At 64.7% G+C, this 57,671-nt stretch carries 42 protein-coding genes, 1 other RNA gene and 8 pseudogenes (1 of these 51 running past the window's edge); 39 read left to right on the top strand and 12 right to left on the bottom strand.

The window, feature by feature from the left end; translation table 11 throughout:
• Together WJW29_RS02815 and parC are read left to right on the top strand one after the other, a co-directional pair.
• Nucleotides 1-250: pseudogene (locus tag WJW29_RS02815) on the top strand (helix-turn-helix transcriptional regulator) (it extends 598 nt beyond the left edge of the window).
• 60 nt (nucleotides 251-310) lie between these two features.
• Nucleotides 311-2,554 carry a DNA topoisomerase IV subunit A gene (gene parC / locus WJW29_RS02810; RefSeq protein ID WP_011408339.1) on the top strand — a complete coding sequence of 748 codons (2,244 nt, stop codon included), beginning with the start codon at nucleotides 311-313 and terminating at the stop codon, nucleotides 2,552-2,554.
• A gap of 455 nt (nucleotides 2,555-3,009) precedes the next feature.
• On the opposite strand, the gene bfr is transcribed toward parC, so the two are convergent.
• On the bottom strand, nucleotides 3,010-3,495 hold the full coding sequence (bfr, locus tag WJW29_RS02805; RefSeq protein ID WP_011408338.1) for a bacterioferritin: 486 nt from the start codon (nucleotides 3,493-3,495) through the stop codon (nucleotides 3,010-3,012).
• A 146-nt stretch (nucleotides 3,496-3,641) separates the two neighbouring features.
• Between bfr and WJW29_RS02800 the strand changes: the two genes are divergently transcribed.
• From WJW29_RS02800 to hpaM, 3 genes are all read left to right on the top strand, one after another.
• On the top strand, nucleotides 3,642-6,059 hold the full coding sequence (locus tag WJW29_RS02800) for a penicillin acylase family protein (protein ID WP_012445169.1): 2,418 nt from the start codon (nucleotides 3,642-3,644) through the stop codon (nucleotides 6,057-6,059).
• 562 nt (nucleotides 6,060-6,621) lie between these two features.
• The gene (locus WJW29_RS02795) at nucleotides 6,622-8,748 is read left to right on the top strand and encodes a TonB-dependent siderophore receptor (RefSeq protein WP_011258714.1); all 2,127 of its coding nucleotides are present in this window, start codon (nucleotides 6,622-6,624) and stop codon (nucleotides 8,746-8,748) included.
• A 430-nt stretch (nucleotides 8,749-9,178) separates the two neighbouring features.
• On the top strand, nucleotides 9,179-10,231 hold the full coding sequence (gene hpaM, locus WJW29_RS02790; protein WP_011408337.1) for a type III secretion-associated outer membrane-bound protein HpaM: 1,053 nt from the start codon (nucleotides 9,179-9,181) through the stop codon (nucleotides 10,229-10,231).
• A 68-nt stretch (nucleotides 10,232-10,299) separates the two neighbouring features.
• Here the strand turns inward: hpaM and asnB are convergent, their stop codons facing one another.
• The 8 genes from asnB to map all read right to left on the bottom strand — a co-directional run bounded on the left by asnB (nucleotide 10,300) and on the right by map (nucleotide 19,335).
• Nucleotides 10,300-11,994 carry an asparagine synthase B gene (gene asnB, locus WJW29_RS02785; protein ID WP_011258712.1) on the bottom strand — a complete coding sequence of 565 codons (1,695 nt, stop codon included), beginning with the start codon at nucleotides 11,992-11,994 and terminating at the stop codon, nucleotides 10,300-10,302.
• Between the two features lie 294 nt (nucleotides 11,995-12,288).
• Nucleotides 12,289-13,419 (bottom strand): succinyl-diaminopimelate desuccinylase, encoded by a 1,131-nt coding sequence (dapE, locus tag WJW29_RS02780; protein WP_011408336.1) that lies wholly within the window; start codon nucleotides 13,417-13,419, stop codon nucleotides 12,289-12,291.
• Nucleotides 13,420-13,423: 4 nt separating this feature from the next.
• Nucleotides 13,424-13,924, bottom strand: coding sequence for a GNAT family N-acetyltransferase (locus WJW29_RS02775; protein ID WP_011408335.1), 501 nt, complete (start codon nucleotides 13,922-13,924; stop codon nucleotides 13,424-13,426).
• A complete protein-coding gene (locus WJW29_RS02770) occupies nucleotides 13,921-14,277 on the bottom strand; it encodes a Spx/MgsR family RNA polymerase-binding regulatory protein (RefSeq protein ID WP_011408334.1) in 357 nt (118 codons plus the stop codon). Before WJW29_RS02770 ends, WJW29_RS02775 begins: the two co-directional genes overlap by 4 nt.
• A 59-nt stretch (nucleotides 14,278-14,336) precedes the next feature.
• Complete coding sequence (locus tag WJW29_RS02765) at nucleotides 14,337-14,657, bottom strand: hypothetical protein (protein WP_011408333.1); 321 nt, start codon at nucleotides 14,655-14,657, stop codon at nucleotides 14,337-14,339.
• An 82-nt stretch (nucleotides 14,658-14,739) separates the two neighbouring features.
• Nucleotides 14,740-15,936, bottom strand: a complete 1,197-nt coding sequence (dapD, locus tag WJW29_RS02760; protein ID WP_012445174.1) for a 2,3,4,5-tetrahydropyridine-2,6-dicarboxylate N-succinyltransferase — start codon at nucleotides 15,934-15,936, stop codon at nucleotides 14,740-14,742.
• A 16-nt stretch (nucleotides 15,937-15,952) separates the two neighbouring features.
• Nucleotides 15,953-18,562: a [protein-PII] uridylyltransferase gene (locus WJW29_RS02755; protein WP_011408332.1), complete on the bottom strand. Its 2,610-nt coding sequence runs from the start codon at nucleotides 18,560-18,562 to the stop codon at nucleotides 15,953-15,955.
• Nucleotides 18,559-19,335, bottom strand: a complete 777-nt coding sequence (gene map / locus WJW29_RS02750; protein ID WP_011258707.1) for a type I methionyl aminopeptidase — start codon at nucleotides 19,333-19,335, stop codon at nucleotides 18,559-18,561. Before map ends, WJW29_RS02755 begins: the two co-directional genes overlap by 4 nt.
• 292 nt (nucleotides 19,336-19,627) lie before the next feature.
• Between map and WJW29_RS02745 the strand changes: the two genes are divergently transcribed.
• The 16 genes and pseudogenes from WJW29_RS02745 (at nucleotide 19,628) to bamA (ending at nucleotide 36,332) form a co-directional block, all read left to right on the top strand.
• Nucleotides 19,628-20,179 carry a spore coat U domain-containing protein gene (locus WJW29_RS02745; protein ID WP_099051284.1) on the top strand — a complete coding sequence of 184 codons (552 nt, stop codon included), beginning with the start codon at nucleotides 19,628-19,630 and terminating at the stop codon, nucleotides 20,177-20,179.
• An 8-nt stretch (nucleotides 20,180-20,187) separates the two neighbouring features.
• Complete coding sequence (locus WJW29_RS02740) at nucleotides 20,188-20,958, top strand: molecular chaperone (protein WP_011408330.1); 771 nt, start codon at nucleotides 20,188-20,190, stop codon at nucleotides 20,956-20,958.
• 16 nt (nucleotides 20,959-20,974) lie between these two features.
• Nucleotides 20,975-23,326, top strand: a complete 2,352-nt coding sequence (locus WJW29_RS02735; RefSeq protein WP_011258704.1) for a fimbria/pilus outer membrane usher protein — start codon at nucleotides 20,975-20,977, stop codon at nucleotides 23,324-23,326.
• Entirely contained in the window at nucleotides 23,323-24,357 is a 1,035-nt protein-coding gene (locus tag WJW29_RS02730) for a spore coat U domain-containing protein (RefSeq protein WP_011258703.1), read from the top strand. Before WJW29_RS02735 ends, WJW29_RS02730 begins: the two co-directional genes overlap by 4 nt.
• 46 nt (nucleotides 24,358-24,403) lie before the next feature.
• Entirely contained in the window at nucleotides 24,404-24,736 is a 333-nt protein-coding gene (locus WJW29_RS02725; protein WP_041182086.1) for a hypothetical protein, read from the top strand.
• 2 nt (nucleotides 24,737-24,738) lie between these two features.
• Entirely contained in the window at nucleotides 24,739-25,464 is a 726-nt protein-coding gene (locus WJW29_RS02720; protein ID WP_011408326.1) for a fimbria/pilus periplasmic chaperone, read from the top strand.
• Nucleotides 25,465-25,839: 375 nt separating this feature from the next.
• The gene (gene rpsB / locus WJW29_RS02715; protein WP_011258701.1) at nucleotides 25,840-26,643 is read left to right on the top strand and encodes a 30S ribosomal protein S2; all 804 of its coding nucleotides are present in this window, start codon (nucleotides 25,840-25,842) and stop codon (nucleotides 26,641-26,643) included.
• Between the two features lie 169 nt (nucleotides 26,644-26,812).
• On the top strand, nucleotides 26,813-27,691 hold the full coding sequence (gene tsf / locus WJW29_RS02710; protein WP_011258700.1) for a translation elongation factor Ts: 879 nt from the start codon (nucleotides 26,813-26,815) through the stop codon (nucleotides 27,689-27,691).
• A 292-nt stretch (nucleotides 27,692-27,983) separates the two neighbouring features.
• Nucleotides 27,984-28,139, top strand: a pseudogene (locus WJW29_RS02705) (HDOD domain-containing protein); the annotation flags it as partial.
• A 113-nt stretch (nucleotides 28,140-28,252) separates the two neighbouring features.
• A complete protein-coding gene (pyrH, locus tag WJW29_RS02700; RefSeq protein ID WP_011258698.1) occupies nucleotides 28,253-28,975 on the top strand; it encodes a UMP kinase in 723 nt (240 codons plus the stop codon).
• Between the two features lie 180 nt (nucleotides 28,976-29,155).
• On the top strand, nucleotides 29,156-29,713 hold the full coding sequence (frr, locus tag WJW29_RS02695) for a ribosome recycling factor (RefSeq protein ID WP_011258697.1): 558 nt from the start codon (nucleotides 29,156-29,158) through the stop codon (nucleotides 29,711-29,713).
• Between the two features lie 17 nt (nucleotides 29,714-29,730).
• Nucleotides 29,731-30,492: a polyprenyl diphosphate synthase gene (gene uppS, locus WJW29_RS02690; RefSeq protein ID WP_027703358.1), complete on the top strand. Its 762-nt coding sequence runs from the start codon at nucleotides 29,731-29,733 to the stop codon at nucleotides 30,490-30,492.
• Complete coding sequence (locus WJW29_RS02685) at nucleotides 30,489-31,316, top strand: phosphatidate cytidylyltransferase (protein WP_011258695.1); 828 nt, start codon at nucleotides 30,489-30,491, stop codon at nucleotides 31,314-31,316. The genes uppS and WJW29_RS02685 overlap by 4 nt, the downstream gene beginning before the upstream one ends.
• A gap of 2 nt (nucleotides 31,317-31,318) precedes the next feature.
• A complete protein-coding gene (locus WJW29_RS02680) occupies nucleotides 31,319-32,509 on the top strand; it encodes a 1-deoxy-D-xylulose-5-phosphate reductoisomerase (RefSeq protein ID WP_011258694.1) in 1,191 nt (396 codons plus the stop codon).
• A gap of 26 nt (nucleotides 32,510-32,535) precedes the next feature.
• Complete coding sequence (gene rseP / locus WJW29_RS02675) at nucleotides 32,536-33,882, top strand: RIP metalloprotease RseP (RefSeq protein WP_011408324.1); 1,347 nt, start codon at nucleotides 32,536-32,538, stop codon at nucleotides 33,880-33,882.
• An 83-nt stretch (nucleotides 33,883-33,965) separates the two neighbouring features.
• The gene (gene bamA / locus WJW29_RS02670) at nucleotides 33,966-36,332 is read left to right on the top strand and encodes an outer membrane protein assembly factor BamA (RefSeq protein WP_012445188.1); all 2,367 of its coding nucleotides are present in this window, start codon (nucleotides 33,966-33,968) and stop codon (nucleotides 36,330-36,332) included.
• A 77-nt stretch (nucleotides 36,333-36,409) separates the two neighbouring features.
• Here the strand turns inward: bamA and WJW29_RS02665 are convergent.
• Nucleotides 36,410-36,604, bottom strand: a pseudogene (locus tag WJW29_RS02665) (hypothetical protein).
• Between the two features lie 127 nt (nucleotides 36,605-36,731).
• On the opposite strand from WJW29_RS02665, the gene lpxD reads away from it, so the two are divergent.
• The 7 genes from lpxD (at nucleotide 36,732) to WJW29_RS02630 (ending at nucleotide 46,233) form a co-directional block, all read left to right on the top strand.
• The gene (gene lpxD, locus WJW29_RS02660; protein ID WP_069959820.1) at nucleotides 36,732-37,745 is read left to right on the top strand and encodes a UDP-3-O-(3-hydroxymyristoyl)glucosamine N-acyltransferase; all 1,014 of its coding nucleotides are present in this window, start codon (nucleotides 36,732-36,734) and stop codon (nucleotides 37,743-37,745) included.
• The gene (gene fabZ, locus WJW29_RS02655; RefSeq protein ID WP_011258690.1) at nucleotides 37,742-38,203 is read left to right on the top strand and encodes a 3-hydroxyacyl-ACP dehydratase FabZ; all 462 of its coding nucleotides are present in this window, start codon (nucleotides 37,742-37,744) and stop codon (nucleotides 38,201-38,203) included. Before lpxD ends, fabZ begins: the two co-directional genes overlap by 4 nt.
• A gap of 23 nt (nucleotides 38,204-38,226) precedes the next feature.
• Nucleotides 38,227-39,018 (top strand): acyl-ACP--UDP-N-acetylglucosamine O-acyltransferase, encoded by a 792-nt coding sequence (gene lpxA / locus WJW29_RS02650; RefSeq protein WP_011258689.1) that lies wholly within the window; start codon nucleotides 38,227-38,229, stop codon nucleotides 39,016-39,018.
• Complete coding sequence (lpxB, locus tag WJW29_RS02645) at nucleotides 39,015-40,313, top strand: lipid-A-disaccharide synthase (protein WP_011258688.1); 1,299 nt, start codon at nucleotides 39,015-39,017, stop codon at nucleotides 40,311-40,313. Before lpxA ends, lpxB begins: the two co-directional genes overlap by 4 nt.
• Nucleotides 40,310-41,050, top strand: a complete 741-nt coding sequence (locus WJW29_RS02640; protein WP_011408322.1) for a ribonuclease HII — start codon at nucleotides 40,310-40,312, stop codon at nucleotides 41,048-41,050. The genes lpxB and WJW29_RS02640 overlap by 4 nt, the downstream gene beginning before the upstream one ends.
• 457 nt (nucleotides 41,051-41,507) lie before the next feature.
• A complete protein-coding gene (dnaE, locus tag WJW29_RS02635; protein WP_011408321.1) occupies nucleotides 41,508-45,098 on the top strand; it encodes a DNA polymerase III subunit alpha in 3,591 nt (1,196 codons plus the stop codon).
• 175 nt (nucleotides 45,099-45,273) lie between these two features.
• The gene (locus WJW29_RS02630) at nucleotides 45,274-46,233 is read left to right on the top strand and encodes an acetyl-CoA carboxylase carboxyltransferase subunit alpha (RefSeq protein WP_011258685.1); all 960 of its coding nucleotides are present in this window, start codon (nucleotides 45,274-45,276) and stop codon (nucleotides 46,231-46,233) included.
• 110 nt (nucleotides 46,234-46,343) lie between these two features.
• Here the strand turns inward: WJW29_RS02630 and WJW29_RS02625 are convergent.
• Nucleotides 46,344-46,794, bottom strand: a pseudogene (locus WJW29_RS02625) (transposase); the annotation flags it as partial.
• A 308-nt stretch (nucleotides 46,795-47,102) separates the two neighbouring features.
• On the opposite strand from WJW29_RS02625, the gene WJW29_RS02620 reads away from it, so the two are divergent.
• From WJW29_RS02620 to WJW29_RS02595, 6 genes and pseudogenes are all read left to right on the top strand, one after another.
• The gene (locus WJW29_RS02620) at nucleotides 47,103-49,253 is read left to right on the top strand and encodes a TonB-dependent receptor (protein ID WP_228383588.1); all 2,151 of its coding nucleotides are present in this window, start codon (nucleotides 47,103-47,105) and stop codon (nucleotides 49,251-49,253) included.
• Nucleotides 49,253-49,990: an ABC transporter ATP-binding protein gene (locus WJW29_RS02615; protein ID WP_011258682.1), complete on the top strand. Its 738-nt coding sequence runs from the start codon at nucleotides 49,253-49,255 to the stop codon at nucleotides 49,988-49,990. The genes WJW29_RS02620 and WJW29_RS02615 overlap by 1 nt, the downstream gene beginning before the upstream one ends.
• Complete coding sequence (locus tag WJW29_RS02610) at nucleotides 49,987-51,399, top strand: DUF3526 domain-containing protein (protein ID WP_011258681.1); 1,413 nt, start codon at nucleotides 49,987-49,989, stop codon at nucleotides 51,397-51,399. The genes WJW29_RS02615 and WJW29_RS02610 overlap by 4 nt, the downstream gene beginning before the upstream one ends.
• A pseudogene (locus WJW29_RS02605) lies at nucleotides 51,336-52,217 on the top strand (ABC transporter permease subunit); the annotation flags it as partial. The gene WJW29_RS02610 and the pseudogene WJW29_RS02605, both read left to right, overlap by 64 nt.
• Before the next feature lie 18 nt (nucleotides 52,218-52,235).
• Nucleotides 52,236-53,150 (top strand): annotated as a pseudogene (locus WJW29_RS02600) (DUF3526 domain-containing protein); the annotation flags it as partial.
• Between the two features lie 350 nt (nucleotides 53,151-53,500).
• Nucleotides 53,501-53,767, top strand: coding sequence for a hypothetical protein (locus WJW29_RS02595; RefSeq protein ID WP_012445196.1), 267 nt, complete (start codon nucleotides 53,501-53,503; stop codon nucleotides 53,765-53,767).
• A 77-nt stretch (nucleotides 53,768-53,844) separates the two neighbouring features.
• On the opposite strand, the gene WJW29_RS02590 is transcribed toward WJW29_RS02595, so the two are convergent.
• Nucleotides 53,845-54,291, bottom strand: a complete 447-nt coding sequence (locus WJW29_RS02590) for a CopD family protein (protein ID WP_011408317.1) — start codon at nucleotides 54,289-54,291, stop codon at nucleotides 53,845-53,847.
• Between the two features lie 73 nt (nucleotides 54,292-54,364).
• On the opposite strand from WJW29_RS02590, the gene WJW29_RS02585 reads away from it, so the two are divergent.
• The 5 genes and pseudogenes from WJW29_RS02585 to WJW29_RS02565 all read left to right on the top strand — a co-directional run.
• A complete protein-coding gene (locus WJW29_RS02585) occupies nucleotides 54,365-54,967 on the top strand; it encodes a class I SAM-dependent methyltransferase (protein WP_011408316.1) in 603 nt (200 codons plus the stop codon).
• A 140-nt stretch (nucleotides 54,968-55,107) separates the two neighbouring features.
• Nucleotides 55,108-56,451, top strand: a complete 1,344-nt coding sequence (locus WJW29_RS02580; protein ID WP_012445197.1) for a polyhydroxyalkanoate depolymerase — start codon at nucleotides 55,108-55,110, stop codon at nucleotides 56,449-56,451.
• A gap of 67 nt (nucleotides 56,452-56,518) precedes the next feature.
• Nucleotides 56,519-56,595: non-coding RNA, sX9 sRNA (locus WJW29_RS02575), on the top strand.
• A gap of 322 nt (nucleotides 56,596-56,917) precedes the next feature.
• Nucleotides 56,918-57,394: pseudogene (locus WJW29_RS02570) on the top strand (hypothetical protein); the annotation flags it as partial.
• Between the two features lie 111 nt (nucleotides 57,395-57,505).
• Nucleotides 57,506-57,671, top strand: a pseudogene (locus WJW29_RS02565) (IS5/IS1182 family transposase); the annotation flags it as partial.

Raw genomic sequence — 57,671 nt, 5'->3', positions numbered from 1 at the left:
CAGCCTGAGCCGGCATTTCCGCAACGAGACCGGCCTGAGTTTTGCGCAGTGGCGACAGCAGGCCCGGCTGGCGGAAGGCTTGCGGCGGCTGAGCCAGGGCAACGCAGTGGCGCAGGTGGCCGACCAACTCGGCTACAGCAGCCCCAGCGCCTTCGTCAGTGTGTTCCACCGCCATTTCGGCGCCCCGCCGGCGCGTTATTTCGCCAGCTCCCACGCGCGCGGCTTGGCATCCACCGCCGCATCCGGATAATCGGCGCTCTTCGAGTCCACGCCCCGGTGCGGACTCCTCCCACGCAGGACCTGGCTTTACATGACCGATCTGACCCGCCCCACCTTCCACGGCTTCGAACAGCTGCCGCTGCGCGAGTACGCCGAACGCGCCTATCTCGACTATTCGATGTACGTGGTGCTCGACCGCGCCCTGCCGTTCCTGGGCGACGGCCTGAAGCCGGTGCAGCGGCGCATCATCTTCGCCATGAGCGAGCTGGGCCTGAATGCCGCTGCCAAGCCGAAGAAATCTGCGCGCACCGTGGGCGATGTGATCGGTAAGTACCACCCGCACGGCGACAGCGCCTGCTACGAGGCACTCGTGCTGATGGCGCAGCCGTTCTCGTACCGCTACCCGCTGATCGAAGGCCAGGGCAACTTCGGCTCCACCGACGACCCCAAGTCGTTCGCGGCGATGCGCTACACCGAATCCAAGCTGACCCCGATCGCCGAAGTGCTACTGGGCGAACTCGCCCAAGGCACCACCGACTGGGCACCCAACTTCGACGGCACCCTGGAAGAGCCCACCTGGCTGCCGGCACGCCTGCCGCACCTGCTGCTCAACGGCACCACCGGCATTGCCGTGGGTATGGCCACCGACGTTCCGCCGCACAACCTCAATGAGATCGTCAGCGCGCTGCTGCGGCTGCTCGACAACCCCGATGCCACGGTTGCCGAACTGTGCGAACACGTGCTCGGGCCGGACTATCCGACCACCGCTGAAATCATCACCCCGGCCGCCGACCTGCGTGCGATTTACGAAACCGGCCACGGCAGCGTGCGCGCACGGGCCACATACAAGAAAGAACACGCCAACATCGTCATCGACGCGCTGCCGTACCAAGTGTCGCCGTCCAAGGTGATCGAGCAGATCGCCCAGCAGATGCGCGCCAAGAAGCTGCCGTGGCTGGAAGACATCCGCGACGAATCCGACCACACCAGCCCGGTGCGGGTGGTGCTGGTGCCGCGTTCCAATCGCGTCGATGCCGAACAGCTGATGGGCCACCTGTTCGTCACCACCGATCTGGAGCGCAGCTACCGCTGCAATCTCAACGTCATCGGCCTGGATGGCCGCCCGCAGGTGAAGAATCTACGCCAGTTGCTGAGCGAATGGCTGACCTTCCGTAGCGACACCGTCACCCGCCGCCTCGACCATCGACTGCAAAAGGTCGAGCGTCGCCTGCACCTGTTGGAAGGCTTGTTGATCGCCTTCCTCAACCTGGACGAAGTGATCCGCATCGTCCGCAGCGAGGACGAACCCAAGCCGGTGCTGATCTCGCGCTTTGCGTTGAGCGAGGAACAGGCCGAATACATCCTGGAAACCAAGCTGCGCCAACTGGCGCGCCTGGAAGAAATGAAGATCCGCGGCGAGCAGGAAGCACTTGCCAAGGAACGCGCGCAGATCATGGCGATCCTGGAAAGCAAGACCAAGCTGAAGAAGCTGATCAAGGACGAACTCACTGCCGATGCCAAGAAGTTCGGCGACGCGCGCCGTTCGCCGCTGGTGCAGCGTGGCGCCGCGCAGGCCATCGACGAAACCGAGATGGTCGCCAGCGAACCGATGACGGTGGTGCTGTCGGAAAAGGGCTGGGTGCGCGCGGCCAAGGGGCATGAGGTGGATCCGGCCGGCATGTCCTACCGCGATGGCGACGGCCTGCTGGCGGCGGTGCGTAGCCGCAGCACGCACCAGGTGGCGTTCCTGGATTCGGAAGGCCGCGCCTATTCCACCGCCGTGCACACCCTGCCCTCGGCGCGTGGCAACGGCGAACCCTTGACCGGGCGGTTCTCGCCGGCGTCGGGCGCAGCGTTCCAGGTCATGGCCAGTGCCGACAACGCCACCCGCTTCGTGCTGGCGTCCTCGCACGGCTACGGCTTTGTCACCCGCTTCGAAAATCTTACTGGCCGCAACAAGGCCGGCAAGGCGATGCTCAACCTGACCACCGGCTCGCATGTGCTGACGCCGGCCCAGGTGAGCAACCCGCAAACCGATCGCATCGTCGCCGTGACCAGCGCCGGCAACCTGCTCGCGGTGCCGGCCACGGAGGTACCCGAACTGGACAAGGGCAAAGGCAACAAGATCATCGAGATCCCCAAGGCCAAGCTCGGTACCGAACGCGTGGTGGCAGTGGTCGCGGTAGCACCCGGCAACACGCTGCTGGTGCGCAGCGGCGCTCGCACGATGAGCCTGTCGTTCAAGGACCTGGACACGTATGTGGGTGCGCGTGCGAGCCGCGGGGCGCTGTTGCCGCGCGGGTGGCAAAAGGTGGATGGATTGGAGGTGCAGTAACTATTGCTCACTCACTTGGCGCGCAGCGGCGCGATTGAAACTGCGGTCGCCTCAGGCTGCTTACTTTTCCGGCGCGCGGCAGCAAGACCGGCATTTTTGTACGCCTCAAAGGACCTGAGGCGCGGCAGCACGTGTCGCGTTTCAGGAAATAAAACTGCTGCAGCGCCGGCATTGCATCACCCGCTCTTCTAGGTGTAACAGATGCAAGCGCTGAACTTACCGTCAACGCTGAGCACTGCATCAGAGCGCGCGTGACCCGCCATTTCGAATGAACACAGTGGAGACAGCCACTGACAAGGCGACGCATGGACACGAACTTCTGGTTGGAACGTTGGCAGCTCGGACAGACCGGCTTTCATCAGCAAATCGTCGCGAATGGCAAGGCACTCGTACTCCATGCCGAGCCGATACCCACGCTGCGTCAGCCAGACGACTGCGCAGCGTGGGCTGCCGGCTCAACCGGCAGCGTGGCCCTTGTCGATCTTCGAGGTCTGGTACAGCTCCAGACCGATGCGCTTGATCAGGCCAAGCTGCTGCTCCAGCCACCACGCATGATCTTCTTCGGTGTCCTGCAGCTGCTTGAGCAATATGTCGCGGCTAACGTAATCGCCGTGGTCTTCGCACAGCTTCATGCCGGCGGCGAGCGCGGCGCGCACTTCGTATTCGACGACCAGATCGCGCTCGAGCATCTCCACCACGGTCTTGCCGGGCGCAAACTCGGCTGGTCGCATGTCCGGGTCGCCTTCCAGAAACAGGATGCGCCGCAACAACGCGTCGGCGTGCTCGGTTTCTTCTTCCATCTCATGGTTGATGCGCTCGTACAGCGCCATCAGCCCCTGATCCTCGTAGCGGCGTGAATGCAGGAAATATTGATCGCGCGCCGCCAATTCGCCGCGTAGCAGCTGCTTGAGGTAATCGACGACTTCGGGATGGCCTTTCATGGTGTGCTCCAACGACGCAATGCGCGCATGGTGCCCTAAGCAGGCGTGCAATGATCTAATCGGAATCACTTTCAGTTGCGCTTGCGGCCAGACCCGCCACGGTCATGTCCGCCGACCGCACGTCAACCAAGCTCAAGGAACCGACAATGCGTAAATGGCTGGGCCGGCTGCTGCTGGGAATCGTACTGCTGGCCCTGACGGCCAGCCTGGCGCTCTATCTATTGATGCGCGGCAGCTTGCCGCAGCTGGATGGCGAGGGCGCCCTCAGCGGCCTGGCTGCGCCGGTCAGCGTGCAGCGCGATGGGCTCGGCGTGGTCACCATTGATGCCACAAATCAGCTCGATGCGATGCGTGCGCTCGGCTACGTACACGCGCAGGAGCGCTATTTCGAAATGGATTTGATGCGCCGCGCACCGGCCGGCGAGTTGTCCGAGCTGTTCGGCGCCAAGGCCGTAGACCTGGACAAGCGCAACCGCGTGCACCGCCTGCGGGCCCGCGTGCATGCCAGCCTGGACATCGCCGCCGGCAGCCAACGCGCTGCATTGCAGGCGTATACCGACGGCGTCAACGCCGGGCTGGCCGCGCTGCGGGTGCGGCCCTGGCCCTATCTGCTGCTGCGCCAGACACCGCGCGCATGGACACTGGACGACTCCATCCTCACCGGCCTGGCGATGTACACAGACCTGCAGGACAGCAGCAACCAGACCGAGCTAGCCGCCGCGCGCATCCGCGCCGTGGTGCCGCCCGCGCTGGCGGCGTTGCTTGACCACCAGGGCTCCAGCTGGGATGCGCCGTTGTTCGGTCCGCCGCTGGGCGATGCCAGTTTGCCGGATGCGACCACGCTGGACCTACGGCGTCTACCGCATCCGGCGACCGCACCGCACGCGGAAACGCCGATACCAGGCAGCAATAACTTCGCAGTAGACGGCAGCCTCACCACCGACGGCCGCGCCATCGTTGCCGACGACATGCACCTGGACCTGCGCCCGCCCAATATCTGGTTCCGCGCACGCCTGCGCTATGCAGACAGCAACGCGCCCGATGGCAAAGTAGATGTCACCGGATTCACCCTGCCCGGCCTGCCGGCGGTGGTGGTGGGCAGCAACGGGCATGTGGCCTGGGCGTTTACCAACAGCTATATCGACACCGCGGATTTCGCACGCATTCCTGCGCCCACGCCGGGCCACCCGCAGGCACTGACCACGCATGTGGAAACCATCCGCGTGGCCGGTGCAGCGCCGGTGCGTCTGGAGGTGCGCGAAGCGGCGTGGGGGCCAGTGCTGCACACCAACGCCGACGGCAGCGTGCTGGCGTTGCGCTGGGCCGCGCAGCTTCCGGGCGCGATTCGGTTGGACTTCGCGCAAATGAGCACAGCGGGCGATCTTCAGGCGGCGTTTGCGGTGGCAGACCGCTCCGGCATTCCGGCGCAGAACCTGCTGCTGGCCGATCGCAGCGGGCGTATCGCCTGGCGCCTGATCGGCGCGCGCCCGGAACGCAATGCAGGCTGCGGCCCAAGTGGAATTGCCGAACTCGCAACCTCGGCGCCCGCACCAAACGCAGCATCAAGCGCACCTGCAGCTGCAGCTGCAACACCTTCGACGCCCAGCGCTTGCCTGCCGTGGTCGCTGCGCAGCGACAATGCGCCTGCGCTGGTCGACCCGCCGTCGCATCGGCTCTGGACCGCCAACAACCGCATCGTCGATGCGCAGCAACTGGCCACGCTTGGCAATGCCGGTTACGACCTAGGCGCGCGTGCACAGCAGATTCGCAACGCGCTCTTCGCAAAGCAGCGCTTCAACGAACGCGATCTGCTCGCCATCCAGCTTGACGACCGCGCCGTGCTGCTCACGCGCTGGTGGCAGTTGTTGCGCAGCATCGTCGCCGACAGCAAGGATCCGGCACTGCAACAGATCGCACTTGCCATGCGCGATTGGGATGGTCATGCCTCCACCACTTCGACCAGCTACCGCATCGTGCGCGAGTTCCGCAGCAAGACCATCGATGCCGTGGAAGGCGGCCTGTTGGCACCCGCCCATGCCGCACTCGGCGAGGACTTCTTGCCGCCACCTCGCGCGCAGCTGGAAGGCATCGTCTGGCCGTTACTGCAACAGCGCCCAGCCAACCTGTTACCGCCAACGTTCGCAAGTTGGGACCAGTTGCTCAGCGATGCCGCGCGCAGCGCGCAGTCAAGCGTGATCGCAGAAGACGCGCAGGGCAAACCGGGCGGCCAACACAGCTGGGGCCAGCGCAATACCGCCGCCATCTGCCACCCCATCGCGCGTGCACTGCCCGCCCTGGCCAAGCGCTGGCTGTGCATGCCGCCCGACCAGCTGCCGGGCGACCGCGACATGCCGCGCGTGCAAGGCCCGGCCTTTGGCGCGTCCGAACGCATGGTGGTCTCGCCAGGCCACGAACAGGACGGCATCGTGCATATGCCCGGCGGCCAGAGCGGACACCCGCTATCGCCGTTCTGGGGCGCAGGCCACGACGATTGGGTGCATGGAAGACCCACACCGTTTCTGCCCACTGCCACGCGTTACACGCTGCAATTGCGCCCGCAGTAATAGCGACTAGCAACGCTGCTGCGTAGTGGCCAGGGAAAGAAAAACAAGAACGAAGAACGATCAAGCATCGCCGCTCCACAACGCCCCTCTCCCCTAGGGGGCGACGAGGCACGGATTGCGCGCCACTGGCGCGCGTGCCTTGGAGCGCCCGCGCTGCGGGCGCGGGGGTTGGGGTGAGGGTACGGCCATCACGCGGTATTGGATGAGTGCGCAATGTGGCCCTGCCCTTAGCCATTCAAAAACGCTCAGGCACACAAGCGCACGAGGCTTCGCACGTCCCCTCATTCGCCCTTCGGGCACCTTCTCCTCGCGGGAGAAGGGAGACCTCGCTCTCATACGTTCTGCTTTGCCTCATTTGACTGCCTTACCTGCCTTGCCTGCATTCCTGGCTTCTGCGACTTCGCGTCTCGCGTGTGTCCTTACGCGCGGGCACCTGCATTTGCACCAAAGCAAATCGCACATCAGCTAGCAAGCCCTTTTTGCGCAGCGCCGCAGCGACCTCTGCAATCCGGCAAACACATCATGCTAAGATGCATTTGATAACCATTCCCATTATTGATCAATGCGCCACACGCTTCTTGTCACCACGCTCGCTCTGCATACCCTGCCTGCTTTCGCTCAACAGACCACCGCACCCGCCGTGACCGCGCTGGATGGCGTGGATGTTGTCGGCCGTGCGCAGACGCTCTACAAATCCGAAGACGCCGCCGTCGCCACGCGCACCGATACGCCGCTGGCGCTGGTGCCGCAGTCGGTGCAGGTGCTGCCGCGCGAGTTGATCGACGACCAGGCTGCGCGGCAGATCACCGATCTGTATCGCAGCATCAGCGGCATCAGCTTCTTCAGCTATGCCGGGGTGACATTGCGCGGTTTCCGCCAGGAAAACGTGCTGTACGACGGCCTGCGCAGCGACCCGTATGCCGGCTTCTCGGTGCCGCAGCTGTTCAACATCGAGCGCGTGGAAGTGCTCAAGGGCCCGGCCGGTGCGCTGTACGGCGGCGGCGAACCGGGTGGTGTGATCAACTATGTCACGCAAAAACCCGGCCATCAGGCGGCGCGGCGCGTGGAGCTGCAGGTCGGCAATCAATCCTTCGGTGCCGCCTCGTTCGAAGCCACCGGGCCGGTGCGCGAAGATGGCCGCATCCGCTACCGCATCGGCGCCTATGCCGATGGCGAAGACGGCTTTCGCTGGAACACCGATAGCCAGAGCCAGATTGGCGATGCGTCGGTGGCCTTCGATATCGGCAACACCGGCGAACTCACCCTGCAATACACCGACATCACCCAAAACCTGGGCGGCAACCGCCTACGTGGCGTGCCGGTGGATAACGCCGGCAACTTCCTCACCGACCGGCGCTGGAACCACAACGAACCCCCCGACTTCCTGGACATGCGCGCCAAAGTGGCGTTCGCGCAGTACCGGTTTGCGCCGTCCAGCGCGTGGAGTGTGGACATGGCGCTGCGCTGGTTCAAGAACGACGAGCATCAGATCTATCACGAGCCGATGGGCTTGATCGACCGCGATCGCGATGGCACTGCCGAGTGGATGACCCGACAGTTGCGCAATCAATACCGCGACAACGATGCAATCTCCAGCAACGTCAACGCGGTGTTCCGCACCAGCACCGGCACGATCGAGCACACGCTGCTGATGGGCGCGGACTCCTACCGCCTTGACGCCAATTTCCGCGCGCAAACCGCCAATACCGCAGATACCGGACGCGTACGTGGCCCGGTGCCGGGCATCGATCTGTTCAACCCCGTGTACGGGCGCAGCGGCTTCTACGATTACGGTCTCCATAGCCTTCCCTGGCGCGCTACCAGCACGCGTAGCCAACGCTATGGTACGTATCTGCAGGACGAACTCACGCTGACCTCGGGCTGGTATGCGATGGCCGGGCTGCGCTGGGACGGCTTCAAGGACGACAACCTGCTGGACGGCTCGCGCGTCACCGGCAACGATCTCAGTTGGCGTGTCGGCAGCACCGTCGTGTTGCGCGAGGGCATCAACGCATATGCAAGTTACGCCAGCGGTTTCTTGCCGCAGGATGCCGCCAATCAGGACAGCAGCGCAGGTGGTCCGTTCGCACCAGAACGCAGCACGCAATGGGAAGTGGGCCTGAAGACGGCACTCAACGATGGCGGGCTGACCTTCAACACGGCGCTGTATCGCATCGAGCGCAGCAACATCTTGCAGGCCAACGGCCGCATCGTCGATGGTGTCAATCAACTTTCTGCGCTTGGTCTGGTACGCAGCGAGGGCATGGAAGTCGACGTGCTGACCGATCTCACCGAGCGCTGGGTACTTAACCTCACCTACGCTTACAACGATGCACGCGTGCTCGATGCGGGCACCAATGGCATCACCAATGCGTCCGGCAATCGCTTCGCCAATGCACCGCGCAACACCTTCGGTCTATGGACACGCTATGACCTGCCGGCATGGCGCTCGGCAATCGCCTTTGGTGCCGACTACGTGGGCGAACGCGTCAGCCTGGACGGGCAGCGCGTCAAACCCTATGCCATTTACGACATCAGCTGGCAGACGCATTGGGACGCCTGGAAACTGCAGATCAACATCAAAAACCTGTTCGACAAGGTCTATGCGGTGAGCGGATTCAACACCCGCGCCGGGCATTTCCCCGGCGAGCCGCGTCGCATCTACGCGCAGCTGGCTTATCGTTTCTGACGGTGGCGCAGCTGCTGTATGCGCTGCGTCCGTCGGCACATGCGATGTCGGCGCGCATCACGCGTGCGATACGCACGCAGCACCGGCATGACGCTCGCTTCGAGCGTTCAATAACACACGGTCTGCAGCTGGTCGCATGCACACGCATCCGCAAACGGCATGCAAACACTGCACTACGACCGCGCGCACCGCTGTTCGATAGACGATCGCGCTAGTCATTTTGTTCCCTCCGCAATGTGACGCACGTCAGACGTTGCAACCATATGCACAGCGAATGCAGCCTCAACCGCGACAAGGTGATGAACCTGCGCCGAATCGCGCGGCTACGCATGGGCTGGAACTTAACGTCCGGTGGGACACACTAGAGCACATCGCGATGTGGAGCCCTGCTCCACGCATCGCCCTCTTCCCCCCACTGATCGGAATCCGCATGCCTTTGCTTGCCCGCTCCGTTTCCGCCCTGTTGCCACTGATGTTTGCGACGGCCTGCTCGGCCGCGCCGCCAGCCAAATCCGGCCCGCCGGATGCGCCTGTGACTGCCTGCACCGCCAAAGTAAGTCCTGGACAGGACCTGCAAAAAGCCATCGACAAACTGCCGCAAAGCGACAAGCCGGCGGTGCTGTGCCTGGAAAAAGGCGAGTTTCCGCTCAATGGCATGGTGTCGATCCACCGCGGCAATTTCACTCTGCGCGGCCAGGGCCCCAGCACCGTGGTGCGCATGGCCGATGGCGTGCAGCAGCCGGTCCTGGTGGTCGGCGATTACGAAAACCAGCAGCCTACGGGCGTGATCCGCAATGTCAGCATCGAAGACATGCAGATCGTCGCCAGCACTGGCGACAAAGAGTTCATGCCCGAGCGCCCCTACCTGAGCAATAGCGCGGTGGTAGTGCGGTCCGGGCAAGGCATTCGGCTGGCCGGCCTGCAGGTCAACAAGTGCCGCAGCGCATGCCTGCTGAGCGAGTACGACACCCGCGAGATCACCATCGAAAACAACGATGTGTCCGGTGCAATCTGGGACGGCGTGTCGTTCAACCGCACAGCGAAGGTCACGATGGTCAATAATTACATCCACGACAACGTGGCTGCTGGTTTAACCACCGAACACCTGGAAGACAGCGAGATCCGCAACAACCGCTTCGAGCGCAATGGCAGCCAAGGCATCTATCTCTCGGATGCGCGGCGTAATCGCTTCAGCAACAATCAGTTCGATGGCAACAAGGTGGCCGGTGTATTCCTGGCCTGTGCGGTGCGGTACCGCACGCCGGAAATCCTGTGCTGGGATAACAGCGTGAGCCAGGACAATGTGTTCGAGAACAACCGCTTCGCCAACACGCCATTTACCTACACCATCGGCGTGGACCGTGCGGCCAACTGCACCGCGACCGACTTCAAGCCGAACCTGTGGCGCAACAACCAGGCCGATATGCCCGGCGTGGATATCGACCCGCAACGCTATGGCTATTGCGTGCGCCAGGAGCAATAAGACACGCGCACCAAGCGCAGCGGCCGGCCGTGCAGCAATGCACGCCGGCCGCTGCAGTTACGGCAGCCTTACGAGTCCATTGCCTGCGCGTGGACGCCGGCAATGGCGCGGCCCGATGGGTCTGCCATCGCGGCAAAACTCGCATCCCAGGCGATCGCGGTTGGCGACGAGCACGCGATCGACTTGCCTCCCGGCACGGTTTCCGCAGCCGACTGTCCGGGGAAAAACTGCTCGAACAAGGTGCGATAGAAATACGCTTCCTTGGTCTGCGGCGGGTTGACCGGGTAGCGTCGGTCGGCAGCGGCGAGCTCGCGTTCGCTGACGTTCGCTGCGGCATGCGCCTTCAGCCCGTCGATCCAGCCATAGCCCACGCCGTCGCTGAACTGCTCCTTCTGACGCCACAGAATCGACTCGGGCAGATAGCCTGCGAATGCTTCGCGCAGCACGCCTTTTTCCATGCGCGCCGCGCCGCTGCTGGTCTTGTCGATCATTTTGAAACTGGCGTCCATGCGCATCGCCACATCGAGGAACTCGCGATCCAGGAACGGCACGCGCGGCTCCACGCCCCAGGCCATCATCGACTTGTTCGCGCGCAGGCAATCGTAGTTGTTGAGCGCGTCGAGCTTGCGCACCAGCTCTTCATGGAATTCGCGCGCGTTCGGTGCCTTATGGAAATACAGGTAGCCGCCGAAGATCTCGTCGCTGCCTTCGCCGGAGAGCACCATCTTGACGCCCATCGCCTTGATACGCCGCGCCAATAAGAACATCGGTGTGGAAGCGCGAATGGTGGTGACGTCGTAGGTTTCGATGTGGCGAATGACGTCAGGCAACGCATCCAGCCCCTCTTCGAAGGTGTATTCGAAGCCGTGGTGCACGGTGCCCAGCGCAGCGGCGGCCACTTCCGCTGCTGCCAAATCGGGCGAGCCCTTCAAGCCAATCGCGAAGGAATGCAGGCGTGGCCACCACGCTTCGGTGGTATCGTTCTCTTCGACGCGGTGACGGGCGTAGCGCGCGGCAACTGCTGCAACCAACGAGGAATCCAGCCCGCCCGACAACAACACGCCGTACGGCACGTCGGTCATCAGTTGACGATGCACCGCACGCTCGAAGGCTTCGCGCAATTCCTGCAGTTGCACCTGCACACCTTCCACCTCGGCATATTCGCGCCAGGCGCGCTCGTAATAACGGCTCAGCGCGCCGGTGGCGCTGTCGTACCAATGGCCCGGAGGGAACTGCGCCGCATCGGCGCAATCGTCCACCAGCGATTTCAATTCCGACGCCACCCGCAGACGGCCTTCGCGGTCGTGCCCCCAGTACAGCGGCACCACACCGATCGGGTCGCGTGCGATGATCACCCGTCCTTCCGTCTTATCCCACAGCGCAAACGCAAAGATGCCGTTGAGGCGATTGAGATACAAGGCCGGCACATCTTCGCGATACAGCGCATTGATCACCTCGCAATCGGAGCCGGTCTGGAAGGCGTACGGCTGCAGCAGTTCGGCCTTGAGTTCGCGATGGTTGTAGATCTCGCCATTGACCGCCAGCGCCAGCTGCCCGTCTTCGGACAGCAACGGCTGCGAGCCGCCGGCCGGGTCGACGATGGCCAGGCGCTCGTGCACCAGGATGGCCCCGGCATCGACGTAGACGCCGCTCCAGTCCGGCCCGCGATGGCGCTGCCGCTGCGAACATTCCAGTGCCTGCCGGCGTAGCGCCTGCAAGTCGTCACCGGGTTGCAGGCCGAAAATACCAAAGATGGAACACATGGAAACACTCCTGAATAACTGCTGGGGTTGGCGGCCGGTGAGAGAGCGTGCTGCATGAAAATGACACCCATAAAAAAACCCGCATCGGCCGATGCGGGTTTTCTGATTCCTGGGCGTTTGGTGGACGTCGCCTAGTCGCAGACCCGCATCGGCCGCGTACGATTATTCGCGCGCAGATTGTTGCGGTTGGCGTTATTGAGGTTGGCAAGGCGAATGACCATGTCGCTGACGCTAACCGTTCGTTTTCACCGGTGCAACTGTTTCAGTGGCAACGACGGTGTGCACGCGACCCGCTCACTCGATCAGCAAGCGCTCGATCAGTGTGCGATACAGCGCTGGCAGTGCTTGCAGATCGGCAACGCGCACATGCTCGTCGACCTGATGAATGCTGGCGTTGACCGGGCCGACTTCGATGCACTGCGCGCCCAATGGCGCGATGAAGCGCGCGTCGGAGGTGCCGCCGCCGGTGCTCTCTTCCGGTGGCGCACCGGCAAACGCGCCCAACACCTCACGCGCGACGCTACGCAAGCGCCCTTCCGGGGTGTAGAACGGCTCGCCGCTGCGGTGCCAGCGCAGCGCGTAGTCCAGCGCATGCCGATCGAGCAGCGCGGTGATTTCCGCCTCCAGGCGCGGCGCGTCCCAGTGCGGCGTATAGCGCAGATTGAAGGCCACCTGCAGCTCGCCGGGAATCACGTTATTGGCGCCAGTGCCGGCATGGATATTGGAGACTTGCAGACTGGTCGGCGGGAAGCTTTCGAAGCCATCGTCCCATTGCCGCGCGACCAGTTCGGCCAGCGCAGGCGCTGCCAGATGGATCGGGTTGCGCGCCTTGTGTGGGTACGCCACATGCCCCTGCACCCCCTTGACGGTGAGCGTGCCGGACAAGCTGCCGCGACGTCCAACGCGCAACAGATCGCCCAAGCGCTCGGTGGACGATGGCTCGCCGGTAATGCACCAATCGATCGCCTGTCCGCGTTCGAGAAAGAGGTTGGCGACCCGGCGCACGCCATCGATGGCATCGCCCTCCTCGTCCGAAGTCAGCAACACTGCCAGCGTGCCGGCATGCGCTCGATGCGCGGCGACGAACTGCTCCGCGGCGACGACGAACGCGGCGACGCTGCCTTTCATATCAGCCACGCCACGACCGTACAGCACGCCGTCGCGGATCTGCGGATCGAACGGATCGCTGGTCCAGGCCTCGCGCGGGCCCGGCGGTACCACATCGGTATGCCCCAGCAACACCAGCACCGGCGCGCCGCTGCCATGCGTTGCCCACAGATTGTCGACCTCGCCCAGGCGCAGGTGTTCGCAGGCGAAGCCCGCGGCAGTCAAGCGCCCTGCAAGCAGTGCCTGGCAGCCAGCATCCTCGGGAGTCACCGAGGCGCGTGCAATCAGATCGCAGGTCAGATCCAGCACATCGTTCATGTCGTCAGGCCTTGTGTGATAACACGGTTGATTTATGCATCGCTGGAGCAGCATCGGGGCCATGCCAGCGCATCGCCTGCGCGCGCAGCGCAAAACGCTCATTTCCCGGAATGCGGCCGCCGTAGCTGCCGGTGACGACAAAGCCGCAACGTTGGTAGAACGCCTGTACCGCGTCAGTTGCTTCCAGCAATTCCAACGACAGGCCGTTCGGACGATCCTGCTGGACCGCTGCAACCAACGCGGCGCCAACGCCGCGCCGTTGCGCGTCCGGCGCCACGTACAGCCAGGCGAGCTTCTGCGCATCGTAGGCCACGACTCCCATCACGCGTCCGTCGAGCTCGGCCACGCGCAGCGTGTAGTCGAACAGTGATTCACGCTCGGCGGCAACCGGCAGGGGCAACAACGCTTCGGGCAAGCCGGCCGCCCGCAGCGCTTGCCGCCGCGCCGCGTCGTGCACGGCACACAGCTGGTGCCAGTCCTCGCACTGGTACGGCCGCACGTTCACTCGATGCCAAACCGCTTCTTGAAACCGTTGTCGGAGAATCCCTGGCTCAACGCGCCGTCGTCGGTGACGACCAAGGGCCGTCGGATCAGCTGCGGATATTCGCGCAGCAACAGCTTCCATTCGGCCTGCGAGCCAGGCGTCTTTTTGTTGTCCGGCAACTGGCGCCAGGTGGTCGAGGACTTGTTGATCAAGGCATCGAATCCGCCGGCCTGGTCGGCCCAGGCGACCAGCGTTTCCGGCTCGGGTTTGTGCTCGCGGTAATCGACGAAGGTGTAGGCCACGCCAAAGCGGTCCAGCCACTTGGTCGCCTTCTTGCAGGTGTCGCACTTCTTCAATCCGTACAGCGTGGTCATGGTGTGCCCTTTTCGACTGCGCGGCGCGCGCTTGCGCGTGGCGACAGGGTGTTTGCCAATTAATGGTATTCAAGGCAGCGTGCCGGCAGGAACACCACATCGGCGCGTTCTCCATGGAATTCCAGCGCCATCCGCAGCGGCGGAACCAGCCCTGCGACATCGACGCGGCGCAGCTCGGCAAGATCCACGCGCTGGGACCGTCCTTGTTGGACGATCTCCCGCGCATCGCCCGCATCGCAGACCTGTGCCCACCGCCTGGACGCCCATGCCAGACGCAAGGTCCGCACCCGCATGAATGCAGGCGCCAGCCAACGCAGCATGTCCAACTGCTGCGAAACGCCATCGCGCATCGGCGAGCCGGCAACGTAGACCGCACCCATCCCAACCACAGGGCCGGGAGGCGCCAACGGATCCAGCCACTGGGCGAACGCGACAGCATGGCGCCGACGGGCTGCGTGGCACTCAATCGGCCAGACCGCGCAGCAACTCGTTGACGCTGGTCTTGCTGCGCGTCCTGGCATCGACCTGCTTGACGATCACCGCGCAATACAGCGAGTGCGAGCCGTCTTTGGAGGGCAGCTGGCCGGACACCACCACGCTGTACGGCGGCACGTATCCATAGGAAATCTCGCCGGTGGCGCGGTTGTAGATGCGCGTGCTCTGGCCGATGAACACGCCCATGCCGATCACGCTGTGGTGGCCGATGACCACACCCTCCACCACTTCCGAACGTGCGCCGATGAAGCAGTGATCTTCGATGATGGTGGGACTGGCCTGCAGCGGTTCGAGCACGCCGCCGATGCCGGCGCCGCCGGACAGATGGCAATGCTTGCCGATCTGCGCGCACGAACCCACCGTGGCCCAGGTGTCGACCATGGTGCCTTCGCCGACATACGCACCGATGTTGGTGAAGCTCGGCATCAGCACCACGTCCTTGCCGAAGTAACTGCCGCGCCGCGCCACCGCGCCCGGCACCACGCGCACGCCGGCCTTGCGGAATTGCGCTTCATGGAAGCCGGCAAAGCGCGATTCCACCTTGTCCCAGAACGGCGCCGGCTGTGCATCGATCACCGCCATCTCGTTGACGCGGAAATACAGCAGCACGGCTTTTTTCAACCACGCGTTGACGGCCCAGCCGCCCTGCCCGTCCGGCTCGGCGACGCGAAATTCGCCGCTTTCCAGGCCGTCGATCACGCGCGTGACCATTGCGCGCGTGGAGCCGTCGATCTCGTCCATGGTCAGCGTGGCGCGCCGTTCGAACGCGCTTTCGATACCGAATTTGAGTTCATCGCTGCCCACCTGCGTTGCGGCGCTGTGCACGGCCTGCTCGGCAATCGGCAGTTTCTTTGCCGCAGCAGCTTTCTCTGCGGCCGGTGCAGAAACCACCTTGGTCGGCTGCTTGGCCACGCGCGGTGCAGTAGAAGACGCTTGCTTGCTGGCTGCCTTCTTTGCGGCAGGTGTGTGGCCTGCAGCGCTCGGTGCAGCGGCCTTGCTGCCGATAGCACCGGCAGCAGCGCTCTTTTTGCCGACGCCAGCAAGCGGCTTGGAGGCGGCAACCGGCGCCTTGGCAGCCTTGCCACGCGTTGCGCGCGTGGGCTTGGACGTTGCCTTGTTGGTGGTCGCGCTCTGCTTGGGCGCGGTCTTCTTGCTGGTGGCCATGGGGGTCTCCGGAGTGCTAGACAGGGTCGAGGCAGGCGCACAGTGCATCGCGCAGGGCCTGCCGGGCGGATTCGGACAACGGGCGGTCGTGCTCGTCGGTGATCTGGAACTGGTCTTCGGCACGCTCGCCGAAGGTGGCGATGCGCGCGTCGTGCACGCGCAGGTGCTGCACGCGCAATACGTGCGCCACATCGGCCAGCAGGCCGGGGCGATCGGGTGCGACCAGGCTGATGCGGGTGCGTCGGCCATCGGCGCTTTCGCTGAATTCCACCCGCGGTGCGAAGCGGAAATGCCGCAACTGGCCCGGCACTGCACGCCGTGCCGGCCGCACCTGCTGCAGGTCGCCGGCCAGCACCTGGCGCAGCGTTGCTGCCAGCCGCTGCGGGTCGCCATCGGCGTAGGTGTCCCGCGGCAGCACTTCGAACACGTCGAAGATCGCATCGTGTGGCGCGTCCAGCACGCGTGCACGGTGAATACCGTAGCCCTTGCGATCGAGAGTGGCGACGATGGCCGCAAACAGCCCATCGCGGTCGGGCGAATACACGAACACTTCCAGTGCATCGTTGTCAGGCACCGCGCGCCGTGCCTTGACCAGGGTCTGGGCGATCTCCACTTCGATCAGCGACGCCGCCTGCCAGGCCAGTTGCTCGGGACGGAAGCGCAGGAAGTTCTCGTCCGGCATGCCGGCGAATTGCCGGTCGATGGTGGCATCGTCATGCCCTTGCGCCTGCATCAGCGCACGCGCGGATTCGCGCGCTTCGCGCAGGCGCTCCTCGCGCGGCGGCGGATGTTCCACCCCTTCGCGCAAGGCGCGACGCGCGGCGAAATACAGATCCGCCAACAAGCGGTCTTTCCATGCATTCCACAACTTGGGACTGGTGCCGGCGATGTCGGCGCAGGTCAGCAGATACAGATAATCCAGACGCTCGCGTGTGCCGACCAACGTGGCGAAACGGTGGATCACTTCCGGGTCGGAGATGTCCTGCTTCTGCGCGGTGACCGACATGCGCAGGTGCTGCTCCACCAGCCAGGTGACCAGTTCGGTATCGCCTTCGCTCAGGCGATGCGCCAGGCAGAACGCGCGCGTATCCACCGCACCCAATTCGGAATGATCGCCGCCACGGCCCTTGGCGATATCGTGAAACAGCCCGGCCAGCAGTAGCAGTTCCGGCTTGCGCAGACGCGGCCAGACTTCATGCGCAATCGAGAAACGCTCATCGGCGCGGCCAGCGGCAAACAGCGCGATGTTCCGCAACACCATCAATGTGTGCTGATCCACCGTATAGACATGGAACAGGTCGAACTGCATGCGCCCGGAGACGCTGGCGAATGCCGGAATCCACTGGCCCAACACGCCCAGCCGCGCCATGCGATTAAGCGTTTCCACCGCACGCGTGCCGCGCAGCAGCGCCATGAAGAGCTCGCGGGCGGTGGCATCGGCAACGTCGTACGCCGGAAACTCGCGCAGCACCTCGGCCAGCGCGCGCGCAGTCAACGAATGCAGGCCGCGCACCTCGCGATGTGCCGCCCAGTGCACGAACAGTGCAAACACCTGCAACACATCGTCGCCCGGCCAGCTGTCCGAGTCGGCAGCCAGATAGCCGCGACGTAGGCTGAAGCCGCCACCCAGCGATTCCGGTGTCGCTTCGCCATCGAACTGTTCTTCAAAGCGCTGTAGCAGACGGTCGCTGATGCGGCGGATCAACGCAGCGCTGCGATAAAAGCGCTGCATCATTTTTTCCACGCCCAGGCTTTCCAGGTCGTCGGCAAACCCCAGCCGTTCGGCGAGGGTCTTTTGATAATCGAAACGCAGGCGCTCTTCCGGCCGGTTGGCCACGATGTGCAGACCAAACCGCAGGCGGGCCAGTTCTTCGCGCTCGCGACGCAACGCGGCGGCTTCGTCGCAGCCGACATGGCCCAGCCCGACCAATGCCTCCACGTCCTTGACTCCGAACGCACGCAAGGCCATACAACCCAATGTCTGCAAATCGCGCAAACCGCCTGGGCCGTCCTTGATGTCGGGTTCGAGATTGTCCGCGGTGTCGCCGAAGCGTTGGTGGCGCGCCAGCAATTCCTCGCGCTTGGCCTGGAAGAAATCGCGCGGCGGCCATACGCGTTGCGGCGCGATGGCCGCCGCCAATGCAGCGCGCGCAGCGGCATCGGCCACCAGGGCCCGCGATTCGATCAAGGCGGTAAGCACGGTCTGATCGGCCGCCGCCACCATGCACTGCGTCGGCGAGCGCACCGCGTGGCTGATCGGCAGCCCCACATCCCACAGCAACGCGAACAAGCGCGACAGGTGTTGCTCATGCCGTTGCTGGGCCACGCTATCGCCCAGCACCAACACGTCCACGTCCGAGCGCGGGAATAGCTCACCGCGCCCGTAGCCGCCCACCGCGTGCAGCGACAGGCCACTGTCGGCCGGGATGCAGCGGGTCCAGGCGTTGCGCATCAATTGATCGACCGCGCGTGCGCGCAGCGCCACCAGCCGCTCGATCGGTTCGCCTTGGTCGAAGCGTTTGCGCAACCGCATGTCCGCATGCACCAGCAGCGGACGGGCCTGTGCGGCCCAGTCCGCGTCGCCGGCGACGCTTGGGTCGGGTCGCTCCGCCGGCGCGTCCGTCATACCGGCGCGGGCGAATTGGCCGACAGCGTCAGCACATCCACGCCGTCTTCGGTCACCGCCACCATGTGTTCCCACTGTGCGGACAACTTGCGGTCCTTGGTGACCACCGTCCAGCCGTCGGGCAGGGTCTTATGGTGATAGGTGCCTTCGTTGATCATCGGCTCGATGGTGAAGGTCATGCCCGGCTTGAGCACCAGCCCTTCGCCTGGACGGCCGTAATGCATCACCTGCGGCTCGTCGTGGTAGACCTTGCCGATGCCATGGCCGCAGTAATCGCGCACCACGCTGAAACGCTCGGACTCGGCGAACTTCTGGATGGCGTGACCCACATCGCCCAGCGTAGCGCCCGGCTTGACCGCGCGGATCCCACGCCACATCGCTTCATAGGTGGTGTCGACCAAACGCTTGGCCATCACCGACGGCGTGCCGACGTAATACATGCGGCTGGTGTCGCCGTGCCAGCCATCCTTGATGACGGTGACATCGATATTGACGATGTCGCCATCCTTCAACACCTTGGCGGCGCTCGGGATACCGTGACAAATCACGTTGTTGACGGAAGTACACACGCTCTTGGGGAAGCCGCGGTAGCCCACGTTGGCAGGAATGGTGCCCTGCACGTTGACGATGTGGTCATGGCAGATGCGGTCCAGCTCGGCAGTGGTCACGCCCGGCTGGACATAGCGGGCCACGACATCGAGCACTTCGGCGGCCAGGCGGCCGGCGACGCGCATCAGTTCGATTTCTTCTTTCGTTTTTAGATTGACGCTCATGAACGCGATTATCGCCGATTCGGCATGAATCTGAACGATCCACGCCGACGTTTTTTGCAGAACATTAGCGGTGCAGCGCCAAGCGGACGGTGCAGCAAAATCCCGTCGCGACCGCCCATGCATGTGTGACGCAGCGCAATAAGCGTCAAAATCTGCATTGACGAAGTCATCCGCAGGACATCGCAGTTTCACGAAAAAGACCAGCCGACACAGGTAGATAGCCTGTGAATTCGGCGTTATGGTTGGCACAGCTGATGCATTGCAGGGAAGGCGACAAATCGTCGCGTCATCAATGACCAGACCGGTCAAGGAAATGTCCATGCGTACTGTCCGCCCTGTGCTGCTGTCTCTCGGCCTCCTCTCGACCATTGGCATGGCGAGCGCGGCAGACACCACCACCTTCAACGTCAAGATCGCGATCACCAAGGCCTGCACGATTACCGCCGCGTCCGCCACGGACGTCGACTTCGGTTCGGTACTCTCGACCTCCACGGCCAACGTCGACGCCAACGGCAGCGTCACCGCGCAGTGCACCGCATTGACCCCATACAACATCGCATTGAGCGCGGGCGACAATGCCGCCACCGCCAATGACGTCACCACCCGCCGCATGAAGAATACCGACCCGCTGGTGACCACCAATAACTTCATCGCCTACCAGCTCTACCAAGACATCGCCCGCAGCACGGTCTGGGGCAGCACCACCGGCACCAATACGCTCAGCCGTACCGCCACCGGTATCAACCAGGTTTACCCGGTCTACGGCCGCGTGACCAACCCGGCGGCCAGCAATGCGGCGACCGGTAGCTACCAGGACACGATAACTGCCACGATCGTCTATTGAGCACGTGCATGCCTGTGCATCTTCACCCGTTGCCGCATTTACCCGCCTGGCTGATGTCAGCCGGACTGGCGATGACGCTGGTCGTGGCCAACGGCGTCTCGCCGACGCCGGCACATGCGGCCAGCCTGCAGTTGGCGCCGACCTCGCTGAGCCTGAGCGCGCAGCAAACCGCCGACGGCTTGTGGCTGAGCAATAGCGGCAGCGCGCCAGTACAAGTGCAGACCCGCGCCTATCGCTGGAACCAGCGCGATGGGCAGGATCAGCTTGAGCCCACCCAGGACGTGCTGGTCAGCCCACCGATGCGCACCCTGGCCGCCGGCGAACGTCAGTTGATTCGGGTGATCCGCGCCGGACCTGCGCCCACCGGGCAGGAGCAGTGTTACCGCATCATCGTCGACGAGCTGCCAAGCACCGATACCGACCGCAAGGGCATGCAGTTCGTGCTGCGTTACTCGGTGCCGATCTTCCTGCTGCCACCCGGCAACACTGAACCCGCACCGACGCTGAGAGCGCACGTGGTTGCCGGCAGCGATGGCAAGGCGCAGATCCAGATCAGTAATACCGGCAACGGACATGCCCAGGTCGCCGACCTGCGGCACCAAGTCGATGGCGCGACCAAGACCACATTGAATGGCTTGGTTGGCTATGTGCTGCCCGGCCAGACCATGCGTTGGTCGCTGGGTGCGCCGCTGGCGCAGTTCGGCCGCGGCACCATCATCGCAAGGATCAATGGTGAGGCTGACGAACGCACTTTGTTGGCCGCGCCGACGGCGCCGTGATGCGGCTCGGCTGGCGATGACGCTGCTTGCGACCGCCACCTGCCTGGGCAGCGCCGCAGCCGGCGATCTGGCCGATGTGACATCGCTCCCCGATCAGCCGCCGCCAGGCGCCACGCCACAGCCGCAAACGCTGTATCTGGACGTCACCGTGAATCAGGCCGACCGCGGCCTGGCGCCGTTCGAACTTGTCGATGGCCGGCTGCGCGGCTCGGTGGAAACCCTGCGCAAACTCGGCTTTATTCTGGCCGACCGCGCGCCTGGCGCGTTGGTCGATCTGGACCGCCTGCCCGATGTAGAAGTGCGTTACGACGCCGCGCTACAGCGGCTTGCGCTGCAGGTGCCACTGGCACAGCTGTCGTTGTCCACCACGGTGTTGAAAACCGAACAAGTGGCCCCGCCCAGCGCCACTGCCTCGCCGGGCCTGCTGCTCAATTACGACCTGTATGCCACCCGCAATGCCGGCGCCAGCAGCGCGTCGCTGGCGACCGAACTGCGTGCCTTCGGCATCGGCCGCGGCATGGTCGACACCACTGCAATTTTTCTTGCTTACGACCGCCCGCAGGACGAACGCTGGCGGACCGAAGCGGTGCGCCTGGACAGCGCCTGGCAGATGGATTTTCCGGACAGCGCCACCAGCCTCAGCGTGGGCGATTTCTATAGCGGCTTTGTCGACTGGAGCCGCTCGATCCGCCTGGGCGGCGTGCAGATCGGCCGCAATTACGCCTTGCAGCCGTATCGCGTGCTGACGCCGACGCCGAGCTTTCTCGGCGAAGCGGCGGTGCCTTCCACCGTGGAGCTGTACGTGGACGGGCTGCGCCAATACAGCGGCCAGGTGCCGGCCGGCCCGTTTCAGCTGGCCGCGCAACCGGGCATCAGCGGCACTGGCCAGGCGCAGATCGTGGTGACCGATGCATTCGGCCGCGTGCGTAGGTTGGATTTCGCCTTCTATGGCACACCACAGCTGCTGGCGCGCGGCATTTCCGAATGGTCGGCCGGCATTGGCCATCTGCGCCGCGAATACGGTGTGCGCTCGTTTTCCTACGATCCACGTCGTGTGGCAACCGCCACCTTCCGCAACGGCCTGCGCGACGATTTCATGATCGAAGCGCATGCCGAAACCGGCGGTAGCGTGATCAATGCCGGCGTAGGCGGCGTGTGGTTGCTTGGCGTGGGCGGTGTGTTCAACGCCGCCTACGCGCACAGCCGGATGGACGCACTGCGCGGCGGCCAGTACGTGCTGGGCTACGGCTGGAACAACCGGCGTTTCAACGTCAATCTGGGCACCCAGCGCACCCATGGCGATTACCGCGACCTGGGCGCATTGCAGGGCGCATTGCCTGCGCGCGTCAGCGACCGTGCAGCGCTCGGCGTCAACGTCGGCCAGATCGGTTCACTCGGCACAAGTTATGTGCGGCTGAGCTATCCGCAAGGCGAAACCTCGCGCTATGCCAGCGTGTTCTGGTCGCGCAACTTCGGGCGCAACTGGGCCGCCAATCTGTCGGGCAATCAGAATCTGGATGTCTCCAGCGATCGCAGCCTGTACCTGTCGGTGTCGACCACGCTTGGCGGATTACGTCAGGCCAGCGCCTCGATGCAGCGCAACGGTAACCGCACCGGCTTTGTGGCCGATATCAGCCAACCACTGCCCGGTGATGGCGATCTGGGTGGCATCGGTTGGCGCCTGCAGGGCCGTGCCGGTGACGATGCCAGCGGCGGGCTGGCCGAACTGGGCTGGTTGAATCGGGTGGGCCGTTACAACCTCGGCGCAGCAACCCAGGACGGCGACAGTTTCGGCTATGCCAGCGCCAGCGGCAGCCTGGTGTGGATGAACGGCCGCACCTTCGCCGCGCGCGACATCCAGGACGCGTTCGCGGTGGTCTCCACCGACGGCCAGCCTGGCATTCCGGTGCGGCTGGAGAACCGCTTGATCGGGGTCACCGATGCGCACGGCACCCTGCTGGTGACACCATTGCAGTCCTGGCAGCGCAATCAGTTATCCATCGATACCTTGACCCTGCCGGCGGACCTGCGCGTGGACCGTGTCGACACGACGGTGACGCCGCGCCAGCGATCCGGTGTGGCGGTGCACTTCGGCATCACCCGCGTGCGCGCCGCCATCATCGTGCTGCACGATGCGCAGGGCGCGCCGCTGCCAGTTGGCAGCGTGGTGCGGCGCGACGGCAGTTCCGAACGCGTGGTGGTCGGCTACGACGGCGAAACCTACCTGGACAATCTGCAAGGCGACAATCGCATTCTGGTGGAACTGCCCCAAGGCCGTTGCGTCGCGCAGTTCGCGTATCCGGTCGACCCGGGCGGCATTCCGCGCGTCGGTCCACTGCCGTGCATGCTTGAGCAAACAACGCCATGAGCATGTCCACGCTTTGGCGCCTGGCACTTGCGCTGACGATCGCGATTGTGTGGCTCGCACCCAGCGAGCGTGCGCACGCGGACACCACGTGTACCGTCACCCTTGGCACTCCGTTGGCATTTGGCAACGTGGCGGTCAACGGCACCACCGATGCAGTGGCAACGCTCAATGTGTCCTGCGCGACTGCCGCGCTCAGCGTGCTGGGCTATGCACAAGTCAGCCTTTGCCTGGACCTTGGCCCGGGCAGTGCCAGCAGCGGCATCTATGCACCACGCCGCATGCTCAACTCCACCAGCGACGGGCTGGACTTCCAGATATACAGCGAGGCGACGCGCACGCAGATCTGGGGCGCCACCGGGTCAGCGGCGCCCTCGCCACGCACATTGACACTGTCCTATAACGTCCCGGTGATCATCGGCGGCTCACAGACGGCCACCATTACCGTGTATGGGCGAATTCCGGCCAGCCAGATCCTGTCGGTCGGCAACCACACCAGTACTTTTGGCGGCGCCGACACCGTGCTGCGCTATTCCTACAACGAAAGCATCACTGGTGTGCCGCCGGCGCCGAGCAACTGCACAGCTGGCGGCAGCGGCTCCAAGACTGCCAGTAACGCGTTTCCGTTCACCGCCTCGGCCAACGTGCCGGCACGCTGCAATACCTATGTCACCACGGACCTGGATTTCGGCAGCATCGCCGGCACCATCGACACCGCCATCGATCGTACGTCCACCATCAGCCTGGCCTGCACCAACCGTACCGCCTGGAATATCGGGCTGGACAACGGCAGCAACGCCACCGGCAACGTCCGGCGCATGCGCCACGCCAGCAGCGCCAATTACATTACCTACGAGCTCTACAGCAACGCTGGCCGGAGTGCTCGGTGGGGCACCGTCACCGGGGTGGACACGCTGTCCGGCACCGGTAACGGCACGACGCAGACGGTCACGGTCTACGGCCGCGCGCCGGCTCCACAACTGCCCATTGCTGGCGCCTACACCGACACGGTGACCGTCTCGATCACTTACTGACAGTTAATAAAGTTCGCATCCGGGGCGTCGCTATCTGTTGCGTCCAATGCAAACGATTGCCTCCATGACGCTGGTCACCCTCTTGAAGCGCCTGGCCCTGGCAGCTATCGCTTGCGCAGCAACCTCTACCATGGCGAGCGCAACCGCTGCGCACGGGCTGGAGAATTGCACGCTGCACATCGGTCTGCGGCTGCTCAGCGGCTGCGAACTGCGCACCACGCCACCGCGCGTCAGTTGCTCCAGGGGCACGCCGATGGCGATCGCCGAGCCTGCCAGCCGCAGTGAAACGCCTACAGTCGCCAGCACCGGCCAGGACGCCAGCGCACTCGCCGGGCCGACGCCCGCAAGTAGCGCTCGCTTCACCACCATCGCGTTTTGAGCATGGCCGCCTCCCATCATGTTCACAGTCTGCTGACCTCGCTCTTGGTCATGGCCTGTACAACAGCAAGCGGCACCACCCGCGCCGCCGAAATCGCCATCGCCCCCACCACCGCGCATATCCCGGCCGACAGCGACCAGGCCACCGTCTGGCTCTACAACCAGGCCGCGCAGCCGTGGCGTGCGGATGCCAAGCTCTACCACTGGCGTCAGGACGGCGAACGCGAACTGCTTGAGCCGGCCAGCGGCGCCACCGTCAGCCCGGCGCATTTCGAAATTCCGTCGCAAGGCCGGCAGCTGCTGCGGGTGATTCGCCTCGGCCCCAGCCCCACGCAGGCCGAAGACAGCTATCGTCTCGTCGTGACCCAGCACGCCATCGGCAACGAGACCGACTTGCTGCGCTATTCCACGCCGGTATTCGCACAGTCCAGCCAAGCCAGCGCACCGCAGCCGGCACTCCAGACCACCTTGGCCGGGCATGGCAGCGACCGCATGCTGCGCATCCACAACCCCGGGGTCAGCCACGCACGCCTGGCCGATCTGGCCTACGTCGACGCGGATGGCACCCGCCGCAGCATCTGCAAGGACCTGGCCGGCTATGTCCTGCCCGGTCAGACCCGCCAGTGGGCCCTGCCCGGCAACCTGCCCGCAGGCAGCGGCCGCTTCGTGGCGCGTATCAATAGCGATATCGAGAGCACGTTGGCTTTAGAGCCGGGCATCGGGAACTGAGAATCGGGAATTGGTAGAGTGCCTTCCGGTGGCTGACCGTTTTGTGGACTGGTGAACGCTCAGGCGAGCTGGACCTTGCAATTCCCAATTCCGGCCAATTGCACCACGCCGCCAGGCCCTCTATACTCCGCGCGCTGTTTTGCGTCTTCACGCATTGCGTCGTTCACGTCGGACGTCACCGACGAATTCACACCTGCTGCCGCCATCCGCGCCGGGGTGCCCTCACACAGGGTTCGTCGCGGAGGCAACAGGGAAGCCCAACCCCGGAATCTTTGCGTGTGTCTGTGCGCGTCTCTCGCAAGCCCACGCGTCCATGTGCGGACTTTTCAAAAGTCCAGTCCGCGCACGGCGATTCCGCTCTCAGGAGTTCCTGCAATGCCCCAAGTCACCATGCGTCAGATGCTGGAAGCCGGCGTCCACTTCGGTCACCAGTGCCGTTACTGGCACCCCAACATGGCGCAGTACATCTTCGGCGCACGCGGCAAGATTCACATCATCAACCTCGAAAAGACGGTTCCGCTTTTCAACGATGCGATGAACTATCTGTCCTCGATCGCGCAGAAGCGCGGCACCATCCTGTTCCTGGGCACCAAGCGCAGCGCGCGTGCGTCCATCAAGGAAGAGGCCGAGCGTTGCGGCATGCCGTTCATGACCCAGCGCTGGCTGGGCGGCACGCTGACCAACTTCCGCACCGTCAAGCAGTCGGTTGCCCGTCTGAAGGAACTGGAAGCGGCCGAGACCGATGGCACCTTCGACAAGCTGGTCAAGCACGAAGTGCTGAGCCTGCGTCGCGAGCGCGAGAAGCTGGACGCCTCGCTGGGGGGCATCAAGGAAATGAACCGTCTGCCCGACGCGATCTTCGTGATCGACATCGGCCATGAAGACATCGCCATCAAGGAAGCCAAGAAGCTCGGCATCCCGGTGATCGCCGTGGTCGACACCAACTACAACCCCAACCTGGTCGACTACGCCATCCCGGGTAACGACGACGCCATCCGCGCCGTGCAGCTGTACGCACGTGCCGCTGCCGATGCCGTGCTGGAAGGCAAGGCTGCTGCGCCGAACTCGGCGTCAGTGCGTGAAGAAGAGTTCTCGGCTGAGTCCGCCGACGAAGGCAAGGGCCGTCGCGCTCCGGCCAAGAAGGGCGAGAAAAAGGCCGACGCTCCGGCTGCCGAGTAATCGGCATGCAATGCGGCCGCACCATGCTGTGCGGCCGCATCCCCGACGGTGCCCTCGCGGCCCGTCGCAGAGGCCACTGACGATATCTACGGGGGCGGCGGCACGCTGCACCGTCTTCTACTGGCGGAAACACTTCCGCCGCACGCATTTGTCCATATGAGGTAATTCCATGGAAATCACTGCTTCCCTGGTCAAGGAACTGCGCGAGCGCACCGGCGCCGGCATGATGGAGTGCAAGAAGGCACTCGTCGAAAACGCAGGCGACATCGACGCCGCGGCCGAGTGGCTGCGCAAGTCGGGTCTGGCCAAGGCCGACAAGAAGGCTGACCGCGTTGCCGCCGAAGGCCGCATCGCCACCGCACAGGCCGGCGGCAAGGCCGTGCTGGTCGAGGTCAACTCCGAGACCGACTTCGTCGCCAAGGACGAGAACTTCCTGGCCTTCACCGAGGTTGTAGCCAATGCCGCACTGAACTCGGATGCTGCCGATGCCGAAGCACTCAAGAGCGTCAAGCTCGACAGCGGCGAGACCATCGAAGAGCGTCGCGCTGCGGTGATCGCCAAGGTCGGCGAAAACCTGCAGGTGCGTCGCCTGGTCCGTATCGACAGCGCCAACAACGTAGCGGCCTACGTGCACGGCGGCCGTATCGGCGTGCTGGTCGAGCTGAAGGGTGGCGACATCGAGCTGGCGCGCGGCATCGCGATGCACATCGCTGCGATGAACCCGCCGCACGTCAAGGCCTCCGACGTTCCGGCCGAATTCGTTGCCAAGGAAAAGGAAATCGAACTGGCCAAGATGTCTGAGAAGGACAAGGCCAAGCCGGCCGATATCCTGGAAAAGATCATCAGCGGCAAGATCAGCAAGATCGTCAACGAAGTGACGCTGTACGGCCAGCCGTACGTGCTGAACACCGACCAGACCGTCGAGCAGGCCGTCAAGGCCGCCGGCGCCGAAGTGATCCGGTTCCAGCGCCTGGCCGTTGGCGAAGGCATCGAAAAGGTGGTGGAAGACTACGCCGCCGAAGTGATGAAGCAGGCCGGCCTGGCCTGATCTTCACCACTCAGAAAAAGCCGCGGCATGCCGCGGCTTTTTTTACCTGCACGCCACACATCCGCAGCGTGTCGCAAATCTGAAACGAACGCATCCGCCACCTGCGCAAGCGGCCGCAACGCTACAGATGCGGTCGGCATTGCCGTTACTTCACGATGGCGACCAGGCTTTTGGCGTCTATCGCGCACGTTTTTACCGCGCGGCGATTTTACCGCGCGGCGATGGCGCAGCATGGCGCGCCCCATCCAACGACCGCAGCTGTATGCTTACGGTCACTGTCGGCGATGACTCAATGCAACCAGATCTCCAGGCCGCCCTGCATTACTGCCGCAACCTGCCATCGCCGCCCGGCATTGCGCTGCGCATCATCGAACTTGCGCAGGACCCGGACGTGGACATGACCACCACGGCCAACGTGATCGGCATGGACATGGCATTGACCGCGCGCGCACTGAGCAACAGGTCACGCCGCTGCCAACAAAAGAATTTTTACCACGCCAGGTGACGGGCTTCCGCTAGAATTGCCGGGGTTTGCAGATTCCCTACCCCGAGGCCTCCCCCATGTCCGAACTTTCCTATCGCCGCATTCTTCTCAAACTTTCCGGGGAGGCGCTGATGGGAGACGGGGATTACGGCATCGACCCGAAGGTGATCAATCGCCTGGCGCATGAAGTGATCGAGGCCCAGCAGGCCGGCGCGCAGGTAGCGCTGGTGATCGGCGGCGGCAACATCTTCCGCGGCGCCGGCCTGGCTGCAAGCGGCATGGACCGCGTCACCGGCGACCACATGGGCATGTTGGCCACCGTGATCAATGCGCTGGCGATGCAGGACGCACTGGAAAAACTCGGCGCCAAGGTGCGCGTGATGAGCGCGATCAAGATCAACGACGTCTGCGAAGACTTCATCCGCCGTCGTGCGATCCGCCATCTGGAAAAAGGCCGCATTGCGATCTTCGCCGCCGGCACCGGCAACCCGTTCTTCACCACCGACTCGGGCGCAGCGCTGCGCGCGATCGAGATCGGTGCCGACTTGTTGCTCAAGGCAACCAAGGTCGATGGCGTGTACGACAAGGACCCGAAGAAGCACACCGACGCGGTGCGCTACGACAGTCTGACCTACGATCAGGTCATCATGCAGGACCTGGAAGTGATGGACACCGCCGCCTTCGCACTGGCGCGCGACAGCGACCTGCCGTTGCGCATCTTCGGCATGAGCGAGCCGGGTGTGCTGCTGCGCATCCTGCACGGCGAACAGATCGGCACGTTAGTGCAGGGCCGTAGCTGAGTTTGGAGATGCGGGAGTCGGGATTGGGGATTCGTCACAGCGTGGTGCGACGCACTGCGCTGATGGCTGATCGAGATCGACCTCCGCTGTGAACCGGCTGCGCAGGTCCTGACGGCTTGCGAGTCGGAAACCTCAGTCCCGGCTATAATCCATGGATTCAGCTCCAAACGGATTCCGGCGATGCTCACCCAGATCAAACAAGACGCGCAGACGCGCATGACCAAGAGCATCGATGCTCTGCGCCATTCCTTGACCACCGTTCGCACCGGCCGCGCCTCGCCGGCGCTGCTGGACGGCATCAAGGTCAAGGCCTACGGCACCGACACACCCCTGAATCAGGTCGCCAGCATCAGCGTGTCCGAAGGCCGCTCACTGGTCATCAGCCTGTTCGACAAGGGCATGATCAAGGACGTGGAAAAAGCCATCTACGCCTCGGATCTGGGCCTGACCCCGACCGTGGTCGGCACCGTGATCCGTCTGAACCTGCCGCCGCTGACCGAGGAGCGCCGCAAGGAGCTCAGCAAGTCGGTGCATGGCGAAGGCGAAGACAGCAAGGTGGCCATCCGCAACATCCGTCGCGATGCCAACCAGCAGGTCAAGGATCTGCTCAAGGACAAGGCCGTCACCGAAGACGAAGCCCGCGGTGCCGAAGACGACATCCAGAAGCTCACCGACAAGGCCATCAAGGATGTGGATGAGGTCGTCAAGGCCAAGGAACAGGAATTGATGACGGTCTGATCGTGGCATCGCCTGCCATGCATCCAGTCCCTCCTGTCGCAGACGTGCCGCGCCACATTGCCATCATCATGGATGGCAACGGACGTTGGGCGCAGCGTCGGCGGCGTCCGCGCGTGATCGGCCACCGCGCCGGTGCGCGCGCGGTCAATCGCACGATCGATTTCTGCCTGGAAAAAGGCGTGTCGGCGCTCACCCTGTTCGCGTTCTCCAGCGAAAACTGGGGCCGTCCGCAGGATGAGGTCGATGCGCTGATGAAGCTCTTCCTGCATGCGCTCGACCGCGAGGTTGGAGAACTGCAGCGGCGTGGCGTGCAGGTGCGCTTCATCGGCGACCGCAGCCGCTTCGCCGCACCGTTGCGCGATCGCATGGCCGGCGCCGAGCGTAGCACCGCCGCCAATGCGCGGCTGGTGCTGAGCATCGCAGCCAGTTACGGCGGCCGCCAGGACATCGCCACGGCTGCCCGCGCATTGGCCGAAGACGTCGCTGCCGGCCGTTTGCAGCCGGAGCAGATCGACGAAGCGCTGCTGTCCAGCCGTGTGGCCCTGGCCGACCTGCCCGCGCCGGATCTGTTCATCCGCACCGGTGGCGACACCCGCATCAGCAATTTCCTGCTGTGGCAGCTGGCCTACACCGAACTGTGGTTCACCGAAACCCTGTGGCCGGAGTTCGATGCCGGCGTAATGCAGCAAGCGCTGGACGACTATGCCGGGCGCGAACGCCGCTTCGGCCTGACCAGTGCACAGATCGCCGACAAGGCGACGGAGACGTCCTCCGCATGACCAAGACTCGCGTGATTGCCGCGCTGATCATGGCGCCGCTCGCGATTTGCGCGATCGTGCTGCTGCCTAGTCAATGGCTGGCAGCGCTGGCAGCGGTCCTGTTCCTGACCGGCCTGTGGGAATGGCTCAAGCTTTCCGGCATCGACGACAGCCTGCCGCGCACCGTGCTGCTGATGCTCAACCTGCTGCTGATGGTGCTGATGGTATGGGCCTCGGCCGGCTCCATGGTGCTGTTTCAGATTGCGTCGCTCGTGGGCGTGGCGTGGTGGTTGCTGGCGCTGCTGTGGCTGCGCTTTTTCACCTTCGGCGCCGATCATTGCAACGGCCAGGCACGTGCGCTCAAGCTGGCCGCCGGCACCCTGGCGGTCCTGCCGGCCTGGGCGGCGCTGGTGCTGCTGCATGCCAGCCCGGACAAAGGCAACCTGTGGCTGCTGACATCGCTGACCACGGTGTGGGCGGCCGACTCCGGTGCGTACTTCGCCGGCCGCGCGTTCGGCAAGCACAAGCTGGCGCCGCGGGTCAGCCCCAACAAGACCATCGAAGGCCTGCTCGGCGGGATGCTTGCCGGCATTGCGGTGGCCTGCGCGTTCGGCTGGCTGGCCGGGCTGACGCTGGCGCATGTGCCGCAGCTGATGCTGGTTTCCGCGCTGGCGGTGCTGGCATCGGTGCTCGGCGACCTGTTCGAGAGCCTGCTCAAGCGCCACGCCGGTGCCAAGGACTCAGGCACGCTGATTCCCGGCCACGGCGGTGTATTGGACCGTATCGATGGCGTGCTCGCCGCCCTGCCGGTGTTTGCACTCGGCAAGGAAATTCTCGGATTCTAGGCATGGCTGGTTCTTCTCTCCGTCAGGTCGCCGTCTTCGGCGCCACCGGCTCGATCGGCGCATCGGCGCTGGACGTGATCGCGCGCCACCCCGAGCGGCTGCGCGCCAGCGTGCTGTCGGCCGGCAGCAAGGTCGAGGACCTGCTGGCGCTGTGCGCCGCGCACCAGCCTGCGCATGCGCTGATCGCCGATGCAGCGCTGTACCCGGCGCTACGCGATGGCCTGCGCGCGCTCGGGCTGGCGACCCAGGCGCATGCTGGCGCCGAGGCGCTGGACGCACTGGCCGGCAGCGACGCGTGCGACACCGTGGTGGCGGCCATCGTTGGTGCGGCCGGGCTGCCGTCTACGCTGGCCGCGGCGCGCGCTGGAAAGCGTCTGTTGCTGGCCAACAAGGAATCGCTGGTGCTGGCCGGCGAGTTGCTGACCCGCACCGCAACCGCCGCCGGCGCTGAAATCATTCCGATCGACAGCGAACACAGCGCCATCTTCCAGTGCCTGCGCTCCTGCGACGCTGGCCGCGGCGTGCGCCGGGTCATCCTGACTGCCTCCGGTGGCCCGTTCCGTGGCCGGGACCGCGCAGGGCTTGCGGCAGTCACGCCTGCGCAGGCGGTGGCGCATCCTAAGTGGTCGATGGGGCCGAAGATCTCGGTGGATTCGGCCACCCTGATGAACAAGGGCCTGGAAGTGATCGAGGCGCATCACCTGTTCGGCCTGCCGGGCGAGCAGATCGATGTGTTGGTGCACCCGCAAAGCCTGGTGCATTCGCTGGTCGAATTCGTCGACGGCTCCACCCTGGCCCAGCTTGGCCTGCCGGACATGCGCACCACTCTGGCGGTGGGCTTGGCCTGGCCGGAGCGGGTCGAATCCGGGGTTGGCGGGCTGGACCTGCTCAGCCAGGGCCGGCTGGATTTCGAGGCTCCGGACACCGCCGCATTCCCGTGCCTGCGCCTGGCCTGGGACGCATTACGGGCCGGTGGCACCGCACCGGCGATCCTGAACGCGGCCAACGAAGTCGCTGTTTCAGCGTTTCTTCAGGGCCAGGTGGGTTTCCTAGCGATCCCTGCGTTGGTCGAACACGCACTGACAACGCTCCCGCGGCACAATGCCGACACCCTCGACACCCTGCTTTTTGCCGATGCGCAAGCCCGGCAAATCACTGAACGCGCCCTCGCCCACCACGCCCTTCATGCCTGATCGATCCACGTCCGCGAGCTGCACACATGGGTGACTTCATCGGTTCGGTCTGGTGGATGATCGTCAGCCTGGGCGTGTTGGTGACCTTCCATGAGTTCGGGCATTTCTGGGTCGCGCGACGCTGCGGGGTCAAGGTGCTGCGTTTTTCGCTGGGCTTCGGCAAACCGTTGTGGATGCGCCGCGACCGCCATGGCACCGAGTTCGTAGTGGCCGCGATCCCGCTAGGCGGCTACGTCAAGATGCTCGACGAGCGCGAAGGCGAGGTGCCTCCGGTGGAGCTGGACCAGGCCTTCAATCGCAAGACCGTGTGGCAACGCATCGCGATCGTGGCGGCCGGTCCCATCGCCAACCTGTTGCTGTGCATGACGATGCTGTGGGCGATGTTTGTGGTGGGCAAGCAGGATTATTCGGCCACCGTCGGCCGCGCCGATGGGCTGGCGGCCGAAGCCGGGCTCGCCCAGGGCGAGCGCATCGTGCGCATCGACGGCCGCAGCGTCAGCAGCTGGAGCGATGCCAACATGCAGCTCACCATCGCGGCAATGGACAAGCGCGATGTCCGCGTCCTGACCGCCTCCGACGCTGCGAGCAGCAGCGAACATACCTTGCGCCTGTCGCAGTTGCCGGTCGGCTTCGACGAACGCCGGGTGGCGTCGCTGGCCGGCATCGGCTGGCAGTTCATGTTGCAGCCACCGGTGATTGCCGCAGTGGTGAAGGGTTCGGTGGCCGACGGCCTGCTCAAGCCGGGCGACCGCATCGTGGCCATCGACGGCCAGCCGATCCGCTCGGCAGAAGACATCATTCCGCAGGTGCAGGCGCTGGGTGCGCACGGCGGCCCGGGCATGATCGAGGTGGCACGCGGTGAAGACCGTCTGGCCCTGGAAATCGCCCCGCGCAAATCGACGCAAGGCCAGTGGATGATCGGCGTGCGCCCGGCCGCCGCGCCGGCCCCGGAATACGACAGCCGTCAGCAATACGGGCTGCTCGCCGCCGTGCCGGCTGCGATCCGCGAAACCGGCCGAATGACGGCCGATTCGCTGGGCATGATGAAGCGCATGCTCACCGGCCAGGCCTCGGTCAAGAGCATCTCCGGCCCGGTCACCATTGCGCGCGCGGCCAACGCCTCGGCCGAACGCGGGCTCGACTGGTTCCTGTATTTCCTGGGGTTGCTGTCGCTCAGCCTGGCGATCTTCAACCTGATGCCCATCCCGATCTTGGACGGGGGGCATCTGCTGTATTACCTTATCGAGTTGATCAAGGGCAGCCCGATCAGCGAACGGGCCATGATTGCCGGACAATACGTCGGCCTGGCGGTCCTGGCCGGGTTGATGGGACTGGCGTTCTACAACGACATCCTCGGTCTGGTTCCACGATGAAGCTGTTCCACTCTTTCCGCCTGTTGTCGTCGTCATACGCCGGCATCCAGCAATACCCGAATACGACTCCAACCGGATGTGACATGACGCGTCTTCCCACTCGCCGCCTGCTTGCCCTCGCTCTTGCCGCCGGCCTCAGCCTGCCGGCCGTTGCCCTGGCCGCCGAGCCGTTCGTTGCCAGCGACATCCGCGTCGACGGCCTGCAGCGCATTGCCTCCGGCACCGTGTTCACCTATCTGCCGGTGAACCGCGGCGACACCGTGGACGATGCCAAGGTGGCCGACGCGATCCGTGCGCTCTACCGCACCGGCTTCTTCGAGGACGTGCAACTGGATCGCCAGGGCAACATTCTGGTGATCACGGTCAAGGAGCGCCCGGCGATCAACAAGCTCACCGTGACCGGCAACAAGGACATCAAGTCCGAGGAACTGCTCAAGGGCCTGGGCGACATCGGCCTGACCGAGGGCGGTACCTTCGACCGCCTGAGCCTGGACCGCGTGACCCAGGAATTGACCCGCCAGTACAACAACCGCGGCAAGTACAACGTGGAAATCACCCCGACGGTGAGCCCACTGGACCGTAACCGCGTCGATGTGGCCATCGCGATCAAGGAAGGCAAGGCGGCCAAGATCCGCCACGTCAACCTGATCGGTACGGAAAAGTTCGCCAACGAGGACATCCTGGACAACTGGGAATCCAAGGAACACAACTGGGCCTCGTGGTACCGCCGCGACGACCAGTACTCCAAGGAAAAGATGTCCGGCGACCTGGAGAAGCTCAACTCCTGGTACCTGGACCGCGGCTATGTGGACTTCAGCATCGACTCCACCCAGGTGTCGATCAGCCCCGACAAGCGCGACATGTTCATCAGCGCCGGGGTTACCGAGGGCGAGCAATACAAGATTTCCGAGATCAAGGTCACCGGCGACACCGTGCTGCCGCAGGCCGACATCGAGCGTCTGGTGATTCCCAAGGCCGGCGACATCTTCTCGCGTGCGCTGCTGGAGCACACCTCCGATGCGATCACCAACACGTTGAGCAACGTCGGTTATGCGTTCGCCAAGGTCAATCCGATCCCGACCCCGAACCGCGAAGACCGCACCGTGGCGGTGAACCTGCAGGTGGTGCCCGGCCCGCGCGTGACCGTGCGCCGCATCCTCTACAAGGGCAATAGCCGCACCTCCGACGAGGTCTTGCGCCGCGAAATGCGCCAGTTCGAAAACACCTGGTACTCGCAGGCGGCGATAGACCGTTCCAAGATCCGTCTGCAGCGCCTGGGCTACTTCGAAAGCGTCGAGGTGGAAACGCCCGCGGTGCCCGGCAGCAACGACCAGGTCGACGTGGTCTACAACGTCAAGGAGACCACCTCCGGCAGCTTCGTGGTTGGCCTGGGTTACTCACAGAGCTTCGGTGTGACCACCTCGGTGCAGTTGTCGCAAAACAACTTCCTGGGCGGTGGTAACCGGGTGGCGGTGGAGGCCTCGCGCAGCAGCTATCAGCAGCGTTATGCGTTCTCCTACACCAACCCGTTCTTTACCGACGACGGCGTGTCGCTGGGCTACAACCTGTCCTGGCGGTCGCTGGATTATTCGAACTTCAACACCGCCCAGTACAACAGCAAGAACGGAGCGGCGCAGGTATTGTTCGGCGTGCCGATCACCGAGAACGATACCGTTTCGGCGATGGTCGGCATCGACAGCAACCAGATCAACACGTTCCAAGGCCAAACCCCGCAATCGATCATCGACTACATCGATGCAGTCGGTTCGCGCACCTTCCATGCCTGGCGCACCGAGCTGGGCTGGGCGCGCGACACCCGCAACGATTTCTTCATGCCAACACGCGGCATCTACCAGCGTGTGGGCCTGGAAACCACCCTGCCCGGCTCCACGGTCGAGTACTACAAGCTCAACTACCAGATCTCCAAGTACTGGCCGATCATCCCGGCGCTGGTGTTGAACACGCGCTTCGAGCTGGGCTATGGCGATAGCTACGGCAGCGACACCACCCGCGTGTTCACCAACCCGGATGGCTCGACCCGGACCGTTACCGCCAGCGGCCTGCCGTTCTACGAGAACTTCTACGCTGGCGGCACCAACTCGGTGCGCGGCTTCGAAGACAACACCTTAGGTCCACGTTCGGAGCGCAACCTCAACTACAGCCGCGGCCAGCCGCTGGGTGGTTCGTTCAAGACGGTGGGCTCGGTGGAAATGTATTTCCCCAAGCTGTTCGATAGCCCATCGGCGCGCATTTCGGCGTTCTTCGACTTCGGTAACGTGTACAACGGCGTGGACAACTTCAAGGCCAACGAGCTGCGTGCGTCCACCGGTGTGGCGCTGTTGTGGCGCGCCCCGGTCGGCCCGATTTCGATCAGCTACGCGTTCCCGCTGAAGAAGGAAGACAACGACCAGATCGAGCGTCTGCAGTTCACCTTCGGCAGTCAGTTCTAAGATTGGCACACAACACAATGGCGGCCCGGATACTCGGGCCGCCATTGTTTGTTTGAACACCCTGGTGTGAAACAGACTTAGAAGTACGTGTTCCAGACGTTGCCCAGGCAGGTGGCGGTGGCGCCCCAGTCGGACGAGTTGACGCATTGCACCTGCTGGTCCCAGAAGCTCTGCGCGTCGGCGCGCTGTTGCGCGAGAAATCATCGGCCGATGCACTATGGTGATCGCCCCCAGTAGGATCACGCACCGAAAATGGAGAGGACAGTTTTCATAGGCTTCTTCCTTCGGTTCGCCGCGTCGTTGCGGCCCCGCAAGAAATACGCCCGACTGTTTAGCCAACTTTTTGCGACGTTTTTCCTATAAAATCAGCACTTTACCGTTTACGCGAGATTTACCCTGATGCGCTTGACCGCCAGTGCGATTGCCGGACAATTTGGGTTGACCGTTCTTGGTGACGGCAGCACCGAAGTCAGCGGCGTCGCCACCCTGGCCCATGCCGGCGCGGGACAGCTGAGTTTTCTGTCCAACCCGCGCTATCGCCCGCAGCTGGCCGACTCCCAGGCCGCAGTGGTGGTGTTGCGTGCCGACGATGCCGAAGCCGCCAAGGGCACCGCGCTGGTCGCCAAGGATCCGTATACCGCGTTCGCCAAGATCGCCGCGCTGTTCGACGTAGCGCCGGTATGCGAACCGGGTATTCATCCGTCTGCGGTCATCGACCCGACCGCGCAGGTGTCGCCTGGCGCGCATGTCGGTCCGTTCGTCAGCATCGGTGCGCGTAGCCGCGTGGGCGATGGCTGCGTGATCGGCACCGGCAGCCTCATCGGCGCGGACTGCGTGGTGGACGACGGCAGCGAACTGCTCGCCCGCGTCACCCTGGTGACCCGCGTGCGGCTGGGCAAGCGCGTGCGCATCCACCCCGGCGCGGTGATCGGCGCCGACGGCTTCGGCCTGGCCATGGATGCCGGCCACTGGATCAAGGTGCCGCAGCTCGGCGGCGTGGTGATCGGCGACGATTGCGAAATCGGTGCCAACACCTGCATCGACCGCGGCGCGCTGGAAGACACCGTGCTGGAAGAAGACGTGCGCGTGGACAACCTGGTGCAGATCGCCCACAACTGCCGCATCGGCGCACACAGTGCCATTGCCGGCTGCTCCGGCATTGCCGGTAGCGCAAAGATCGGCCGTTACTGCCTGCTCGGCGGGCATGTCGGCGTGGTCGGCCATCTGGAGATCTGCGACAAGGTGGTGATCACCGGCAAGTCCGTCGTGCGTAATTCCATCAATGAGCCGGGCGAGTATTCGTCCGGCACCCCTCTCACCGACAATCGCACGTGGCGCAAGAATGCCGCGCGCTTCAAACAGCTCGATGTGCTCGCTAGGCGCATCCTGGCTGTTGGCAAGGAAAAAGAATGAGCCACCCCGCTTACGAACTGCCGATCGACGTCAACCAGATCCAGGCGCTAATCCCGCACCGCTATCCGTTCCTGTTGATCGACCGGGTCATCGAGCTGGACCTGGAAGCCAAGCGCATCGTCGGGCAGAAGAACGTCAGCATCAACGAGCCGTTCTTTCAGGGCCACTTCCCGACCCGTCCGGTGATGCCGGGTGTGTTGATCATCGAAGCGCTGGCGCAGGCCGGCGGCGTGATGACCCAGCTCGGTCTGGGCCGCGATGCGCTGTCCAAGCTGTTCTACATGGTCAAGGTAGACAACGCCCGCTTCAACAAGCAGGTGGTGCCGGGCGATGTGCTGATCCTGGAGGTGCAGATGAAGCGCCTGATCCGCAACATGGGATGCTATTACGGCGAGGCCAAGGTCAACGGCGAAATCGTTGCCAGTGCCGAAATCATGTGCGCCGCCGCGAGGGAATAACCCGCTTTTGGAGGTGAGACACGATGCGTGATCAAGCACCCTTGATTCATCCCACCGCCGTCATCGACCCGTCGGCGCAACTGGCCAGCGACGTGCGCGTCGGCGCCTTCTCGCTGATCGGCGCCGATGTGCACATCGGCGCGGGCACCGAGGTGGGGCCGCATTGCTCGATCCACGGCCCAACCCGGATCGGTCGCAACAACCGCTTCATCGGCCACGCTGCAATCGGCGGCGAACCGCAGGACAAGAAGTATGCCGGCGAGCGCACCGAACTGGTGATCGGCGACGACAACGTGATTCGCGAATTCGTCACCATCAACCGCGGCACCCGCGGTGGCGGCGGCATCACCACGGTCGGCAACGACAACTGGATGCTGGCCTACACGCATGTGGCGCACGACTGCCATGTGGGCAACCACTGCGTGTTTTCGAATAACACCACGTTGGCCGGCCACGTCACCGTGGGCGACTACGTGATCATCAGCGGCTTTGCCGGCGCGCATCAGTTCTGCCGGATCGGCGCGCACGCCTTCCTGGGCATGGGCGCGCTGACCAACGGGGATGTCCCGCCGTTCACCATGGTCGGCAGGGAATCGCTGGGCCGTCCGCGCGGCATCAACAGCGAAGGGCTAAAGCGCCGCGGTTTCGACGCCGAACGCATCACCGCGATCAAGCGCGCCTACCGCACGCTGTACGTCGCCGGCCTGCCGCTGACCGACGCCAAACTGCAGCTGGCCGAACAGGCCAAGAGCAGCGACGATGTGCGCGGGATGCTGGAGTTCATCGAAGCTGCAGAACGGTCGTTATTGCGATGACGGGAATCGGGAATCAGACGTCGGGAATCGAGACAGGCGTGCATGATCGCGCGCCTGCAGACGGCGAGCCCACGGCTCTGCCGATTTCCCATTCCCCACTCCCCATTCCCGGCGCGCATGCGCGCCCTCCCCGCTTCGCATTGATTGCCGGCGAGGCCTCTGGCGACATCCTCGGCGCGGGGTTGATTGCGCAATTGCGGCTGCGCTATCCGAATGCCGAATTCGTCGGTATCGGTGGCGATGCGATGCGTGGGGCCGGTTGCCAGACCTGGTTCGATGCCAGCGAATTGGCGGTGATGGGTCTGACCGAAGTGCTGCGGCATTTGCCGCGCCTGCTCAAGCTGCGCAGCGCATTCCGCGAGCGCGTGCTGGCGTGGAAGCCGGACGTGTTCATCGGCATCGACGCACCCGATTTCAATCTACCGGTGGAGCGCTGGCTCAAGCAGCGCGGGATCAAGACCGTGCACTACGTCAGCCCCTCGGTGTGGGCGTGGCGCGAGAAGCGTGCCGAAAAGATCGCCGTCAGCGCCGATCTGGTGTTGTGCCTGTTCCCGATGGAGCCGCCGATTTACGCCAAACACGGCGTGGACGCGCGCTTCGTCGGCCATCCGATGGCCGACGATATCGCTTACCAGGCCGACCGCGATGCTGCGCGCGCCACGCTGGGGTTGTCCGCCTCCAGTACCGTGCTGGCAGTGCTGCCCGGCAGCCGGCATGGCGAAATCAGCCGGCTCGGCGACACGTTTCTCCAGGCTGCCTGGCTGGTGTGCGAACACATCCCTAACCTGCACGTACTGGTACCGGCAGCCAACGCGGGCTGCAAGCAACTGCTGGCCGAGCAGCTCTCGCGCTCGTCGCTGCCAGTGATGCGATCGCACCTGATCAACGGCCAGGCGCGCACCGCGATGTTGGCCGCCGACGTCGTGCTGTTGGCCTCCGGCACCGCCACGCTGGAAGCGATGCTGGTCAAGCGCCCGATGGTGGTCGGCTACAAGGTCGCCCCGCTCACCTACCGCATCGTCAAGCTGCTGGGGCTGATCAAGGTCAACCGCTACGCCCTGCCCAATATCCTGGCCAATGACGATCTCGCGCCCGAGCTGATGCAGGACGACTGCATGCCCGAGCGACTGTGCGTGGCGCTGCTGGACTGGTTGAAGCATCCCGCCAAGGTCGCTGCGCTGCAGCCGCGTTATCTGGCACTGCATGCAGCGTTGCGCCGCGATGCGTCGGCGCGGGCAGCGGAGGCGGTGGCTGGGCTGCTTCAGGGCCGGGATTGGTCAGGAGCAAACATATGAAGATTCTCGCTGCGAACGCCCAGGCCGATAGCTCCAACACCGAGGCGCGCCAGTCGCTCTTGTTCAGCCAATCCCCAATCCCGAATGCCGAATCCCGGCTCTTGGTCGCCGGCGTCGATGAAGCGGGCCGCGGGCCGCTCGCTGGCCCCGTCGCCGTCGCCGCCGTGGTGTTCGACCCGAACAAGCCGCGCATCAATGGGCTGGACGATTCCAAGCAGCTTACCGCCGAGCGGCGCGAGCAGTTGTATGCGCGCATCGTCGATCGGGCACTGGCGTGGTCGGTGGTGTTGATCGACAGCGAGGAGATCGACCGCATCAATATCTACCAGGCCACCATGCTCGGCATGCGGCGCGCGGTGGAAGGCGTGGCGCATGTGGCCGGATTCGCGCGCATCGATGGCAACCGCGTGCCCAAGGGGCTGCCCTGCCCGGCCGAGGCGCTGATCGGCGGCGACGCGCTGGACCGCGCCATCATGGCCGCCTCGATCGTGGCCAAGGTCACCCGCGACCGGCTGATGCACGAACTGCACGCGCAACATCCAGAGTATCGCTTCGACCAGCACAAGGGCTACAGCACGCCGATGCACCTGGCTGCATTGCAGACCCACGGGCCATGCCCGCAGCATCGACGCAGTTTTGCGCCGGTCCGCTTGGCGCTGGAAGGCCGTGAGCAGGGATCGGCCGCGATCGGCGACCCAGAGCAGTTGCAGGTCGCGCAGCTGGTTGCGCCGCTGTAAAACGCGCGGGGTCCTTATTCGAAGTGGTTGGCTGCCGGCGGGCTCTGACAGCTGAAGGTGCTGGTTAGCCCGTTGCGAGGCAGTGTTGCGCACCGGACCTGCCTGTCAGGACGCAGAAGGCCGCCGGCCGCGCAATCCGCCAAGACCGGCGAAAACGGATCGCTTGCCCCCCGCAAACTGCCTGTTGCAGTCGGGAGCGATAACAGCCGTAAGTCGGGCAAGGCACCGCGCCGTTGAAGGCACGCACCGTTCCACCCGCACCGGCCCGACATTCACCGACACGCCCGGACGCAGGCCCACAGCGGTATCTCAGAGCCCGGGCGTCAAGCGATTTACCCAGATGTTGGCACCACGCTCTCGGCTCCGGGGTGTCGGCCCGCCCCCGCCGCCCCAGCTGTCAAGCCTTGTCCGTCCCCGCCCCCGCCGGTACCCTGACAGCGCATTATTCCGGTCTCGCATGTCCACTTCTCGCTTCGTCCATCTGCACGTCCACACCGAGTTCTCGCTGGCGGATTCCACTATCCGTGTGCCCGAGAAACCGGATCAGGCTGACCCGAAAAAGGCCAAGCAGGCCAACCTGCTGAGCCGGGCCGTCGAAATCGACATGCCCGCGTTGGCGGTCACCGACCTCAACAACCTGTTCGCACTGGTCAAGTTCTACAAGGCCGCCGAAGGCGTGGGCATCAAGCCGATCGCCGGCGCCGACGTGATGATCGCCACACCGGACATGACGCCCTGGCGCATGACCCTGCTGTGCCGCGACCGGGAGGGCTACCTGAGCCTGTCGCGGCTGCTCACCCGCGCCTGGATGGAAGGCCACCGCCCGGAAGGCGGCGTGGCGATCCATCCGGAATGGCTGCAGGCCGGCCACGCCAACCTGTTTGCGCTGGCCGGCCGCGACAGCTTGGCCGGGCGTTTGTTCAGCGAAGGCCGCGCCGACCTGGCCGAGCAACAACTGGCCGACTGGCAGCGCGTGTTCGGCGACGGCCTGCACCTGGAACTCACCCGCACCGGTCGCGAGTGCGAAGAACGCTTCAACCAGTTCGCGCTCAACGCAGCGGGCGTACGCGGGCTGCCGGTCGTGGCCAGTAATGACGTGCGGTTTTTATATGCAAGCGACTTCAACGCACACGAAGCGCGCGTGTGCATTTCCTCGGGCCGCGTGCTCGACGACCCCAAGCGCCCGCGCGACTACAGCGACCAGCAGTACCTGAAATCCAGCGAGGAGATGGCGGCATTGTTCGCCGACATCCCCGACGCGATCGACAACACCCACGCGCTGGCGCAACGCTGCAACATCGAGATGCGCCTGGGCACCTACTTCCTGCCCGCCTACCCGGTGCCGGACGACGAGACGCTGGACAGCTGGATCCGCAGCCAATCGCGCGACGGTCTGGCCGCACGTCTGGAAAAAAGCCCGATTGCACCGGGCAAGACGCGCCAGGACTACGTGGACCGGCTCGAATTCGAGCTGGACACCATCATCAACATGGGCTTCCCTGGCTACTTTCTGATCGTGGCCGACTTCATCCAGTGGGGCAAGAACCAGGGCATTCCGATCGGCCCAGGGCGTGGCTCCGGTGCCGGCTCGCTGGTGGCCTGGGCGCTGCAGATCACCGATCTGGACCCGCTGCCGTACAACCTGCTGTTCGAACGCTTCTTGAACCCCGAGCGCGTGTCGATGCCCGACTTCGACATCGACTTCTGCATGGACCGCCGCGACGAAGTCATCGACTACGTGGCACGCAAGTACGGCCGCGAGCGCGTCAGCCAGATCATCACCTACGGCACCATGGCCGCCAAGGCGGTGGTGCGCGATGCCGGGCGCGTACTCGGTTTCACCTATGGTCTGGTCGACAGCGTCGCCAAGCTGATCCCCAACATCCTGGGCATCACGCTCAAGGATGCGATGGGCGAAGGCAAGGATTCGGAGATGGCCTCGCCGGAACTGATCCAGCGCTACCAGGTCGAAGACGACGTGCGCGACCTGATGGACCTGGCGCGCCAGCTCGAAGACCTCACCCGCAACGCCGGCAAGCACGCCGGCGGCGTGGTGATCGCGCCCGAGCCGCTGAGCGAATTCTGCCCGCTGTTCGCCGAACACGACGAAGACGGCCGCGGCAAGAATCCGGTCACCCAGTTCGACAAGGACGACGTCGAAGCGGTGGGCCTGGTGAAGTTCGACTTCCTCGGCCTGCGCACGCTGACCATCATCGATTGGGCGGTCAAGGCGATCAACGTGCGCCACGCACGCGCCGGCATCGACCCGGTCGACATCACCACCATTCCGCTCGACGACGTGCCCACCTACAAGGGCGTGTTCGCCTTGGGCAACACCGGCGCGGTGTTCCAGTTCGAATCCTCGGGCATGCGCCGCCTGCTCAAGGACGCGCGCCCGGACCGCTTCGAAGACCTGATCGCGCTGGTGTCGCTGTACCGCCCCGGCCCGATGGACCTGATCCCGGACTTCAACGCGCGCAAGCATGGCCAGCAGGAGATCGTCTATCCCGACCCGCGCACCGAAGTCATCCTGAAAGACACCTACGGCATCATGGTGTATCAGGAGCAGGTGATGCAGATGGCGCAAATCGTCGGCGATTACTCGCTGGGCGGCGCCGACCTGTTGCGTCGTGCAATGGGCAAGAAGGTGCCGGCCGAAATGGCCAAGCACCGCGAAATCTTCCGCGAAGGTGCGGCCAAGGGCGGCGTCAGCGCGGCCAAGGCCGACGAAATCTTCGACTTGATGGAGAAGTTCGCCGGCTACGGCTTCAACAAGTCGCACGCGGCCGCCTATGCGCTGGTCAGCTATCAGACCGCATGGCTGAAACGGCATTACCCGGCCGAATTCATGGCCGCGACGCTGTCCTCGGACATGGACAACACCGACAAGGTGGTCGGCTTTCTCGATGAGGTACGCAACCTCGGCCTCACCGTCAAGCCGCCACGCGTCAACGAATCGGCCTACATGTTCGAGGCGGCCAGCCCGGACACCATTCAATACGGCCTGGGCGCGATCAAGGGCGTCGGCCAGGGCGCGTGCGAGGCGATCGTCGAAGAACGCCAGCGCGGTGGCCCCTACACCACGCTGCTGGATTTCTGCACGCGCGTGGGCACCACCAAGCTCAATCGGCGCACGCTGGAAGCGATGATCAATGCCGGCGCGATGGATGGGCTGGGCAAGAACCGCGCTTCGCTGATGCTGCAGTTGCCCGAAGTGATGAAGGCCACCGAGCAGATGGCACGCGAACGCGCCTCGGGGCAGAACTCGCTGTTCGGCGGTCCGGACCCGAGCGCGCCGGCAATGCGCCTGGACCTGCCCGAAAGCAAGGAATGGCCGCTGGGCCAGCTGCTCACCAGCGAGCGCGAAACGCTGGGCTTCTACCTCAGCGGCCACCCGTTCGACCCGCACCGCGAAGAAGTGCGCGAGCTGGTCGGCTGCGACCTGGGCGCGCTGGAAAAGATCCTCGCGTCGCAACAACGTGGCGGCGGTGGGGGCGGCGGCGATGGCGAAAAACGCGCCTGGCGTCCTGAAGTAAGCGCCATTCTTGCCGGCCAGGTGATCGGCGTGCGCCGCAAGGGCGACAGCCAGGTGTTCGTGCAATTGGAAGACGGCCGTGGCCGGGTCGAATGCAGCGCGTTCTCCGATGCGATGGCCGAGTTCGGCCACCTGCTGACCCGCGACCGCATCCTGATCGTCAAGGGCGGCCTGCGCGAGGACGAATTCAACGGCGGCTACAGCCTGCGCATCCGCCAGTGCTGGGACTACGAGCAGATCTGCGCCGACCACGCGCAGCGCCTGTCGCTGCGTCTGGATCTGCGCGAAAAACAGGCCTTCAAGCGCATCGACGCGCTGCTGGCCAAGCACCGCCCCGGCAAGACTCCCTTGCGCCTGGACCTGTTGCTACGTGCCCAGAGCGGTGGCGTGGCCGGCATGCTCGACCTCAACGGCAGCCACTCGGTGCGCATCGACCAGCAGCTCATGGACAGCCTGCGCGCCGACCCCGCGGTGCGGACGTTGAAGATCAAGTACAGCCCACCGTGGGCGTGAGGGGCCGGGATTGGGCATTCGGGATCAGGGATTCGTAAAAGCAGCACTGCGACTTCACGCTGCAACAGACCGCCGTTGCGAATCCCCAATCCCTGCCGTGCAACCGCACGGCTGCGTACGGGCCAGCCACACCGCTTCAGCTACACTCCCCTTCTTATGTTGACGACGCCATTGCATGAATCCTAACTACCTCGACTTCGAGCAACCCATCGCCGATCTGGAAGCAAAGATCCAGGAACTGCGCAAGGCCAGTACCGGGCCTGCGGTCAACGTGGAGACCGAAGTGCGTGCGCTGCGCGACAAGCTGCGCGTGCGCACCGCGCAGATCTTCCGCGATCTGTCGGCCTGGCAGGTTTCCCAGCTTGCGCGCCATCCGCAACGCCCGTATACGCTGGACTACATCAACACCATCTGCGACGAATTCCAGGAGCTGGCCGGCGACCGCGCCTATGCCGACGACAAGGCCATCGTCGGTGGCCTGGGCCGTATCGACGGCCGCCCGGTGGTGATCATCGGCCACCAGAAGGGCCGCGACACCAAGACCAAGGTGGCGCGCAACTTCGGGATGCCGCGCCCGGAGGGTTACCGCAAGGCGCTGCGCCTGATGAAGCTGGCCGAGCGCTTCCGGCTGCCGCTGCTGACCTTTATCGACACCCCCGGCGCCTACCCGGGCATCGGCGCCGAAGAGCGCGGCCAGTCCGAGGCGATTGCGCGCAATCTGCTGGAAATGGCCGAGCTGAAAATTCCGGTGATCTGCACCGTCATCGGCGAAGGCGGCTCCGGCGGCGCACTGGCGATCGGCGTGGGCGACCGCACCCTGATGCTGGAATACGGCACCTATTCGGTGATCTCGCCGGAAGGCTGCGCCTCGATCCTGTGGAAGGACGCCGGCAAAGCCAAGGACGCCGCCGAACAACTGGGACTGACCGCCCGCCGTCTGAAGGATCTCAGCCTAGTCGACAAGGTCATCCGCGAGCCCACCGGTGGCGCCCATCGCAATCCGCAGCAGATGGGCAAGCGGCTCAAGGCCGTGCTGCTCAACGAGCTCGACGCGCTGGAGAAGGTGCCACTGGAGACCTTGTTGCAGCAGCGCTATGAGCGCCTGCGCAGCTACGGCGCCTACGAAGGCCGCTGAGAATCCCACCATGGCCGCTCGCAGCCACTGATTCCCTGTATCGCGACGATCCCACCCTGCTGCTGGGCTTGGCGCAGGCGCAGTATTCGCTCCTGAAAAACCCCGGCCCCCAGTGACAGCGAGGACACCGCGGTGTCGATGGTGGCCTTGAGCCATTCCTCGCCCCCGGCCTCACCGATGGCAGCGCGAAAACGCCCGACCTGCATGGCATCGCAGGGCAGGCGCGTCGCATAGAACACCATGCCGCTGACGTGCTGCCAGACCACGTTCTCGGCCAAGCGCTGCACCCGTTCCTCGCCGCTGAGCTTGTCGGCGTGCTTCATGTACGCCAGGCTGGCCATCAGGCGTGGGCGACCAGCAGCGGCAATACCAGCGCCGGCGACCTGCACCGAGGGACCGAACAGAACGTCCTGCGCGCACCTTGCGGACAACGTGCAGCGCCAGAGCGGCTTGGATCTGCGCCCAGGGCAGCCGCCTGGCCAGCACTGCCAGCCGGTGGCGCGGATCGATCATTTCGGCCCATGGCGGGCGGAAGAAGTCGGCGTTCTGGGTGTGGACCATCGGCAAAACTCCAGGGAATCAGATGCTGATAGACCAAGTGGGGGGATCGGCGCCCCTGCTACCCTGTGTTCATGCCGGGTAGCGGGGTTTTGCAGGGACGACTCATTTGCTGATGAGCGATCACGGTGGGTCAGTTTGAGGTTGTTGCTGAGGTCGCCAGAAATCTTTATAATTAAACGGTTTTTGTGGTGCATATATTCCCGATTTACTCTTAAAGTCGGGCTTGCAGTAGCAATTGCCGTCACCTTGGTCACTAAATTACGCGGGCATTTATAAAAATGGCCGCAGGACAAATTATTTATAATCCCATGAAAAACAGTTTCCTCGCTAACAGCCCATCGCCGCAGCCGTTGTCCCGCCCCCTACTCGCCTTCGCCGCGTTGACGGCGACGATGGGCACTGCTCTTACTGCTCACGCCCAGAGCGCGGGTGCCACCGCGCCATCGACCACCACTGCGTCGGCCAGCACGCTGCCCTCGGTGCGGGTACTCGGCGATTCCGACAGCGACTCCCGCCAAGTCGGCGACCGCTCAGAGATCACCCTCAACCCGCAGGCCCTGCCCACCACCGTGCAGCACATCGGTCAGGAAGACATCGCCAACACCAATGTCGGTCGCGACGTTTCGAATATCTTTCGCCGGGTGCCGGGGGTCCTGGCCAACAACATCGACCAGGGGGACACCGGCAACGGTTTCCGGATGCGCGGCTTCGCGACCCAGGGCACGCACGGAGCCGACACGGCCGTGTACGTGGATGGTGTTCCGCAGAACATCCCGTCGATCCAGAGCATCGCTAGCCACGGCGCGGTGTTCCTCGAATGGCTGCCGCCCGAGCTAATCGGCGGCATCGACGTCATCAAGGGCCCCGTCTCGGCACTCTATGGCGACCAGAACCGGGCCGGCGCGGTCGACATCCGTACCCGCGACGGCGGCGACGCGACCCCGTCGAGCGTGAGCGTCAGCGCGGAGCGCTACGGGCTCAGGCGCACGGCCCTGGTGCTGTCCAACAAGCTCTCGCAAGTCGACTCCCTCCTGGTTGCCGACCTGTCCCGCAACGATGGCTATCGCTATGCATCCAATACCGACCGGGAGAGCCTCTCCTGGAAGCTGTCCACGCAACAGGACAGCGGAAAATACAGCCTGCGCCTGACACGCTATGTGTCCGATTTCCAGGCCGCTGGCTACTTGGCGCTCTCCGACCTGCAGAAAGGCCTGGACCCGCGTTCGACCCAATTCAACAACCCGGGCTTCGGGGCCGCGCGGCGCACCAGCGTGGTCGTGAATCGGGCGCCGACAGCCGGCGAAGAGGGCTGGTACGCGACTGCCTACGGCGAGAGCCTCTACCGCCAGCGCGCCGTCGCGACGAGTGCAACCCGACATCTCCTGGGCGAGGACGACCGCGACATGTATGGCGCCCGCGTCTACCACAACACCGTCTTCGGCGACGCCAGCCTGGCGGTGGGAACGGAACTGCGCAAAGACTCGGGCAGCGCCTTCCGCCGCATCTACGTGAACCGGCTGCCGTCCGCGAACTACGCGAACGACGTCGACCTCGATTTGGTCACCTACGGCTTTTTCGCGCAGGGGCAGTGGAGGGCGACACGCGATCTCAAACTGAGCGCCGGCGCCCGGTACGACCGCTTCGACTACGACATCGCCAACCTGAAACTTCCGGCGGCCAGCACGGGGTACCGGAAAGGCGTCTTGACGCCCAAGCTGGGCGCTTCTTGGACGGTGCTGCCGCGGCTGGAGCTCTTCGCCAACGTCGCCGAGGGGATGCGGTCGCCGGCCACCGAGCAAATCAGCAGCAGCGGCGCGACCGGACCGCTCGGGGCGTCCGGCGGCGTCATCAGCCAGGTCAAGCCGAGCAAGGTGCGTTCCTACGACATGGGATTCACCGCGAATCCCACGACGGACGTGATGGTTTCGGGATCCGCCTACGACATCCTCAACAGCGACGAGATCGTCTCGCAGGCCGACGGCTCGTTCAGGTCAGTCGGCGATACCACGCGCAAGGGTGTGGAACTGGAGACGCGCTGGCAGCTCGGCACCGCATCAAGCGTGTATGCGAGCGTCGGCCGCATCCTGGAGGCCAAGGTCAACAATCCGGCCGCCAATACCGGTGCGAAGCTCTCCGTTCCCGGCGTGCAGTTCAAGGCCGGTGCCCAGCACAAGTTCGGCCTCGGCGCGGGCCAGATGACGCTCAATGCCGACGCCTACCTGATCGACGATATCCCCTACTACGTCGGTACACCCACGACGCAGGAGCGAACCATGCCACTCTACACACGCTACGACGTCAGGTCGACCTACGACTACGGTCCCGCCCAGTTCTCGCTGTACGCGACGTTCCAACCCCAACGTTACGGATCGGAAATCGCCTACGGCACGGCGGCAGGGCTGTTGGTTTCGCCGGTTCCGAAAACCACGGTCGGTGCCACGCTGCGTTATTTCTTCTGATGGGCGAGGACGCGACGCTTCAGGCGCGCAAGCTCACCGTTCGCCGGGGTGGCAAAGACACGCTCGTCGCGCTGGACTTGCGCATTCCCGCAGGCCGCGTGTATGCGCTCCTCGGCGGCAACGGTGCAGGGAAGACCACGACGCTGAACGCCTTTCTGGGCTTTGTTCCGGCATCGCAGGGCTGCGCTCTGGTGGACGGGATCGATGCGTCGCAGCACCCCGAAGCGGCGCGTGCGCGCCTGGCGTACTTGCCCGAAAACGTCGCGTTGTATCCCTATCTGTCAGGCGTGGAGAACCTGCGGTATTTCTGCGCGCTGTCGGAAATCGCGCTGACCAAGCCGCAGGCCAGGGCCCTGCTCGACGGCAGCGGCCTGGCCGGCGACGCGCACGACCGCCGGGTGGCGGTTTACTCCAAGGGCATGCGGCAAAAGGTCGGCCTGGCCATTGCCCGGGCCCGCAGGGCCACGGCGATGCTCCTCGACGAGCCGACCTCGGGCCTTGACCCGTCGGCATCCAACGAGTTCGCACAAGGCATCCTTGCAGCCAAGGCAGGGGGCATGGCCATTTTGATGGCGACGCACGATCTCTTCAACGCGCTCCAGGTCGCCGACCATATCGGCATCCTGTGCGAGGGTCGGTTGGTCGCAGAGTTCGAAACCGCAGATGTCGCCCACGCCGAACTCGAGCGCATCTACCTGGCGCATGCGCGGGGCACGCCGGAAGCGATGGCGCGATGATGGCCTCGATCGCGCGCAAGGAAACGCTGGCACTGCTCCGGGACGGTCGGCTGTGGAGCCTGGGCCTGACGTTGGCGCTGCTCTTCATCGCGATGCTGTTCACGGCAGTCGATCGGCGCGACAAGGCCGAACAGGAGCGCAGCGCGGTAGAACATGCGGTCCGCGACCAGTGGGACCACCAGGGCGACAAGAACCCGCACCGCGCTGCCCATTTCGGCCTCTATGCGTTCAAGCCCAGGAGCGCACTTTCGAGCGTAGAACCGGGCGTGGATGCACAGACAGGCCAGGCCCTGTGGCTGGAGCCGCACAAGCGCAACATGGCGATGTTCACGCCTGCGGCCGATGCAGCGCCCGCGCTGGGACTGGGTGCCTTCACGCCCGCCTTCGTTCTGCTCGCGCTGGTGCCGCTGCTCATCGCGGTATTGGGGCACAGCACCGTAACGCAAGAGCGCGAACTCGGCACGCTGCGCATGTTGCATGCCTGTGGCGCACGCGCGACCCCGTTGCTTCTGGGCAAGTGGCTGGGGTTGTGTGCCGGATTGGCCCTGGTGCTCGCCCCGGCCCTGATTGTGGGTGCCTGGGGCATGATGGCGGACCCGCGTGGCATGGCGGCGGCGGCGTCCCTTGGTGCAGCCCTCTTGCCCTATTACGCGACCTGGGCCGCGGGCACTGTGCTCGTCTCGGCTTTTTGCACCAGCTCCCGCGCGGCGCTGCTGGTCATGATCGCGTTCTGGATCGCGGCTGTCTTCATCGTTCCCCGGTTGGCGGCATCGTGGGTGGAGCACATCGCCCCCCTCCCGACGGGCGAACAATTCTGGTCGGGAATCCACGACAGTATCGAGAAGGGTCTGCCCGGAGACGGCGCAGCCGCAGCGCGGCTCGGAGCTTTCGATGCACACCTGCTGGCCGAATACCGGGTGGCCCGCCTCGAAGACCTGCCGTTTGGCGCGAACGCCAAACGGCGCCTGTTCCGCGATGCGTATTCGAACAAGGTCCACGCGCTGCGGTTTAAGGAACTCGAAGATGCGCAATTGGCACAGCAAGGCCTTCTACGGTGGTGCACGGTCTTGAGCCCCTACGCCGCGATGCGGTCCGTGGCCAGCGCGCTGGCCGGCACCGACCTGGCGCACCGCCAGCATTTCGAGGAATCGGCCGAAGCGTACCGGCAGCAGTTCACTACTCGGATGGACGAATGGGATCTGGCCGCGACCCGCGGCGTCACCTCGCTCGAAGACAAATACGCCGGCAACTTGCAGTGGCAGGCGATCCCGCCCTGGCGGTACGCAGACCCCGGCTTGGGATGTTCCCTGCGTGCGGTCGTTGCTGACGGCGCCGTGCTGGCGGCATGGTTCATGGCGGCCGTCAGCGCGCTGTGGCTGGGTTCACGCAGACTCGACCCATGCAGCTGATCCCGTCCCGGCACTACTGGCGCGCGGAAGGTTCGAAGCTGTGGCGACAGCCCGTGGCGTGGATGGCGCTGATCGCCTTGTTTGCGGTTCTGCTGGCCTCGGCCGTCTGCGCAGGGCTCGACGCGCGCGCATGGCGCTCTGCCGCCGCGCTGGATGCAGCAGCAAGAGCCGCCGCGATCAACTCCGCAACGGCGCAGTTGAAAACCCCGCCGGGCCCCGCCGCCGCGATTGCCGCTTACGAGCTGGGCCGCGGCGAGCTCGGTGTCACGCGCATACCAGTTCAGGCAGGCCTGGGCCTGGGCGTGCAGCGGCTCTCGGTGCTGCCAACGCGCTTGAAGGCTTCGCTCGACAACCGGTTGATCGAATCGCCAGACCTGGGACCTCTGCGCAATCCTCTTTTGAACGACACTGGCCTGCCCGGCGTACCGGCCATGGTCGCGCTGCTCCTGCCGCTCGTGGCGCTCGTGCTGTGCAGCGGCCTCCTGCAAGAAGAGCGGGAGCACGGTCGCCTCGGCCTGCTACGCGTGCAATCGATGCACGGGATGTGGCCCCTGGTGGCTGCGGCGCTGGGTTGGCGTTGCTTCTGCATCTGGGCCGTCACGGCGCTGGCCACGCTCCCGGCACTGCTGCTGGACCCGGGCTCGAACGCGCCTGTGATGCTGGCCTGGATCGGCGCACTGGCCGTATTCACGTTGGTGTGGGTCGTGCTCGGTGGATGCCTATCGTGGTTACCTGTCTCCGGCGCAAGCAGCATGCTGGCCGCGCTGGGCCTCTGGCTTACCTTGACCTTCGCAGTGCCCGCTGCGCTGGCGCTGGCGGCAGAACGCGCCGCGCCGATGCCCTCCCGGCTGCTGTCCATCGTGCGGATCCGCGCGGCCCAGCAGGAAAGCGAAGCGCATGAACAAGACCTGGCGAAAGCCTGGTACGCGGCACACCCCGGCGTGCAGGCACCGGCGATCGCGGTTTGGCCCGCGACCTTCGTTGCACGTGCGCTGAGCCAGGAAGCGGCACTCGGACCGCTCGCGCGTTCGTTCGATGCCTGCCGCGCCGAGCAGGCCGCCTTCGTGACGCGGTGGTCTTGGACGTCGCCGGGTCTGGCCCTGGTGCTGTGGGGCGAATTTCTGGCTGGCACCGACGCTGCGAGCTATCTCCGGTATCGCGACCAGGTAGACGCATTCGAGCAGCGGTGGCGACAATTTTTCATGCCTGCCGTCATGGACCGGCGGGGCCTTTCGGCGGAGGACTTGAAAAAGTTGCCGGCGTTCGGGCCTGAGCATTGAGTGGAACGCATCGGCAAGGGCAAGGCACGTCAACCGTACGCGTTTGGCGTCAAGGTCGGCATTACGGTGACGGCCTGCGAGGGATGGGGGGTGGATGCGCCTCGCTTCCCCGGCAATCCGTGCGACGGCGATCCCCTGGCCGAGCAACTGGAGCAGACACGCATGCTGCTGCAGGACGTCAATGTCGTACCGAACGTGGCGCTCGTGGACCTGGGCTATCGGGGGCGCGAAGTCGATGGGGTGCAGGTCCTGCATCGTGGTAAGGCCAAGACGCTGACGCGCCGGCAGTGGCGCTGGATCAAGCGACGGCAAGCGGTGGAACCGGTGATCGGTCAACTGAAACACGACTGCCGGCTGTGCCGTTGCCGACTCAAAGGCGCCCAGGGCGATGCACTGCACGTGCTCAGCTGCGCAGCCGGCGACAACCTGCGTTGGTTGATGCGCTGGATCGCGTTTTTGCGTGCCTGGATGCATTCCATGTCGTGGCCATCCTTGGGCGCCGTGGACCGAGTACAGCTTCGATCGCACCGTGCCGGCGCACGTCAATCGCCTGCCGGACGCCGAGCCGCCAGCGCGGAGTTTCGCCCTGGTAATTGCCGACCAAGTGTTCCCTTACCTACGCCATCGATGCGAACTGGACGCGATCGAAGCGCTGGTAATGCCCCATGGCTTGCTCGGACTGCAGCTCCCGCTGCCGCGCGAGGTCCCCGCCGAGCAAGATGCGGCCGATCCGACCTGGGCGCAATGCGCGTTCTATCCGTGGGAGAGCCTGCGTCGGCTGATGCTGCAATGGGGAAGGCCAGCCGTCGGCCGGCTCCTGGTTGCTGTTCAAGCGCAACGCCGGCGTGTCCGAGGCGATGACCCGCATCAACCGGCGCGAAGGCGACGGCTTCCTGCGTCATGCCGACGGCTTCCTCAGCGACACCGACGTGATCTTGCCGCTGGACGCCCACGATGGGGTGCTTGGATCGCGCGCTGCGCTGCCTGCATGTCGGCGTCCAGCCGCCCTCCCACGCCGACTGGCTGCAGCACCACTGCCGCTGTCGCAGGCGATGGCCGCGCTGGACACCCCAGACGAGCCGGGGTGACCAGCCGGCAGCGTCATCACGAGCCGCACGCGCTGTACGTGGAGGCGACCCGCTGAGCGGCACCGCCGGCCGCTCGCTCAAAACGGTTTGGCCAGCACCAGCCAGATCACCGCCACCAGCAGGATGACCGGCAATTCGTTGAACCAGCGCAGCGCCCGCCCACTGGGCACGGGACAACCATGTTCCACGCCCTTCAACCAGCGGCCGGACACGCTGTAGTGCGCAAGGATCAGTGCGACCGCCGCGAGCTTGGCGTGCAACCAACCGCCCGCGACCATGGTCGGAAAATCCGGGATGAAGCGGAAGCCTTGCCACAACACCGCCCCCAACAACAGCGCCAGGCCCAGCATGCTGTGGCCGAAGCCATACAGCCGCCGTCCCATCAGCACCAGCCGCGCACGCACGCCGGCATCGTCGCCGGCCTCGGCGATGTTGATCAGGATCCGTGGCAGGTAGAACACCGCCGCCATCCAGGCAATGACGAACAGCAGGTGGAAGGTCTTGATCCACAGGTACAAGGTCATGCGCTGGCTCCGCTGGCTCGCGTAGGATGATCGGTAGTTTCCCCGATTCGCGTGCACGATGGCACGCAGCTGCATGCCCACATCCGATGCCAAGCAGTACGACGCCGCCTATTTTCAACGCTGGTATCGCCACGCCGGGCTAGCCGACCCGGCACGCCTGCGACGCAAGGTCGCACTGGCAGTGGCGCAGGCGGAGTACTACCTGGAGCGCCCTATCCGCAGCGTGCTGGACATTGGCTGCGGCGAAGCCGCCTGGCGGGCGCCGCTGCTGGCACTGCGTCCACGCATCAGTTACCTGGGTTTCGACAGCAGCGCCTATAGCGTGCAGCGTTATGGACGCAGCCGGCAGATCCACCCTGCCCGCTTCGGCGACTTCGCCTGGTTGCGCCCCTGCGCGCCGGTGGATCTGCTGATCTGCGCCGACCTGCTGCATTACCTGCCCACGCGCGAGTTCAACCAGGGCTTGCCGGGCCTGGCCGAGTTGTGCGGCGGCGTGGCCTTCCTGGAAACCTTTGCCCAGGAAGACGCCTTCGAGGGCGACCATGAAGGCTTCCAGGCGCGACCGGCGCACTGGTACCAGCGGCGTCTGACCAGCGTCGGCTTCGCCGCACTTGGGTCGCACTGTTGGCTGTCGCCGCAGTTGGCCGGTGACGCGGCCGCGCTGGAACGCAGCTGACCGGGCGTCACAGCGTGCGATGGTCGAGGTCGGTCCATCCACGACCGCGACGACCGGACCGAACCGGACGCTTGGCACAGTTCGCCTGACCGACTCCACCCTTGGCAGCCCCATTAAGGTGCAAATGCACCAAAACCAGTATGCTGCGTGGCAGCAAAACCGCACGGATGGGTGGAATGCTTTATCAACTGCATGAGCTGACGCGCAATCTGCTAGCTCCCTGGGTGCATCAGGCCCAGGCCAACGCCAAGATGTTTTCCGACCGGGACAGCTTGTGGGCGTCGCTCCCGGGCGCCGAGCGCATGGCCGCCAGCAACGAGGTGTTCCACCGTCTGGGCAAGGAATACGAAAAGCCCGCCTGGGCGCTCGACGATGTCGAGGTCGATGGCCATTCGCTACCCATCATCGAGCGCGAAGTGCTGAGCAAGCCGTTCTGCCGGCTGCTGCGCTTCAAGCGTTTCAGCGACCACGTCGAACTGATCGGCAAGATGAAAGAGCAGCCCGCCGTGCTGGTGGTTGCGCCATTGTCCGGTCACCACGCCACGCTGCTACGCGACACCGTGCGCACCCTGCTGCGCAACCACAAGGTCTATGTGACCGACTGGGTGGACGCGCGCATGGTGCCCCTGGAAGCCGGCGCGTTTCGGCTTGAGGACTACATCACCTACATCCAGGAGTTCATCCGCCATATCGGCGCCGAGCGTCTGCATGTGGTGAGCGTGTGTCAGCCCACCGTGCCGGTGTTGGCAGCGGTGTCGCTGATGGCGAGCAACGACGAACCCACGCCGCGCTCGCTGGTGATGATGGGCGGGCCGATCGATGCGCGTCGCAGCCCCACCCAGGTCAACGACCTGGCCACCGAAAACGGCATCGAGTGGTTCCAGAACAACCTGATCCACACCGTGCCGTTCCCGTATCCGGGCCATGGCCGCCGGGTGTATCCGGGCTTCCTGCAGCACGCCGGTTTCCTGTCGATGAACCCCAACCGGCACGTGATGTCGCACTGGGATTTCTACACCGATCTGGTCAAGGGCGACCTGCAGGATGCGCAGGCGCATCGGCAGTTCTACGACGAATACAACGCCGTGCTCGACATGCCGGCCGAGTATTACCTGGACACGATTCGCGTGGTGTTTCAGGAGTTTTTGCTGCCGCAGGGCAAGTGGAAAGTGCATGGCCAACTGGTCACGCCGTCGGCGATCCGCAACACCGCGTTGCTGAGCATCGAAGGCGAACTGGACGATATCGCCGGCCTCGGGCAGACCGAGGCGGTGCACGACCTGTGCACCGGCATCGACGCCGCGCATCGTCGCCATTTGGTGGTGGAAGGCGCCGGTCACTACGGCATCTTCAGCGGACGTCGTTGGCGCGAAGTGGTGTACCCGCAGGTACGCGAATTCATCGCCCGCTACGACGCGGACCCGGTCGGCAGCCGTGACCCGGCCACCGTGACGCCGATCCGCAAGCGCAGTAAACGTGCCTGATCCAAGAGCGGCTAACAAAACGACTGCGCTCACCGCCAGGCGGGCGCGGCCGGTGCTCGGAATCGGCGTGTACCACGCGTCCACTGCGGTTCTGAGCGCGCCGTCCGCGCCCACCTGACCGCTGCTCGCGACGTTGTGTTAGCCGCTCCAAGTAATAATGAAATCCGCGGCACAGCCGGGGATTTTTTTATTGTGCTCTACGTGCAGCCGCTCAGGGAAGGTCACGTACGGCGGCAAACGCCGCCATCAACGCTGCGCATACCTGTCGCATCCCGTACGTTCATGAGCTTGCAACCTTTGGGTTACAGCCGTTCTGCGGCGTTACTACAGTCGGCATCCCCCATGCCGATAACTTTCGACCAGGGGTTTTCAGTTTCGATAGGGCAACACGATGCAAATGACACGCTTGGCGCAGCCGGCCATGGCCGATACTTCCGTTGGTGCCACACGGCGCCTGTGACTTGCGATAGGGTTGGCGCTGTCGGGCCTTGGCCTGGCACAGGTGCAGCCGGCGCCGACCAATGCCGAGCAGGCCGTGGCCGAGCCGGTGAAGGTGCCGGTCACCCCCGCATCGGCCACCGCCAAGGGCTACTCGCTCGAAGCGCAGGGTTGGGGCGCCAAGCAGGGTGGCAACATGTGGCAGGTGCGCTGGGCCGAAGACTGGTCGTATCTGAAGGACCCGTCCAAGCGCAAAATCCCGTTCGATCCGCCCAAGTACATCCCGCTCAACGAAGACGGCGATGTGTATGTGTCGCTCAGCAACGAGCTGCGCGTGCGCAGCAACACCCTCACCAATCCGGGCCTGGTTCCCGGTCGCCATTCGCAGCAGCAATATCTGCTGCGCGCTTTCTTCGGCGCGGATTTCCATGTCGGCGAGCACTTCCGTCTGTACACGGAGTTGGCGCACGGCAGCCTGGATGGACGCAACGAAGGTACCAAGTCGCCCCTGCAAAACCCCGCGACCCCGCATGAACACAGGGTTTGCGGCGTTACAGCAGGGGCGCCGATCCCTCACAATTGGTCTATCAGCATCTGATTCCTGGGAGTTTTACCAATGGCCCACACCCAGAACGCCGACTTCTTCCGCCAGCCCTTGGCCGAGATGATCGATCCGCGCCACCCGCTGGCGGTGCTGGCCCGTCGGCTGCCCTGGGCGCAGATCGAGGCGGTGTTGGCGCCGCATTTCGCTCGCAAGGTGCGCGCAGGTCGCGCGGTGGCGC

This window comes from Xanthomonas sp. JL1 (assembly GCF_038405005.1).
Note: the sequence above shows the minus strand (reverse complement) of the source record. Positions and strands in the feature narration are given on the sequence as shown.

Bases quoted from the DNA above. Each gene is read 5' to 3' on its own strand.
- parC (WP_011408339.1), top strand. From the start codon at position 311: ATGACCGATCTGACCCGCCCCACCTTCCACGGCTTCGAACAGCTGCCG.
- bfr (WP_011408338.1), bottom strand. From the start codon at position 3,495: ATGAAAGGCCATCCCGAAGTCGTCGATTACCTCAAGCAGCTGCTACGC.
- WJW29_RS02800 (WP_012445169.1), top strand. From the start codon at position 3,642: ATGCGTAAATGGCTGGGCCGGCTGCTGCTGGGAATCGTACTGCTGGCC.
- WJW29_RS02795 (WP_011258714.1), top strand. From the start codon at position 6,622: ATGCGCCACACGCTTCTTGTCACCACGCTCGCTCTGCATACCCTGCCT.
- hpaM (WP_011408337.1), top strand. From the start codon at position 9,179: ATGCCTTTGCTTGCCCGCTCCGTTTCCGCCCTGTTGCCACTGATGTTT.
- asnB (WP_011258712.1), bottom strand. From the start codon at position 11,994: ATGTGTTCCATCTTTGGTATTTTCGGCCTGCAACCCGGTGACGACTTG.
- dapE (WP_011408336.1), bottom strand. From the start codon at position 13,419: ATGAACGATGTGCTGGATCTGACCTGCGATCTGATTGCACGCGCCTCG.
- WJW29_RS02770 (WP_011408334.1), bottom strand. From the start codon at position 14,277: ATGACCACGCTGTACGGATTGAAGAAGTGCGACACCTGCAAGAAGGCG.
- WJW29_RS02765 (WP_011408333.1), bottom strand. From the start codon at position 14,657: ATGGGTGCGGTCTACGTTGCCGGCTCGCCGATGCGCGATGGCGTTTCG.
- dapD (WP_012445174.1), bottom strand. From the start codon at position 15,936: ATGGCCACCAGCAAGAAGACCGCGCCCAAGCAGAGCGCGACCACCAAC.
- WJW29_RS02755 (WP_011408332.1), bottom strand. From the start codon at position 18,562: ATGACGGACGCGCCGGCGGAGCGACCCGACCCAAGCGTCGCCGGCGAC.
- map (WP_011258707.1), bottom strand. From the start codon at position 19,335: ATGAGCGTCAATCTAAAAACGAAAGAAGAAATCGAACTGATGCGCGTC.
- WJW29_RS02745 (WP_099051284.1), top strand. From the start codon at position 19,628: ATGACCAGACCGGTCAAGGAAATGTCCATGCGTACTGTCCGCCCTGTG.
- WJW29_RS02740 (WP_011408330.1), top strand. From the start codon at position 20,188: ATGCCTGTGCATCTTCACCCGTTGCCGCATTTACCCGCCTGGCTGATG.
- WJW29_RS02735 (WP_011258704.1), top strand. From the start codon at position 20,975: ATGACGCTGCTTGCGACCGCCACCTGCCTGGGCAGCGCCGCAGCCGGC.
- WJW29_RS02730 (WP_011258703.1), top strand. From the start codon at position 23,323: ATGAGCATGTCCACGCTTTGGCGCCTGGCACTTGCGCTGACGATCGCG.
- WJW29_RS02725 (WP_041182086.1), top strand. From the start codon at position 24,404: ATGCAAACGATTGCCTCCATGACGCTGGTCACCCTCTTGAAGCGCCTG.
- WJW29_RS02720 (WP_011408326.1), top strand. From the start codon at position 24,739: ATGGCCGCCTCCCATCATGTTCACAGTCTGCTGACCTCGCTCTTGGTC.
- rpsB (WP_011258701.1), top strand. From the start codon at position 25,840: ATGCCCCAAGTCACCATGCGTCAGATGCTGGAAGCCGGCGTCCACTTC.
- tsf (WP_011258700.1), top strand. From the start codon at position 26,813: ATGGAAATCACTGCTTCCCTGGTCAAGGAACTGCGCGAGCGCACCGGC.
- pyrH (WP_011258698.1), top strand. From the start codon at position 28,253: ATGTCCGAACTTTCCTATCGCCGCATTCTTCTCAAACTTTCCGGGGAG.
- frr (WP_011258697.1), top strand. From the start codon at position 29,156: ATGCTCACCCAGATCAAACAAGACGCGCAGACGCGCATGACCAAGAGC.
- uppS (WP_027703358.1), top strand. From the start codon at position 29,731: ATGCATCCAGTCCCTCCTGTCGCAGACGTGCCGCGCCACATTGCCATC.
- WJW29_RS02685 (WP_011258695.1), top strand. From the start codon at position 30,489: ATGACCAAGACTCGCGTGATTGCCGCGCTGATCATGGCGCCGCTCGCG.
- WJW29_RS02680 (WP_011258694.1), top strand. From the start codon at position 31,319: ATGGCTGGTTCTTCTCTCCGTCAGGTCGCCGTCTTCGGCGCCACCGGC.
- rseP (WP_011408324.1), top strand. From the start codon at position 32,536: ATGGGTGACTTCATCGGTTCGGTCTGGTGGATGATCGTCAGCCTGGGC.
- bamA (WP_012445188.1), top strand. From the start codon at position 33,966: ATGACGCGTCTTCCCACTCGCCGCCTGCTTGCCCTCGCTCTTGCCGCC.
- lpxD (WP_069959820.1), top strand. From the start codon at position 36,732: ATGCGCTTGACCGCCAGTGCGATTGCCGGACAATTTGGGTTGACCGTT.
- fabZ (WP_011258690.1), top strand. From the start codon at position 37,742: ATGAGCCACCCCGCTTACGAACTGCCGATCGACGTCAACCAGATCCAG.
- lpxA (WP_011258689.1), top strand. From the start codon at position 38,227: ATGCGTGATCAAGCACCCTTGATTCATCCCACCGCCGTCATCGACCCG.
- lpxB (WP_011258688.1), top strand. From the start codon at position 39,015: ATGACGGGAATCGGGAATCAGACGTCGGGAATCGAGACAGGCGTGCAT.
- WJW29_RS02640 (WP_011408322.1), top strand. From the start codon at position 40,310: ATGAAGATTCTCGCTGCGAACGCCCAGGCCGATAGCTCCAACACCGAG.
- dnaE (WP_011408321.1), top strand. From the start codon at position 41,508: ATGTCCACTTCTCGCTTCGTCCATCTGCACGTCCACACCGAGTTCTCG.
- WJW29_RS02630 (WP_011258685.1), top strand. From the start codon at position 45,274: ATGAATCCTAACTACCTCGACTTCGAGCAACCCATCGCCGATCTGGAA.
- WJW29_RS02620 (WP_228383588.1), top strand. From the start codon at position 47,103: ATGAAAAACAGTTTCCTCGCTAACAGCCCATCGCCGCAGCCGTTGTCC.
- WJW29_RS02615 (WP_011258682.1), top strand. From the start codon at position 49,253: ATGGGCGAGGACGCGACGCTTCAGGCGCGCAAGCTCACCGTTCGCCGG.
- WJW29_RS02610 (WP_011258681.1), top strand. From the start codon at position 49,987: ATGATGGCCTCGATCGCGCGCAAGGAAACGCTGGCACTGCTCCGGGAC.
- WJW29_RS02590 (WP_011408317.1), bottom strand. From the start codon at position 54,291: ATGACCTTGTACCTGTGGATCAAGACCTTCCACCTGCTGTTCGTCATT.
- WJW29_RS02585 (WP_011408316.1), top strand. From the start codon at position 54,365: ATGCCCACATCCGATGCCAAGCAGTACGACGCCGCCTATTTTCAACGC.
- WJW29_RS02580 (WP_012445197.1), top strand. From the start codon at position 55,108: ATGCTGCGTGGCAGCAAAACCGCACGGATGGGTGGAATGCTTTATCAA.